Annotated in this window: 45 protein-coding genes, 1 pseudogene and 2 riboswitches (1 of these 48 running past the window's edge); of the genes and pseudogenes, 26 read left to right on the top strand and 20 right to left on the bottom strand. The window is 68.8% G+C overall.

Features of this window, described 5'->3' with window-relative positions; all coding sequences use genetic code 11:
* Positions 1-366 precede the first annotated feature (366 nt).
* A complete protein-coding gene (ahcY, locus tag WCE37_RS00005) occupies positions 367-1,830 on the bottom strand; it encodes an adenosylhomocysteinase (RefSeq protein ID WP_343277579.1) in 1,464 nt (487 codons plus the stop codon).
* 48 nt (positions 1,831-1,878) lie between these two features.
* Positions 1,879-1,955, bottom strand: a riboswitch (S-adenosyl-L-homocysteine riboswitch).
* A gap of 182 nt (positions 1,956-2,137) precedes the next feature.
* On the opposite strand from ahcY, the gene WCE37_RS00010 reads away from it, so the two are divergent.
* From WCE37_RS00010 to WCE37_RS00020, 3 genes are all read left to right on the top strand, one after another.
* Entirely contained in the window at positions 2,138-3,886 is a 1,749-nt protein-coding gene (locus WCE37_RS00010; protein WP_343277580.1) for a LysM peptidoglycan-binding domain-containing protein, read from the top strand.
* 159 nt (positions 3,887-4,045) lie between these two features.
* Positions 4,046-6,526, top strand: coding sequence for a prolyl oligopeptidase family serine peptidase (locus tag WCE37_RS00015; RefSeq protein WP_343277616.1), 2,481 nt, complete (start codon positions 4,046-4,048; stop codon positions 6,524-6,526).
* A gap of 45 nt (positions 6,527-6,571) precedes the next feature.
* Positions 6,572-7,462 carry an SDR family NAD(P)-dependent oxidoreductase gene (locus tag WCE37_RS00020; RefSeq protein WP_343277581.1) on the top strand — a complete coding sequence of 297 codons (891 nt, stop codon included), beginning with the start codon at positions 6,572-6,574 and terminating at the stop codon, positions 7,460-7,462.
* 58 nt (positions 7,463-7,520) lie between these two features.
* On the opposite strand, the gene metK is transcribed toward WCE37_RS00020, so the two are convergent.
* On the bottom strand, positions 7,521-8,735 hold the full coding sequence (gene metK / locus WCE37_RS00025) for a methionine adenosyltransferase (protein ID WP_343255817.1): 1,215 nt from the start codon (positions 8,733-8,735) through the stop codon (positions 7,521-7,523).
* Positions 8,736-8,859: 124 nt separating this feature from the next.
* On the opposite strand from metK, the gene WCE37_RS00030 reads away from it, so the two are divergent.
* Positions 8,860-9,909, top strand: coding sequence for a metal-dependent hydrolase (locus WCE37_RS00030; protein WP_343277582.1), 1,050 nt, complete (start codon positions 8,860-8,862; stop codon positions 9,907-9,909).
* 134 nt (positions 9,910-10,043) lie between these two features.
* Entirely contained in the window at positions 10,044-10,643 is a 600-nt protein-coding gene (locus WCE37_RS00035; protein ID WP_343277583.1) for a nitroreductase family protein, read from the top strand.
* Positions 10,644-10,699: 56 nt separating this feature from the next.
* Here WCE37_RS00035 and dusB read toward each other — a convergent pair whose 3' ends face one another.
* The 4 genes from dusB to WCE37_RS00055 form a co-directional block, all read right to left on the bottom strand.
* Positions 10,700-11,698: a tRNA dihydrouridine synthase DusB gene (dusB, locus tag WCE37_RS00040; RefSeq protein WP_343277584.1), complete on the bottom strand. Its 999-nt coding sequence runs from the start codon at positions 11,696-11,698 to the stop codon at positions 10,700-10,702.
* Between the two features lie 85 nt (positions 11,699-11,783).
* Entirely contained in the window at positions 11,784-12,752 is a 969-nt protein-coding gene (locus tag WCE37_RS00045) for a ribokinase (protein ID WP_343277585.1), read from the bottom strand.
* 12 nt (positions 12,753-12,764) lie between these two features.
* Positions 12,765-14,063: a nucleoside transporter C-terminal domain-containing protein gene (locus WCE37_RS00050; protein ID WP_343277586.1), complete on the bottom strand. Its 1,299-nt coding sequence runs from the start codon at positions 14,061-14,063 to the stop codon at positions 12,765-12,767.
* 84 nt (positions 14,064-14,147) lie between these two features.
* Complete coding sequence (locus WCE37_RS00055) at positions 14,148-15,278, bottom strand: GGDEF domain-containing protein (protein WP_343277587.1); 1,131 nt, start codon at positions 15,276-15,278, stop codon at positions 14,148-14,150.
* 88 nt (positions 15,279-15,366) lie between these two features.
* Between WCE37_RS00055 and WCE37_RS00060 the strand changes: the two genes are divergently transcribed.
* The 9 genes and pseudogenes from WCE37_RS00060 to WCE37_RS00100 all read left to right on the top strand — a co-directional run bounded on the left by WCE37_RS00060 (position 15,367) and on the right by WCE37_RS00100 (position 24,466).
* The gene (locus WCE37_RS00060) at positions 15,367-16,335 is read left to right on the top strand and encodes an aldo/keto reductase (protein WP_343255824.1); all 969 of its coding nucleotides are present in this window, start codon (positions 15,367-15,369) and stop codon (positions 16,333-16,335) included.
* Positions 16,336-16,497: 162 nt separating this feature from the next.
* A pseudogene (locus tag WCE37_RS00065) lies at positions 16,498-16,608 on the top strand (hemin uptake protein HemP); the annotation flags it as partial.
* A 99-nt stretch (positions 16,609-16,707) separates the two neighbouring features.
* Entirely contained in the window at positions 16,708-18,924 is a 2,217-nt protein-coding gene (locus WCE37_RS00070; RefSeq protein WP_343277588.1) for a TonB-dependent hemoglobin/transferrin/lactoferrin family receptor, read from the top strand.
* Between the two features lie 92 nt (positions 18,925-19,016).
* Positions 19,017-20,003, top strand: a complete 987-nt coding sequence (locus tag WCE37_RS00075; protein WP_343277589.1) for a DUF6607 family protein — start codon at positions 19,017-19,019, stop codon at positions 20,001-20,003.
* Positions 20,004-20,088: 85 nt separating this feature from the next.
* Positions 20,089-21,054: an SPFH domain-containing protein gene (locus WCE37_RS00080; protein WP_343255827.1), complete on the top strand. Its 966-nt coding sequence runs from the start codon at positions 20,089-20,091 to the stop codon at positions 21,052-21,054.
* Positions 21,055-21,069: 15 nt separating this feature from the next.
* Positions 21,070-21,498, top strand: coding sequence for an NfeD family protein (locus WCE37_RS00085; protein WP_343277590.1), 429 nt, complete (start codon positions 21,070-21,072; stop codon positions 21,496-21,498).
* A gap of 65 nt (positions 21,499-21,563) precedes the next feature.
* A complete protein-coding gene (gcvT, locus tag WCE37_RS00090; protein ID WP_343277591.1) occupies positions 21,564-22,664 on the top strand; it encodes a glycine cleavage system aminomethyltransferase GcvT in 1,101 nt (366 codons plus the stop codon).
* Between the two features lie 66 nt (positions 22,665-22,730).
* Positions 22,731-23,123 carry a glycine cleavage system protein GcvH gene (gcvH, locus tag WCE37_RS00095; RefSeq protein WP_343255830.1) on the top strand — a complete coding sequence of 131 codons (393 nt, stop codon included), beginning with the start codon at positions 22,731-22,733 and terminating at the stop codon, positions 23,121-23,123.
* Between the two features lie 746 nt (positions 23,124-23,869).
* Positions 23,870-24,466 (top strand): hypothetical protein, encoded by a 597-nt coding sequence (locus WCE37_RS00100; protein WP_343277592.1) that lies wholly within the window; start codon positions 23,870-23,872, stop codon positions 24,464-24,466.
* A 77-nt stretch (positions 24,467-24,543) separates the two neighbouring features.
* Here WCE37_RS00100 and WCE37_RS00105 read toward each other — a convergent pair whose 3' ends face one another.
* Positions 24,544-25,902, bottom strand: a complete 1,359-nt coding sequence (locus tag WCE37_RS00105; protein WP_343277593.1) for a serine hydrolase domain-containing protein — start codon at positions 25,900-25,902, stop codon at positions 24,544-24,546.
* A 152-nt stretch (positions 25,903-26,054) separates the two neighbouring features.
* Between WCE37_RS00105 and WCE37_RS00110 the strand changes: the two genes are divergently transcribed.
* From WCE37_RS00110 to WCE37_RS00120, 3 genes are all read left to right on the top strand, one after another.
* Positions 26,055-26,657: a LemA family protein gene (locus tag WCE37_RS00110; protein WP_343277594.1), complete on the top strand. Its 603-nt coding sequence runs from the start codon at positions 26,055-26,057 to the stop codon at positions 26,655-26,657.
* Between the two features lie 6 nt (positions 26,658-26,663).
* Positions 26,664-28,550, top strand: a complete 1,887-nt coding sequence (locus tag WCE37_RS00115) for a M48 family metallopeptidase (protein ID WP_343277595.1) — start codon at positions 26,664-26,666, stop codon at positions 28,548-28,550.
* Positions 28,551-28,644: 94 nt separating this feature from the next.
* Positions 28,645-30,015: an MFS transporter gene (locus tag WCE37_RS00120; RefSeq protein ID WP_343277596.1), complete on the top strand. Its 1,371-nt coding sequence runs from the start codon at positions 28,645-28,647 to the stop codon at positions 30,013-30,015.
* Positions 30,016-30,085: 70 nt separating this feature from the next.
* On the opposite strand, the gene WCE37_RS00125 is transcribed toward WCE37_RS00120, so the two are convergent.
* Together WCE37_RS00125 and WCE37_RS00130 are read right to left on the bottom strand one after the other, a co-directional pair.
* Entirely contained in the window at positions 30,086-30,562 is a 477-nt protein-coding gene (locus WCE37_RS00125) for a hotdog fold domain-containing protein (protein WP_343277597.1), read from the bottom strand.
* Positions 30,563-30,618: 56 nt separating this feature from the next.
* On the bottom strand, positions 30,619-33,093 hold the full coding sequence (locus WCE37_RS00130) for an acyl-CoA dehydrogenase (protein ID WP_343277598.1): 2,475 nt from the start codon (positions 33,091-33,093) through the stop codon (positions 30,619-30,621).
* A gap of 181 nt (positions 33,094-33,274) precedes the next feature.
* Between WCE37_RS00130 and WCE37_RS00135 the strand changes: the two genes are divergently transcribed.
* Together WCE37_RS00135 and WCE37_RS00140 are read left to right on the top strand one after the other, a co-directional pair.
* A complete protein-coding gene (locus WCE37_RS00135; protein ID WP_343277599.1) occupies positions 33,275-33,856 on the top strand; it encodes a TetR/AcrR family transcriptional regulator in 582 nt (193 codons plus the stop codon).
* Positions 33,857-33,983: 127 nt separating this feature from the next.
* Positions 33,984-35,804 carry a phosphoenolpyruvate carboxykinase (GTP) gene (locus WCE37_RS00140; protein ID WP_343277600.1) on the top strand — a complete coding sequence of 607 codons (1,821 nt, stop codon included), beginning with the start codon at positions 33,984-33,986 and terminating at the stop codon, positions 35,802-35,804.
* A 57-nt stretch (positions 35,805-35,861) separates the two neighbouring features.
* Here the strand turns inward: WCE37_RS00140 and WCE37_RS00145 are convergent, their stop codons facing one another.
* From WCE37_RS00145 to WCE37_RS00160, 4 genes are all read right to left on the bottom strand, one after another.
* Entirely contained in the window at positions 35,862-37,448 is a 1,587-nt protein-coding gene (locus WCE37_RS00145) for a sulfotransferase (RefSeq protein WP_343277601.1), read from the bottom strand.
* A 92-nt stretch (positions 37,449-37,540) separates the two neighbouring features.
* Positions 37,541-40,444 carry a TonB-dependent receptor gene (locus WCE37_RS00150; protein ID WP_343277602.1) on the bottom strand — a complete coding sequence of 968 codons (2,904 nt, stop codon included), beginning with the start codon at positions 40,442-40,444 and terminating at the stop codon, positions 37,541-37,543.
* Positions 40,445-40,615: 171 nt separating this feature from the next.
* A complete protein-coding gene (locus WCE37_RS00155; protein ID WP_343277603.1) occupies positions 40,616-41,470 on the bottom strand; it encodes a hypothetical protein in 855 nt (284 codons plus the stop codon).
* Positions 41,471-41,566: 96 nt separating this feature from the next.
* On the bottom strand, positions 41,567-42,475 hold the full coding sequence (locus WCE37_RS00160) for an Hsp33 family molecular chaperone HslO (protein ID WP_343277605.1): 909 nt from the start codon (positions 42,473-42,475) through the stop codon (positions 41,567-41,569).
* 79 nt (positions 42,476-42,554) lie between these two features.
* Here WCE37_RS00160 and mtgA point away from each other — a divergent pair, with 79 nt between their 5' ends.
* Genes mtgA through WCE37_RS00175 form a run of 3 tightly spaced genes read left to right on the top strand, consistent with a single transcriptional unit; the run spans position 42,555 to position 44,761 of the window.
* The gene (gene mtgA, locus WCE37_RS00165) at positions 42,555-43,313 is read left to right on the top strand and encodes a monofunctional biosynthetic peptidoglycan transglycosylase (RefSeq protein WP_343277606.1); all 759 of its coding nucleotides are present in this window, start codon (positions 42,555-42,557) and stop codon (positions 43,311-43,313) included.
* 25 nt (positions 43,314-43,338) lie between these two features.
* Complete coding sequence (locus WCE37_RS00170) at positions 43,339-44,370, top strand: glycosyltransferase family 2 protein (RefSeq protein ID WP_343277607.1); 1,032 nt, start codon at positions 43,339-43,341, stop codon at positions 44,368-44,370.
* Positions 44,330-44,761, top strand: coding sequence for a CBS domain-containing protein (locus WCE37_RS00175; protein WP_343255846.1), 432 nt, complete (start codon positions 44,330-44,332; stop codon positions 44,759-44,761). The genes WCE37_RS00170 and WCE37_RS00175 overlap by 41 nt, the downstream gene beginning before the upstream one ends.
* A 91-nt stretch (positions 44,762-44,852) precedes the next feature.
* Here WCE37_RS00175 and WCE37_RS00180 read toward each other — a convergent pair whose 3' ends face one another.
* The 5 genes from WCE37_RS00180 to WCE37_RS00200 all read right to left on the bottom strand — a co-directional run bounded on the left by WCE37_RS00180 (position 44,853) and on the right by WCE37_RS00200 (position 51,449).
* A complete protein-coding gene (locus tag WCE37_RS00180; RefSeq protein ID WP_343277608.1) occupies positions 44,853-46,808 on the bottom strand; it encodes an AsmA family protein in 1,956 nt (651 codons plus the stop codon).
* 76 nt (positions 46,809-46,884) lie between these two features.
* On the bottom strand, positions 46,885-47,532 hold the full coding sequence (locus WCE37_RS00185) for a hemolysin III family protein (protein WP_343255848.1): 648 nt from the start codon (positions 47,530-47,532) through the stop codon (positions 46,885-46,887).
* A 74-nt stretch (positions 47,533-47,606) separates the two neighbouring features.
* A complete protein-coding gene (locus WCE37_RS00190) occupies positions 47,607-49,211 on the bottom strand; it encodes a peptide chain release factor 3 (RefSeq protein ID WP_343255849.1) in 1,605 nt (534 codons plus the stop codon).
* 282 nt (positions 49,212-49,493) lie between these two features.
* A complete protein-coding gene (locus tag WCE37_RS00195) occupies positions 49,494-50,342 on the bottom strand; it encodes a M23 family metallopeptidase (protein WP_343277609.1) in 849 nt (282 codons plus the stop codon).
* Positions 50,343-50,345: 3 nt separating this feature from the next.
* On the bottom strand, positions 50,346-51,449 hold the full coding sequence (locus tag WCE37_RS00200; protein ID WP_343277610.1) for a phytase: 1,104 nt from the start codon (positions 51,447-51,449) through the stop codon (positions 50,346-50,348).
* Positions 51,450-51,557: 108 nt separating this feature from the next.
* Positions 51,558-51,676: riboswitch (SAM riboswitch) on the top strand.
* A gap of 108 nt (positions 51,677-51,784) precedes the next feature.
* Between WCE37_RS00200 and WCE37_RS00205 the strand changes: the two genes are divergently transcribed.
* The 3 genes from WCE37_RS00205 to WCE37_RS00215 are packed head-to-tail and all read left to right on the top strand — an operon-like array spanning position 51,785 to position 55,148.
* Positions 51,785-52,840, top strand: a complete 1,056-nt coding sequence (locus tag WCE37_RS00205; protein ID WP_343277611.1) for a homoserine O-succinyltransferase — start codon at positions 51,785-51,787, stop codon at positions 52,838-52,840.
* Positions 52,837-54,045, top strand: coding sequence for an O-succinylhomoserine (thiol)-lyase (locus tag WCE37_RS00210; RefSeq protein ID WP_343277612.1), 1,209 nt, complete (start codon positions 52,837-52,839; stop codon positions 54,043-54,045). The genes WCE37_RS00205 and WCE37_RS00210 overlap by 4 nt, the downstream gene beginning before the upstream one ends.
* The gene (locus WCE37_RS00215; protein ID WP_343255708.1) at positions 54,042-55,148 is read left to right on the top strand and encodes a homoserine dehydrogenase; all 1,107 of its coding nucleotides are present in this window, start codon (positions 54,042-54,044) and stop codon (positions 55,146-55,148) included. Before WCE37_RS00210 ends, WCE37_RS00215 begins: the two co-directional genes overlap by 4 nt.
* A 97-nt stretch (positions 55,149-55,245) precedes the next feature.
* Here WCE37_RS00215 and WCE37_RS00220 read toward each other — a convergent pair whose 3' ends face one another.
* Positions 55,246-56,628 (bottom strand): L-serine ammonia-lyase, encoded by a 1,383-nt coding sequence (locus WCE37_RS00220; RefSeq protein WP_343277613.1) that lies wholly within the window; start codon positions 56,626-56,628, stop codon positions 55,246-55,248.
* A 91-nt stretch (positions 56,629-56,719) separates the two neighbouring features.
* On the opposite strand from WCE37_RS00220, the gene WCE37_RS00225 reads away from it, so the two are divergent.
* Positions 56,720-56,947 carry a glutaredoxin family protein gene (locus WCE37_RS00225; RefSeq protein ID WP_343255706.1) on the top strand — a complete coding sequence of 76 codons (228 nt, stop codon included), beginning with the start codon at positions 56,720-56,722 and terminating at the stop codon, positions 56,945-56,947.
* 39 nt (positions 56,948-56,986) lie between these two features.
* Here the strand turns inward: WCE37_RS00225 and WCE37_RS00230 are convergent, their stop codons facing one another.
* Positions 56,987-57,245: the 3' end of a YceI family protein gene (locus WCE37_RS00230; protein WP_343277614.1), read on the bottom strand. 395 nt of this gene lie beyond the right edge of the window; 259 of the gene's 654 nt are visible here — the last part of the coding sequence; its start codon lies off the right edge, out of view; its stop codon occupies positions 56,987-56,989.

Here is a 57,245-nt window from a genome sequence, read left to right on the forward strand (position 1 = left end):
CACAGGGGGTGTGCGTACAGCCGGCCATGGATGGCCGGCGGCCGGCCTTGGGAGCAGGACGCGGACAGGCCGGGGGAGCACACCCCCTGTGCGCGGGACGGGCAGCGCGGACCACAACGGAGATGCACGGGACGGGCAGCGCGGACCGCAACGGAGGCCCTGTCGCAACAACTGGCCCCCGCCGCAACAACTGGCCCCGCGCTGTCGTCGATCGCGGCTGTAGCCGCTCCCACAGGGTTGGGAGGCGCCGTTCCCACGGGATTGGTGCCAGGGCGGGGTGCGGGCCTCGGTTGCGGGAAGAACCCAAAAAAAGGGCGCCCCGGGGGCGCCCTTTTTCATGTACCCGCGGACATGTCCGCAGAAGGCTCAGTAGCGGTAGTGCTCCGGCTTGAATGGACCTTCCACCGGCACGCCCAGGTAGTCGGCCTGTTCCTGCGTCAGCTTGGTCAGCCTCACGCCGATCTTCTCCAGGTGCAGGCGCGCGACTTCCTCGTCGAGCAGCTTGGGCAGGATGTAGACCTTCTTTTGGTACGTGTCCTTGTTGGCCCACAGGTCGATCTGCGCCAGCGTCTGGTTGGCGAACGAGTTCGACATCACGAAGCTCGGATGACCGGTGGCGCAGCCCAGGTTCACCAGGCGGCCTTCGGCGAGCAGGAACATCGCGTTGCCGTTTGCGAACACGTACTTGTCCACCTGCGGCTTGATGTTGATGATCTCCATGCCGTCCACCGCCTTCAGCGCATCGACCTGGATCTCGTTGTCGAAATGCCCGATGTTGCAGACGATGGCCTGGTCCTTCATCGCGGTCATGTGCTCGACGCGGATGATGTCCTTGTTGCCGGTGGTGGTGACGTAGATGTCGGCCTCGCCGAGGGTCTCCTCGATGGTCGCGACCTCGAAGCCTTCCATCGCGGCCTGCAGCGCGCAGATCGGGTCGATCTCGGTGACGATCACGCGTGAACCATAGGCGCGCAGCGAAGCCGCGCAGCCCTTGCCGACGTCGCCATAGCCGCAGACCACCGCGACCTTGCCGGCCAGCATCACGTCCAGCGCACGCTTGAGGCCATCGGCCAACGACTCGCGGCAGCCATACAGGTTGTCGAATTTCGACTTGGTCACCGAGTCGTTGACGTTGATCGCCGGCACCAGCAGCTGGCCGTCCTGGGCCAACTGGTAGAGGCGATGCACGCCGGTGGTGGTCTCTTCGGAGACGCCCTTCCAGTCGCGGACCACGGTGGTCCAGAAGCCGGGGCGCTCTTTGGCGACGCGCTTGAGCAGGTTCTTGATCACCTGCTCCTCGTGGCTGGACGCGGGGGCGTTGACCCAGCTCTCGTCGCCCTGCTCGAGCTCGAAGCCCTTGTGGATCAGAAGGGTCACGTCGCCGCCGTCATCGACCACCATCTGCGGGCCGAGAAATTTATCTTTACCGTCGGCGCCCTTGCCGTCGGGGAAGCTCAGCGCCTCGAGCGTGCAGTCCCAGTACTCCTCCAGCGTCTCGCCCTTCCAGGCGAACACGGGAGTGCCGGTGGCGGCGATGGCGGCGGCAGCGTGGTCCTGGGTCGAGAAGATGTTGCACGAGGCCCAGCGCACGTCCGCGCCGATGTCCTTCAGGGTCTCGATGAGCACCGCGGTCTGGATGGTCATGTGCAGCGAGCCGGTCACGCGCACGCCCTTGAGCGGGGCGCTGGCGGCGTGCTTGCGGCGGATGGACATCAGTCCCGGCATCTCGTGCTCGGCGATGTCGATCTCCTTGCGGCCCCAATCGGCCAGGGAGATGTCGGCGATCTTGTAGTCGCCCTCTGTAGAGAAGGTCTTGGTCACAGCGTTCATGCGGAAGCTCCGGTTTCTGTGCCCGCTCCCGCCCGGAAGGGAAGGGTGGGGAACCGGGCGCCGTTCGGGTGCGATCCGCCGAGCCTGGCCGTGCTGGTTCCACGGTCGCAGCGCCCCTCGGCGGAGACGCGGATTATATCGCCTGCGGCTCCCCGGCGAACGGCCGGGGCTGTCCCTGCGCCAAACGGCGGCCCGGTGAAGCCCGGGCGGCGGCCCGCGGAGCGGTAACCTAGGGTCGCACCGGGTTCAGGACGCGCCGTGCTTTCACTAGTCTGGTCCCACTCCCCGGAATGATCGGACGCCTGCCATGGCCATCACTGCAATCGGATACACCCAGCCCGCCCCGCCGCCGCCGCCCGAGCCGCCGAAGCAGTACGAGATCGCGCGCGGCGACAGCATCGACAGCATCGCGAAGGCAAATGGCACCACCCCGCAGGCGCTGATCGGCGCCAACCCGCAGTTGTCCAATCCCGACACCCTGTATCCGGGCGACATGCTCAACCTGCCGGCCGCGGCCGCCGAAACCGCCGACGCAGGCGGCTCCGCCAAGGTCACCGGCGACGAAACCGCAAAGACGGGAACTGAAGCCAACGGCACGAGTTCGAAGAGCGAGGCCAGCGTCGGCGTGTCCGACGACGGCGTCACCGTGGGCGGGAAGCAGACCGAGAAGACCACCACCACCGATGCCGAGGGCAACAAGTCCACCAGCGGCGCCAGCGTGGGAGGCAGCGTTGCGGTCGATCCCGACAAGGGCACGGTTTCACTGACGGCCAACGGCGGGTTCAGCGAGAGCGTCAAGAACTCGAAGGGTGTCGGCCTGAGCTTCGGCATCGACGGCAGCACCACGGTCGTGGCCGGCCAGAAGACCGGGAACGGCGTCACCACCTATACCGCCTCCAGCGACGTGTCGGTGACGCTCAATGCCGGTGTGGACGTGAAGCAGGCAGGCCTGGAATACGGCCGCACCGACGGTATCAAGGCGTCCTACGAAGTCTCGATGCCGGAACAGGCGGCGAAGGGCACCGACCTGGCCAGCGTCAATCCGTTCGATCCGTCATCGATGCCGACCGGCACGATCATCAGGATCGACGGCTCGAGCTATTCCAGCAACGAGTTCAAGGCCACCTTCAGGAACATCGCCGCCGAGACCAAGGTGACGAACGAGGAGGGCACCAGCCTCCTGGTGGAGAAGACCGGGGCCGACACCGTGCGCGTGACCGCCGGGCCGACCGAGGCCATCCGGGCGTACAACGGCGTGGGCCTGGACTTCGAGCAGGTCAAGCTCATGCTGGGCAATGACACCAGCCTGGCCGGCGCCACGCTCAAGACCGCCGAGTTCGACCTGTCCACGGTGGAAGGGCAAGCCGCATACGGCGACTTCGTGGCCAACGGCAACATGCCTGCCGACAACGGCACCGGCGTGTCGGAAGTGAAGACCATCGAGAAGATCGACTTTTCCTCGCAGGCCAAGGTCGACGTGAAGCTCGGCCCGGTGGAACTTGGCCTGGAGGGGGCGGCGAACACCGGCAATTCGGTGGTCACCACGTATCCCGACGGCACGATGGAGCGCACCGTGGACGTGCAGTACGGCGACAACGTGCCGATGACGCTGACGCAGAAGTACGATGCCGACGGCGAGGAAATCATCGGTGAGCGGCAGTACGCGTTCACCATGCAGGTCGACCGGAACACGGCGCAGATGGTCAATGCCGCGCAGACCGGTGACGTGGGCAAGGCGCATGACGGCCCGGTGGAGCCCGGCGACACGGTCACCATCACCTACACCGAAGCCGAAATGGCCGAGCTCCAGGGTCATGCCGAAGGCGCGCTGGAGGCGACCGACGGCATGGACCACGAGCTGCGCGCGCTTACCCAGGACTACGATGGGAACCCGGTGGCGACCTTCGATTTCGCGATGGGCCTGGCCCGAAACCTGGGTGGGACGGAGTACGGCAGCGCCGAGAGGTTGTTCAACATCTCGAGCTCGGCCGATGGCCACTACGCCGATGGCAACTATGTCCAGTTGCCGGGCACGGTGACAGTGCAGGAGGGCTGACCGCCTGCGAGGGCCGTGCCGTGGCGGGCATGACCCTCGCCACGGTACGCGGGGGTGGTGCACGGGCTAGGCTCGGGGTTTGCCCTGAGCAGGACCCACGCCTTGCATACGCCCGCACTGAAGACCCTCGCCGCTCCGTTGCTGCTCGCCTGCCTGGCGATGGCACCTGCGCCATCGCAGGCCCGTGACACGGCTCCAGGCGCCGCAAGCGCCGGCGACGCCAGCAGCGACACCAATGGCTACCGCCTGCCGGCGCCCGCGCTGCGCGCGATCGTCGATGCGCCGCAGGCACCGCGCCTGGCGCTGTCGCCCAAACGCGACCTGATCGCCTATATGCAGGTGCCGTCGCTTCCGGGCATCGATGTCGTCGCCCAGCCCGAACTCAAGCTTGCCGGCCTGCGCATCCACCCGCGCACGCAGTCGGCCAGCGCCTTCAGCTTCATCGACGACCTCTGGCTGCAGTCCGTGGACGACGGCGCCGAACGCCGCATCGCGGGCCTGCCGCAGCCGCTGGCACTGGCGTCGATGCAGTGGTCGCCGGACCAGCGCCACATCGCCTTCAGCCACGTCGACCAGCGCGCCGGGCGCGTCGAGCTGTGGCTGGTCGACGTCGCCGCGGGACGCGCGCGGCGCCTGATCGAACAGCCTCTGGGCACGGCGGTCGGGAGCGGCTTCGACTGGCTGCCCGACAGCACGGGGCTGATCGCGCTGCTGCGGCCCGACGGGCAGGGTGCGGCGCCGGAAAGCGACGGCATTCCGCGCGGCCCGAACATCCAGCAGACCGACGGCGGAGGCCAGGTGCAGAGCCTGCGCACCTACCAGGACCTGCTGGGCAACCCGCACGACGAGGCGCTGTTCGCCTATTACATGACGCGCCAGCTGGCGCGGCTGGGGCTGGACGGGCGGGTGGAGACGATCGGCGGCCCGGAGCTGTACGTGGGCGCATCGGTGTCACCGGATGGCCGCCACCTGCTGCGCCAGCGCCTGGAGCGCCCGTTCTCCTACCTGGTGCCGTATTCGCGGTTCCCGCGGCGCATCGACGTGATCGACATGGGTGGCGAACTGCTGCACACCGTCGCCACGCTGCCGCTGGTGGAAGGCCTGCCCACGGGCAATGACGCCGTGGCCACCGGCGTGCGCCGCATCGCCTGGCGCGCCGACGCGCCGGCGACCCTGGTCTGGGCCGAAGCGCAGGACGGCGGTGATCCCGCGCGCGAGGTGGAGGTGCGCGACCGCGTGTTCGCACACGCCGCGCCCTTCAAGGGCGAGCCCGATGCGATCGCTGATCTGTCGATGCGCTACGGCGGCGTGCGCTGGGGCCATGGCGGGCTGGCGCTGCTGACCGAATCCTGGCGAAAGACGCGCCGGACGCGCGAATGGCGGCTTGCGCCCGACACCGGCGCCGCGCCCGTGCTGCTGCGCGAAGGCTCGTACGAGGACCGCTATGCGGATCCCGGCACCCCGGTGATGCAGCTCGATGATCGCGGCTTCGCGCGCCTGCTGACGACCGGCGGTGGCGAAACCATCTACCGCATCGGCGACGGCGCGTCGCCCGAGGGCGACCGGCCCTTCGTCGATCGGCAGGACCTGGCGGGCGGCGGGATCGAGCGCCTGTTCCGGTCGGAGGCGCCGTGGTACGAGGCGCCGTTTGCGCTGCTCGACGCGGAGGCGTCGCGCATCCTCACCACCCGCGAGTCTCCGACCGAGCCCGCGAACATCCTGCTGCGCACGCTCGGTGCCGCCGCGGATGCCGAACCGGTCGCGCTGACCGACTTCCCGCATCCCACGCCGGCGCTGCGCGGCGTGAGCAAGGAGCAGATCCGCTATTCGCGCGCTGACGGCGTCGAGATGACCGCCGACCTGTACCTGCCCGCCGGCTACGAGCCCGGGCGCGACGGCCCGCTGCCGATGCTGATGTGGGCCTACCCGCGCGAGTTCAAATCCGCCGATGCCGCAAGCCAGGTGCGCGGCTCGCCGCATCGTTTCAACCGCATCAGCTACTGGGGACCCCTGGCGTACCTCGCGCGCGGCTATGCCGTGCTCGACGGCCCGACCATGCCGATCATCGGCGAGGGCGACGCCGAGCCCAACGACAGCTACGTGAAGCAGCTGGTCGCGAGCGCGCAGGCCGCAGTGGACGCGGTGGTGGAGCGTGGCGTGGCCGACCGGGAGCGCATCGCGATCGGCGGGCATTCCTACGGTGCGTTCATGACCGCCAACCTGCTGGCGCACTCGGACCTGTTCCGCACCGGCATCGCGCGCAGCGGCGCATACAACCGCTCGCTGACGCCGTTCGGCTTCCAGGCCGAAGAGCGCAACTACTGGCAGGCCACCGAAGTCTATGACGCCATGTCGCCCTTCGACCATGCCGACAGGATCAACGAGCCGATGCTGATCATCCACGGCGAACAGGACAACAACTCCGGCACCTTCCCGATGCAGAGCGAACGCATGTACGCGGCGATCAAGGGCCTCGGCGGCACCGCGCGCCTGGTGATGCTGCCCAACGAGTCGCATGGCTACCGCGCACGGGAGTCGATCCTGCACATGCTGGCCGAGACGGACGAGTGGCTGGAAAAGCACGTCAAGGACGCGGAGCCGAGGTCATCGAAACGACGGGAAGACGGCGGGGCAGGTTGAACCGGCACGCATTTCCATCCATTTCCAACTGACGGGAGGACGGCCATGCCGTTGAACGGGCGTGTAGCAATTGTCACGGGTGCGGGCGGCGGGCTTGGCCGCGAGCACGCGCTTTACCTTGCGCGCAAGGGCGCGCGCGTGGTGGTCAACGACATCGGCAGCGGACAGGCCGAGGCCGTGGCCGAGGAGATCCGTGCTGCCGGCGGCGAAGCCATTGTCGCGGCCGGTTCGGTCACCGACGAAGCCGCGGTCGCCGCGATGGTCGCGCAGGCACTCGGGACGTGGGGACGCATCGACATCCTGGTCAACAACGCCGGCATCCTCCGTGACAAGAGCTTCGGCAAGATGGAGCTGGATGCCTTCCGCCAGGTCGTGGACGTGCACCTGATGGGCGCGGCGATCTGCACCAGGGCGGTGTGGGAAACGATGCGCGCGCAGGGCCACGGCCGCATCGTGATGACCACGTCCTCCTCGGGCCTGTGGGGCAACTTCGGCCAGGCCAACTATGGCGCGGCGAAGATGGCGCTGGTCGGCCTGATGCAGACGCTTGCCATCGAAGGCGCCAAATACGACATCCGGGTCAACTGCCTGGCGCCGACGGCGGCCACGCGGATGATGGAAGGGATCCTGCCGGAAGAGCAGCTGGCGGCACTGGACCCGAGGCTGGTCAGTCCGGCGTTGCTGCCGCTGGTGGTGGAGGGCGCGCCGACGCGCGCGATCGTCTGCGCCGGCGGCGGGCATTTCGCGCGTGCGTACGTCACGCTCACCGAAGGCCGGTACATGGGTGCCGGCGACGATGCCGGGGAACGCCTGATCGCCGAATGGGAGGCGGTGTCCGATCCTGCAGGCCAGGTCGTGCCCGAATACGGCTTCACCCAGGCCGAACGCGAAGTCGCCAGCGCGCAGGCGCACTCCGCGGCGTCCGTGCCGGCCTGAGCAAAAAACCTGCAGGAGCAGCAGGTTGGAAGGGGCTGCGGTCCGCAGCCCCCGGTCCTCAGAGCTTCGCGGCCTTGCGCAGCTCGTCGGCCTTGTCCGTCTTTTCCCAGGAGAACGCCGTCGCCGTATGCGTCTTGCCGGCGGCATCCACGTAGCTCACGTCCTGCGGCTTGCGGCCGAAGTGGCCGTAGCTCGCGGTGCGCTGGTAGATCGGATGCACCAGGTCCAGCATCTTGATGATGCCGTAGGGACGCAGGTCGAAGTGGCGGCGGATCAGCTTCTCGATCAGGTCGTCGCCGACCTTGCCGGTGCCGAAGGTGGTCACCGAGATCGAGGTCGGCTCGGCGACGCCGATCGCGTAGCTGAGCTGCACCTCGCAGCGGTCGGCGAGGCCGGCGGCAACGACGTTCTTGGCCACGTAGCGCGCGGCGTAGGCAGCCGAACGGTCGACCTTTGACGGATCCTTGCCCGAGAACGCGCCGCCGCCGTGGCGCGCCCAGCCGCCGTAGGTGTCGACGATGATCTTGCGGCCGGTGAGGCCGCAGTCGCCCACCGGGCCGCCGATCTCGAACTTGCCGGTCGGGTTGATGTGGTACTTGGTGCCCTTGTGCAGCCACTTGCCCGGCAGCACCGGCGCAAGGATCTCTTCGCGCACGGCTTCGACCAGGTCCTTCTGCCTCACGCCGGGGGCGTGCTGCGTGGACAGGACGACCGCGTCGATCGCCACCGCCTGGCCGTCTTCGTAGCGCAGCGTGACCTGGCTCTTGGCGTCCGGACGCAGCCACGGCAGCGGCGACTTCTTCTTCTTGCGCACCTTGGCCTGCTGCTCGACCAGGCGATGCGACAGGTGGATCGCGGCCGGCATGAAGCTGGAGGTCTCGTTGGTGGCGTAGCCGAACATCAGGCCCTGGTCGCCGGCGCCCATCTCCTCGGGCTTCTTGCGGTCTACGCCCTGGGCGATGTGCGGCGACTGCTTGCCGATCAGGTTCAGCACGCCGCAGGTGGCGCCGTCGAAGCCGACGTCCGAGGAGTTGTAGCCGATGTCCAGGATCACCTTGCGGGTCAGCGCCTCGAGGTCGATCCACGCGCTGGTGGTGATCTCGCCGGCCACGATCGCGACGCCGGTCTTGACCATGGTTTCGCAGGCCACGCGGGCGGCCTTGTCCTGGGTCAGGATGGCGTCGAGCACGGCGTCCGAGATCTGGTCGGCGATCTTGTCGGGATGGCCTTCGGAGACCGATTCGGAGGTGAACAGGAAGGACGGGCTGGTCATCGCGGCTTATATCCCTTGATACGGATGAAAGGATGGGCGCGCATGATACACGGGCGCTGGCCCGCGTGCATTGTGCCGGCCCGCACATGATCCCGGCGCAAACGCGGGGGGCTACCATTCGCGGATGGATTCACTGACCCAGATCGTGCTCGGCGGCGCCGTCGCCGCCGCCATCGCGCCGGCCGCGCACCGCCGTGCCGCCCTGCTTGCCGGTGCGGTGCTCGGCACCCTGCCGGACCTCGACTCGCTGCCGATCAAACTGTTCACCGACGATCCGGTGGCGCTGATGACCCTGCACCGCGGCGCCAGCCATTCGCTCTTGGTCCTGCCGCTGCTGGGCTGGGTGGTTTGGACCTTCTTCCGCGGTCGCGGCGGGCGCGTGGCGGAGGCACCGCGGCCGTGGTTCTGGGCGATCCAGCTGGCGCTGCTCACGCATCCGCTGCTGGACGCCTTTACCGTCTACGGCACCCAGCTGCTCTGGCCGCTGCCGCTGCCACCGGTGATGTGGTCCAGCATCTTCATCATCGACCCGCTGTACACGGCGTGGCTCCTGCTGGCCTGCATCGCGGCGTTCCTGCTGCGCGAGCGCGCGGCCGCCCGGCATGCGCTCGCCGCGGGGCTGGCGCTGAGCACCGCCTATCTGGGCTGGTCGCTGCTGGCGAAGGGGATGGTCGAGCGCGAGGCCGGGCGGGCGCTGGCCGCCATGGGCCTGGACGAGGCGCCGCGCTTCTCCGTGCCGATGCCGTTCAACACCCTGCTGTGGCGGGTCGTGGCGATGACGCCGGACGGCTACGTCGAAGGCCTGCGCTCGCTGGCGGACGATCCGGGGACGATGCGGTTCCGGCACCATGCCTCCGATATCGCGGCCCTGGAGGAGGCGGCCGGCGTTCCCGCCGTCGCGCGCCTGGCCTGGTTCAACCACGGGTTCATGCGCGCCGCCGAGGTTGACGGCGGACTGGTGCTGACCGACCTGCGGATGGGCAGCGAGCCGGACTACAGCTTCAGCTTCGTGGTCGCCGAGTTCGCGGACGGGCAGTGGCGGGCCGTCCCGCCCACGCAGTTGTCCTTCGACTGGGGCGACGTTCGCGGTCGCCTGCCGATGGTCTGGGCGCGGATCTTCGACCCGGGCGTCGAGCTGGGCCCGGTGGGCGACTGCCCGGCCACGACCTGCTGAGCACTTCGCCCGAGCCTGGTTCCCCGGGCTGGTGTTCTTTGTATAGAACAATCAGTGGTTTTGAAGTTGATATAAGCCCTATTTGTTTCCAATACCATGGGCCCATCCGCTTCTGAACCCTCCCGGAGAGCCACATGAACAACCCCGTCATCCAGTCCCTGCGCAAGCGCCGCAGCCAGTACAGCCTCGGCCGGAAGGTCGGCCAGTCGCGGGCCGAGATCGAAGCGCTGATCAAGGAAGCCATCCGGCTGAGCCCGTCCTCGTTCAACTCCCAGTCCTCGCGCGCGGTGATCCTGTTCGGCGCGCAGAGCGAAAAGTTCTGGGCGCTGGCCGGCGAGGCGCTGCGCCCCCTGGTGCCGGCCGAGGCCTTCGAGGCCACCGCGGCCAAGCTGGCATCGTTCGCGGCCGGGGTCGGCACCGTCCTGTTCTTCGAGGACCAGGATGTGGTGAAGGGCCTGCAGGAGCAGTTCGCGCTGTACGCGGACAACTTCCCGGTCTGGTCGGAGCAGTCCTCGGGCATCGCCCAGGTCGCGACCTGGACGGCGCTGGCCGAGGCCGGCATCGGCGCCAGCCTGCAGCACTACAACCCGGTGGTGGACGACGCCGTGCGCAGCGAGTGGGACATCCCCGCCAGCTGGAAGCTGCGCGCGCAGATGCCGTTCGGGTCCAACGAGGCACCGTTCGCGGACAAGGCCTTCATGGACGACGCGGAGCGGTTCCGGGTCCTCGCCTGACCGCGGCACGGCGGTCACGAACTCCCGGCCTGCCCGGGGTTTTGTCGTCGGCCGGCTCAGGCCGCCGAAAGCAAGGGCGGGGCGACGCCCGCGGACAGCGCCTCGAAGTAGGCGCGCGTCAGGTCGAGCTGCGCGCGCGCGCTTTCGGCGCGGTTGACCACGGCGCGGAAGGCGGCGTTCTCGGGGCGGTCCTTCGCGTACCAGCCCAGGTGCTTGCGTGCGATGCGCACGCCCGACTGCTCGCCGTAGAACGCGTGCAGCGCCTCGAGGTGGCCGAGCAGGATGTCGCGCACCTCGGTGAGCGACGGCGGAGGGAGCCGTTCGCCGGTGGCCAGGAAATGGGCGACCTCGCGGAAGATCCAGGGCCGGCCCTGCGCGGCGCGTCCGATCATCACCGCGTCGGCGCCGGTGCGGCGCAGGACCTCTGCCGCCTTCGCCGGCGAGTCGACGTCGCCGTTGGCGATCACGGGAATCCGCAATCGCGACTTGACCTCGGCAATGGTGTCGTACTCCGCCCGGCCGGTGTAATGCTGGTCGCGGGTACGGCCGTGCACGGCGAGCGCCTGGATGCCGCAGTCCTCGGCGATGCGCGCGATCGCCAGCGCGTTGCGCTGCCCGGTCGCCCAGCCGGTGCGGATCTTCAGCGTCACCGGCACGTCCACGGCGCCGACCACCGCGGTCAGGATGCGCGCCACCAGGGCCTCGTCGCGCATCAGCGCGGATCCCGCCCAGGCGTTGCAGACCTTCTTCGCCGGGCAGCCCATGTTGATGTCGATGAGCTGGGCGCCATGGTCGACGTTGTGGCGGGCGGCGTCGGCCAGCTGCGCAGGTTCGGTGCCGGCGATCTGCACGCCCACGGGATCGGGCTCGCCGGCGTGGTCCATGCGGCGGAGCGATTTCTCTGTGTTCCAGAAGCGGGGGTCGGATGTCGTCATCTCCGACATGGCCAGGCCCGCGCCCAGCCGCTTGCAAAGCAGCCGGAACGGCTTGTCCGTCACGCCGGCCATGGGCGCGAGGACGACGTGCGGGACGATCGCGTGGGGGCCGATGCGCATGTGCCCATTGTCGCCGATCCCGTAACCGGATGGACGCGGGCGGCGTGGCGCCAATGGCCGGGGGCTGCAGCCCGGGTGTGGTGGCTCAGCCGCCGGGGAAGCGCGCGGACACCTCGTCCGCAGACGGCATCGAGGCCGCCGCGCCGGGGCGCTCGGTCGACAGCGCCGCGTAGCGCGTCGCAAAGCACACGTTCGCCGCGAACGGTCGCGCCGGGGCCAGCGCCAGGGACGCCGCGAGCGCGCCGTTGAAGGCGTCGCCGGCACCGGTGGTGTCGACCACCTTCACCGCCGCCGCAGGGCAGCGGTAGTGCGTGTCGCCGTCGCCGCGCAGGCTGTCCTCGCGATGCGAGACGAAGCAGCCTGCGGCGCCGAGCGTCAGCACCACGGTGCCGCGGGGCAGCAGGTTCCGGCAGTGGCGGTGCAGGCGTTCGCCATCCATCGCGGCAAGGCCTGCCGGATCGGTGGCGCTGTTGCAGTGCCGTGCCAGCAGGGCGGCGAACTCGGTTTCGTTGGGCGTGAGCAGCTCGGCCACCGCCAGCAGCTCGCGGCTGCAGGCGGCGTTGGCAGGTGCCGGGTTGAGGATGGTGTGGGCGCCGCTGGCGCGCGCCAGGCGCAGCGCCTCGACGATGGCATCGACCGGCGACTCGATCTGCGCCAGCACGACGTCGGCGGCGGCGATCGCCTCGCCCTGGGCAGCGACGAATTCGGGCGTCAGCCTGGCGTTCGCACCCGGGCCGATGACGATGCTGTTGCCGCCGCCGGCGTCGACGAAGATTCCAGCGGTGCCGGTGGCGGCCCTGCTGTCCCGGGCGCGCAGGTCGATGCCGTGCGCCGCCGCCAGCCGGCGCGCCAGGCGGCCGCCATCGTCGTCGCCCAGGGCGCAGACAAAGGCGGTGTCGGCGCCGGCACGTGCCGCGGCCACGGCCTGGTTGAAGCCCTTGCCGCCGGCGCCGGTCGCGTATTCGCCTGCAAGCGTCGCGCCCGGCAGCGGCAGCTCCGCGCAGTGCCAGACGTGGTCGACGTTGAACGAGCCGACGACGACGACGCGGGACACGATCGGCCGCCCTCAGGCGCCGATGTGCGTCAGCACGCCGGCGATGGTCGCGGTCATCAGCGTGGCGACGGTGCCGCCCAGCACCGCGCGCAGGCCGAAGCGCGCCAGGTCCTGGCGGCGGTCGGGCGCGAGCCCGCCGATGCCCCCGATCTGGATCGCGATCGAGCTGAAGTTGGCGAAGCCGCACAGCGCGTAGGTGGCGATCAGCCGGCCTTCGTCGCCCAGGCTCACGCCTTCCACGCGGCCGTTGACGATGTCGGCCAGCTGCAGGTAGGCCACGAATTCGTTGATCACCACTTTCTGGCCGATCAGCGAGCCGACCGTGCCGGCATCGGTCCAGGGCACGCCGATCAGCCAGGCCACCGGTGCCAGCACGTAGCCGAAGATGGTGGACAGGTCGGTCGGCTTGCCGATCGCGGCGGCCAGGCCGGTCACATCGCCCAGCCAGGTCAGCGGCGCGTTGATCATCGCGATCAGGGCGATGAAGGCCAGCAGCATCGCGCCGATGTTGAGCGCGAGCTTCAGGCCGTCCCCGGCACCGGCCGCGGCGGCGTCGATCAGGTTGCTGGTGGTCTTCTCGACCTCCATCTTCACCGTGCCGCGGGTCAGCGGCTCGCCGGTCTCGGGGATCAGGATCTTGGCGATTACCAGCGTCGCCGGCGCGGCCATGATCGAGGCGGCCAGCAGGTGCTTTGCGTAATAGGCCTGCTGCGCGGGATCGCCCGCGCCGAGCATTCCGACGTAGGCCGCCAGCACGCCGCCGGCAATGTGCGCCATGCCGCCGATCATCATCGTGATCAGCTCGGACTCGGTCATGCGCGAGATGTAGGGGCGCACGGTCAGCGGCGCCTCGGTCTGGCCGATGAACACGCTGGCGCAGACGCTGGTGGTCTCGGCGCCGGACACGCGCATCACCCTGGTGATCGCCAGCGCCATCACGCGGACGATGAACTGCATCGCGCCCAGGTGGTAGAGCACCGCCATCAGCGAGGCGAAGAAGATGATCGTCGGCAGCACCTGGAAGGCGAAGATGAAGCCGTAGGTCTGGACGTCCATCAGGCTGCCGAAGATGAATTCGGAGCCGGCGTTGACGAAGGCCAGCACCTGCACGAACAGCTGGCCCAGCCAGTCGAAGACCTCGCGTCCGCCGGGCACCAGCAGCACCAGGGCCGCGAACGCGATCTGCAGGGTGACGCCGGTGCCGACCAGCTTCCAGTCGACGCGTCGCTTGTTGTTGGAGAACAGCCAGGTGATCCCGATGAGCACGGCCAGGCCAAACAGGCCGAAGCCAATCCGCGTCAACACTTCCATCGTGATCCCGATCCCCATGCTACGGCCGCGGGCGCGCGGCGACGGGGCAGCGTAGTGCAGGGCGGGAGGGCGGGCAACCGGAACTCAGGGGTCGCGGGCGACGATCCGGTTGCCGCCGGGAGCCTTGGCGGACTTCAGCCGACGGTCGGCGCAGCCGAGCAGGCCCGAGGTGCTGGCGCCGTCCTGCGGCCAGGCGGCCAGGCCGGCGCTGAAGGTGAACGCGAAGGCGTCCTGGCCACGCTCGGGCAGGAACGGGCGCTCGGCGAGCGTCCGGCGCAGGCGGTCCAGGCGCTCCCAGGCGCTGCCCGCGGGGCAGTGCAGCACCATCACGAACTCCTGTCCGCCGATCCGCGCCAGGGATTCGTTGTCGGCAAGCATCTCGCTCATGGTCGAGGCGATGTGGCGCAGGGCGCGGTCGCCGGCCTGCGGGCCGGCCTCGTCGTTGACGCGCTTGAAGCGGTCGATGTCGAGCAGCACCAGGGTCAGCGAGGCGCCCGAATTGCGCGCGGTCGCGAACACGTGCGGCATCCGCTGCAGCAGCCAGGAACGGTTCGGCAGTCCGGTGAGGCCGTCATGCCCGGACCGCTCCACAAGCGACTGCATGCGGCGCACGATCGCGACCGCGGTGCCCGTGGCGACCACCACCAGCAGTAGGCGCAGCAGGTGCGCGCCCACCCCGGCGCCGTCCAGGTCCGATGGCACGAGGCCGCCGGCGGTGCCTGCGCCCGCGGACAGGGCGGCTGCCAATGCCGCGTACTGGACCAGTGCGAGCGCGCCGGCGAACAGGGCCACGCGGCCGTCGGCACGCAGCGCGGTGAGCCCGATCGCGATCAGGTAGAACGACCACGCGGCAACGCTGTCGAGTCCGGCCGCAGGCGCCCCGATTGCCAACACCACGAGCACCGCGGTGACGAGGCTCACGTCCCATGCACCGGTCGCGAACGGCAGCCACGGACGGGGCCGGCGCGACAGTACCAGCCACAGCAGCGACACCGCGCTGGCCAGCACCACGGCGCCGAGGTAGAAGAGGATCCGGCCCATGCCCGCTCCCGACGCCGCGGCCAGCAGCGGCAGCGGCAGTGCGAGCACGGTCAGCAGCAGGCGGATGCGCGCGACCAGGCGTTCGCCGCTCGCGGCCAGATCGCGCATGACTTCGTCGGGCGGCGCCATCAGCTGCCGCAGCATGTCGCCGAACCTGCCTTCGTTGGCGTGCATCGTGCCGTGTCCCCCTTGCCTGCAGGACGAGGATAGCGCGGCAGCGCGGGTAGACTGCCGTCCCGGGCAACAGATGGAGTCGTTGACGATGGAATACCGCAGGCTGGGCGTTTCCGGACTGGTGCTGTCGGCGCTGTCTTTCGGCGCCTGGACGACGTTCGGCAAGGGTGTCGCGCGCGGCGAAGCGCGCAACCTGGTGGCCGCCGCCTGGGACAACGGCATCAATTTCTTCGACAACGCCGAGGGCTATGCCCACGGCGAGGCCGAGCGGGTGATGGGTGACGTGATCGTCGACCTGCGCCTGCCGCGCGACGGCTTCGCGGTGTCGAGCAAGGTGATGTTCGGTTCGGTTGCCGATCCGCGACCGATGCAGAAGGGCCTGTCGCGCAAGCACGTGCACGACGCCTGCCACGGCGCGCTGAAGCGGCTGCGGGTGGACTACCTCGACCTGTACTTCTGCCATCGCCCCGATCCCGACGTGCCGGTGCTGGAAACGGTGGCGGCGATGGACGCGCTGGTCCGCCAGGGCAAGGTCATGTACTGGGGCACGTCGGAGTGGCCTGCGGCGCTGGTCCGCGAAGCGCACGCAGTGGCGCTCGCCAACCACCTGCAGCCGCCAACCATGGAGCAGCCGCAGTACAACCTGCTGCATCGCCGGCGCGTGGAGCTGGAGTACGCGCCGCTTTACGCCGAGCTGGGCATGGGCACGACGGTGTGGTCGCCGCTGGCTTCGGGGCTGCTGACCGGCAAGTACGACCACGGCGTTCCGGAAGGTTCGCGGCTGGCGCAGGACGCCTCGCTGCAGGAACTTGTGATCGGCGATGCCGGCGAGAACCGCCTGGCACGGGCGCGGCGCTTCACTGCGCTGGCCGCCGAACTGGGCGTGCGGCCGTCGGCGCTGGCCATCGCCTGGTGCCTGCGCAACCCGCACGTGTCCACGGTGATCCTGGGCGCAAGCCGCGTGGCGCAGCTCCTGGAAAACCTCGAGGCCCTGGACCTGGCGGCACGGCTGGAAGAGGGCGCGTGGCGCCGGGTCGAAGCCGCGACGGGCGACTGAAATTTCCTGTTGACAGGCAAATGAGAATCATTAGCATTGATCGCTCCCATCGATGAGGAGCAATCAATGCTTGCCTCCCGCGCCCACCCGTCCGGCTTCGACAGCGCCACCGAACTGCCCTCCTGCGAGACGTTGCCGGCCCACGACACTCATCACGGGGAAGTCGACAGCGTCCTTCTGCTGCATGGCCAGCGCGAAGTGCTCATCCGCCATGGCAGCGAGGTCTATCGCCTCCGCCATACGCGCAACGACAAGCTGATCCTGACCAAGTAGCACCGCCCGCGGCCGGGCCCCGGCCGCCGATTCCCCCAAGGCTGCAAGCCCCGGCCGCTGCCGGACGCCAGCTCGCCTCGTGCCTCCAGAGAGCCCACGATGCGATCCACCCCCCTTTTCCTGGCCATTGGCCTGCTGCTGCCTGCCGTCGCGCAGGCGGAACCCACGCCCGCCGTGGAGTTCGACCGCATCGTGGTCACCGCCACCCGCACCGAGCGCGTGGTCGCCGACGTGCCCAACACCGTGGATGTCATCGACCGCGAGCGCATGGACGAGCTGCTGGTGCGCGACCTGGAAGATCTGTTCCGCTACGAGCCCGGCATTACCGTGGGCTCCGGCTTCGGACGGTTCGGTATCGGCGACATCCGCATCCGCGGCCTTGGCGGCAATCGCGTGCGCATCCAGACCGACGGCATCGCAGTCCCGGATGCCTTCTCGATCGGCAGCTACTCCAACGCCAACCGCAATTTCGTCGACCTCGACACGCTCAAGCGCGTCGAGGTCGTGCGCGGCCCCGGCAGTTCGCTGTACGGCTCGGACGCGCTGGGCGGCGTCGTGTCCTTCATCACCAAGGACCCCCTGGACTACCTGGCGGAAGGCAAGGATGCGTACTTCGGCTTGCGCATCGGCCATGAAAGCGACTGGGACGGCCTGTCGGGCGGCGCCACGGCGGCCTTCGGCGGCGAGCGCTGGTCGGCATTGGTCGCGGCCAGCCATCGCCAGGGCAGGGAGCCGGAGAACCGGGGCGAGGCCGGTGGCGTTGGCGACGCGCGCACGCTGCCCAATCCGCAGGATCGCGACGGCCGCAGCCTGCTGGCCAAGCTGGTGTTCGCGCCCGGCACGGACCAGCGCTTCAAGCTGACCGTGGAAGGCAACGAGGATGCCACCGACACCGACGTCTACACCTCGCGCGGCCCGCAGGGATTCACCGGCGCGTACAACGATCGCGTGCTGGCGCGCGATCACCAGACGCGGGCGCGCGTCGCCTTCGGCCACGAGATGGACGCAACCGGCTCCGGTTTTGCCGACAGCCTGGACTGGCAGGTCTACCGCCAGGACAGCGAAACCACGCAGCACACCGTGGAGGAGCGCACGCTCGCCGCGCCGACCTTCAGCGACATCCGCGAGCGCGAGTTCAATTTCGACCAGCGCGTGTACGGCCTGCAGGTGAACGCCCGCAAGGGCTTCGGCACCGGCAGCGTGCGCCACGAGCTGGCCTACGGCCTGGACACGTCAAGCACCCGCACGCGGCAGAAGCGCGACGGTCTGCGGATGTTCCCGATCACCGGCGTCGAGACGCCGGTGATGCTGCCCGACGTGTTCCCGGTGCGCGACTTCCCCAACAGCCGCACCACCAACGTCGCCCTGTACCTGCAGGACGAGATCAGCTTCGCCGGCGGCGCGTTCCGCCTGATCCCGGCCTTGCGCGTGGACCACTACGAACTCCAGCCGGAGGTCGACAACATCTTCGCCGAGGACAACCCGGGCATGGCGCTCGGCAAGCTTTCCGAGACCCAGGTGTCGCCGAAGCTCGGCGCGGTCTGGCATTTCTCCGTCGACTGGTCGCTGTTTGGCGGCTATTCCCGCGGCTTCCGCGCGCCGCCTTACAACGACGTCAATATCGGTTTCACCAACGTGATGTTCGGCTACACCGCGATCGCCAATCCGGACCTGCGCCCGGAGACCAGCGACGGGTTCGAGGCCGGGCTGCGTTTCAACGGCGGTGCGGTCTACGCCAGCGTGTCGGGCTACTACAACCGGTACGACGATTTCATCGAGTCGCTGGCCTTCACCGGTTTCAACGAGCAGGGCCTGATGGTGTACCAGTCGCGCAATGTGTCCGAGGCGACGATCCACGGCATCGAGCTCAAGGCCGGCGTCGACCTGGGCCGGTTGTCGCCTGGCTGGGACGGCTGGTCGCTGCGCGGCGCCGCGGCCTGGTCGCGCGGCGAGGACGAGACCAGCGGCCAGCCGCTGGAGAGCATCGATCCGCTGACCGCGTCGCTGGGCGTGGCCTGGCGCGGTGAGCAATGGGGCGCCGAACTCGCCGGCCGCTTCGTCGGCCGCCGCGACCGCCTGCCGGACGCGCCCGTGGGCAGCGAGTACTTCGAAAGCCCGGGCCATGGCGTGCTCGACCTGCTTGCGCACTGGGAGTTCGCGCCCGGCGCGCGGCTGGACCTCGGCGTGTTCAACCTCACCGACCGCAAGTACTGGGGAGCCGGCGCGCTGCCGCTGGTATCGGGGGCGAGCATGACCATCGACCGTTTCAGCGCGCCGGGGCGCAACTTCGCGGTCAACTTCGCGGTGGAGTGGTAGCCATGGCGCTGCCGCAACGGCCCGGTCGCGGTATCCCCGGAGCGATCCGGGACAACGTCATTCCACTTTAGGTTAGAACCGGGAGCGCAAGCGTGAGATCGCAAACCACCATTTTCCTTCTCCTTTTTGCCGCGACGGGCATGGCGTCGGCACAACAGGCGGAGCCGCGCGCTGCCGACCCCGCCGCCGACCGCGCGGCCATCCTCGGCATGCTCGGCGAGTACGACGTCGACTTCGCCTTCGACGAAACCGTGCTGCTGGCGCCAGGCTACGAGCGCGCCCCCGCCAAGCGCAGCGGGGGCAGCGAGGTCGTGATCCTGGTCGAGGACAGCGTGGCTGCCGACGGCACGCCGTCGCGCATCGTGCTGCAGCACATCCTGGTCGACCCGAAGAGCGGGCACGTCACCAAGCACTGGCGGCAGGATTGGATCTACGAGGCCGAAGAACGCTTCGAGTTCAGCGCCGACCAGACCTGGCAGGTGCGCGTGATCCCGGAGGAGAAGACCCGGGGCGCCTGGACGCAGTGCGTATACGAGGTCAGCGACGCGCCGCGCTACTGCGGCACCGGCCGTTGGAACCACAGGTACGGCGTCGCCACCTGGACCTCGGACCGCAGCTGGCGGCCGCTGCCGCGGCGCGAGTACACCAAGCGCTCCGACTACAACGCGCTGAACGTGGAGAACCGCCACACCATCGTGCCCGGCGGCTGGACCCACGAGCAGGACAACACCAAGACCCTGCGTGCCGCTGACGGCTCGACCGTGCGCACCATCGCGCGCGAATACGGCTTCAACGACTATCGCAAGGACAGCGACGTCGACTTCACCCCGGCGCATGACTACTGGAAGGCGACCGCCGGCTACTGGGGGCGCGTGCGGCAGCGCTGGGACAGCTTCCTGGTCGAAGGCCACGGCCTGCACATGAAGACCGATGTCGATGGCATGGCGCTGATCATGCCCTTGTTCACCCAGGCCGAAGAGGTGCAGGAAGGCAGGGACGTACCGGACTCCGCGATTGACGCTGCCTTCGCCGAATGGGTGGAGCCGGTGCCTGCCGGGGCCGTGGCCGCGACGCGCTGAAACGCCCCGCTCTTCCCTCCGGGCGGTCACAGTGGCCGCCCACCCCGCGTCTATACTCGAGACCAATGACTGGGGAGAGCGTGGAATGTCCGGAGGAACCTTCATCGCGGCCGTACTGGTGGTCGCATTCATCATCTTTTTCTTCAAGATGGTGCGCATCGTGCCGCAGGGCTTCGAGTGGACCGTCGAGCGCTTCGGCAAGTACACCCATACGCTGTCGCCCGGACTGCACCTGCTGATCCCGGTGATGCAGGCCGTGGGCCGCAAAGTCAACGTCATGGAACAGGTGCTCGACGTGCCCTCGCAGGACGTGATCACCAAGGACAACGCCGTGGTCAAGGTCGACGGCGTGGTGTTCTTCCAGGTGCTGGATTCGGCCAAGGCCGCCTACGAGGTCTCGAACCTCGAGATCGCGACCATCGCGCTGGTGCAGACCAACATCCGGACCGTGATCGGCTCGATGGACCTGGACGAGTCGCTGTCCAACCGCGAGACGATCAACGCGCAGCTGCTCAACGTGGTCGATGCCGCCACCAACCCGTGGGGGATCAAGGTCACGCGAATCGAGATCCGCGATATCCAGCCGCCGCGCGACCTGATCGACTCGATGGCACGGCAGATGAAGGCCGAGCGCGAACGGCGCGCGGTGATCCTGGAAGCGGAGGGCCACCGCAGCTCCGCGATCCTGCGTGCCGAAGGCGAGAAGCAGGCGGCGATCCTGGAGGCCGAGGGCGAGCGCGAAGCCGCCTACCGCGAGGCCGAGGCGCGCGAGCGCCTGGCCGAGGCCGAGGCCAAGGCCACCGAGATGGTGTCCAATGCGATCGCCGCCGGGGACGTGCAGGCGATCAACTACTTCATCGCGCAGAAGTACGTCGAAGCGTTCAAGGAGCTGGCGACGGCGTCCAACGCCAAGTTCGTGATGATGCCGATGGAAACCAGCGGCATCATCGGCTCGATCGCCGGCATCGCCGAGCTTGGCAAGGAGGCGCTCGGCAAGCAGCAGGTGGAGACCCGCCGGCGCGTCGACGCCGCACAGCGCCCGGAAGGCTGAGCCATGGCGTGGAGCATGAACACCACCGCATGGGCCGCGATCGCACTGGTCCTGATCGCCGCTGAAACCTTCATTCCCGGCGCCTTCCTGCTGTGGATGGGCATCGCCGCCGCGATCGTATGGCTGGTCGTGCTGGTGGCGCCCAGCCTGGGGCTGCTGGCGCAGGTCGTGCTGTTCGCGGCGCTGAGCGTGGTCGCCGTGCTCGCCTACCTGAAGTGGGGCCGGGGTCGCGAGCGGCCGAGCGACCGGCCGTTGCTCAACCGGCGCGCCGAGCAGCTGGTCGGGCGCGTGGTCTCGCTTGACCGCGCGATCGAGGGTGGGCGCGGGCGGGTGAAGCTGGACGATTCGTATTGGGTCGTCAGCGGCCCGGAGCTCGAAGCCGGCGTGCGCGTGCGCGTCATCGGCGCCAACGGGATGGTGCTCGAGGTCCGCGGCATCGACTGATCGGGGGTGTGGGGGCACCCTGGCTCGGCGATAATGACGGACCGTATGCCAGGAGCCAGCCGCCGATGACCCGCAAGACGATCCTCAACGACTCCCATCGCGCACTCGGCGCGAAGATGGTGGACTTCGGCGGCTGGGACATGCCGCTCAACTATGGTTCGCAGATCGAGGAGCACCATGCGGTGCGCCGCGGTGCCGGCATGTTCGATGTCTCGCACATGACCGTGGTCGACCTGCACGGCGGGCGCGTGCGCGACTTCCTGCGCAAGCTGGTCGCCAACTCGGTCGACAAGCTCAAGGTCCAGGGCAAGGCGCTCTACACCTGCATGCTCGACGAGCAGGGCGGGGTGATCGACGACCTGATCATCTACCACCTAGGCGAGGACTTTCATCGGCTGGTGGTCAATGCAGCCACGCGCGACAAGGACCTGGCATGGATCAATGCCCAGGCCGAAGCCTTCGGCGTCGAGGTCCGGGTGCGCGATGACCTGGCGATCATCGCCGTACAGGGCCCGCAGGCGCGCGACAAGGTGCTGGGCCTGGTGCACGGGGATGACCGCGCCGCTGCCGGCAAGCTGGGCAAGTTCGCCAGCCGCGACGTCCGCTCGGTCGACGGCGCGCCGCTGTTCATCGCGCGCACCGGCTACACGGGCGAAGACGGCTTCGAGGTCGTGCTGCCGCAGGAGCACGCCGTGGCGTTCTGGGACGCGCTGGTCTCGGCGGGCGTCACGCCAGCAGGCCTGGGTTCGCGCGACACCCTGCGCCTGGAAGCAGGGCTGCCGCTGTACGGCCAGGACATGGATGAGTCGGTCACGCCTTACGAAGCCGGCCTGGGCTGGACCGTGGCGCTGGACGAGGGTCGCGACTTCAACGGTCGTGCCGTGCTCGAGGCGCAGCGCGACCGCGGCGACGCGCGCCAGATCGTCGGCCTGGTGATGGATGAGAAGGGCGTGCTGCGCCACGGCCAGAAGGTGCTCGCGGCGAGCGGCGAGGGCGAAATCCTCTCCGGCACCTTCGCCCCGACCCTTGGCAAGTCGATCGCCCTGGCCAGGATTCCCGCCGGCGAGGCAGGCGACGTGCGCGTCGACATTCGCGGCCGCGAGGTTCCGGTGCGCGTGGTCGCCTACCCGTTCGTGCGCGACGGCAAGGCCCGCGAGGGCATTTGATTTCCACCCCGGGCGCTTCGCTACACTAGCCACCCACCCAGCCACGCTGTTTCCGGAGTACCAGCAATGAGCGATATCCCCGGCGATCTGAAATTCATGAAGTCCCACGAGTGGGCCCGCGTCGAAGGTGACGGCAAGGTCACCGTCGGCATCTCCGACCATGCCCAGGGCCTGTTGGGTGACCTGGTCTACGTCGACCTGCCCGGCGTTGGTGACAGCGTCCAGGCAGGCGTCGGCTGCGCCGTCCTGGAGTCGGTCAAGGCGGCGTCCGACATCTACGCACCGGTGTCCGGCACGATCGTCGAGGTCAACTCGGCGCTGGCCGACACGCCGGAGACGATCAATGAAGACGCCTTCGGCGAAGGCTGGCTGTTCGTGATCGAGGCGAGCGAACCGGACCAGGTGGACGAGCTGCTTGCACCGGACGATTACGCCGCCCTGATCGAGGGCGACGACTGACGCATGCATCGCGCGCGATGCGCGGCATCGTCTTGTGGAACGCCGGGCAATGCCCGGCGTTCCTGTTTGCGGACGCTTGAAATGGTCGCCGGGGGCTCGCGCACTTCCGCGCAAAACGGTCACTGCCGCGCCACCAACGGCGTCTTCGCGTCGTGCGCGTACACAAGGCCTGCACACCGACGAAGCGGTTGCCGGCATCGTGTCGATGCATGTCGCGTGTTTCGCCGCGTGCGTCGACAATCCGCGGGCGTCCTTCCGATACCGCTTAAAACAAGTGCTTTCGCGCGTGCCTCTCGAAGCCTGTGAAATGCTGGTCGCGCGAACTTGCCGCGTCTGCATGGGTGGCTTGCAGCGCCAACGGTGGCGAGCCGGGCGCCTGCTTGCCGGCCCGCACGCGACGACGGGTGTTGACAGGAAAAAAAAGCGTGATTAGGTTTCGGCACAACAACACGATGGTCACAGAAGAGAGTGAGTGCGACCCGGACAACAACGCGTGACACAACTCGGTCCTCCGCCTGGATGGTCGTAATGGTGGACTTGGGCGTTGTCTTCCTCGCGAAAACTCCAGACCCATGCATGCATGCAACCCGCAGCGCGATGCGCAGCGGGTTTTTTCGTGCCAGGCAACACCGGATCCGGAACGACGCGCCCTGCGCGTCGTCGGTTGGCCGTGGGTCCGATACCCGCGGTGTGTTTCGTACTGGGCAGTAGTACCTGCAAGTTCCACTGACGAGGAGAGCCATCACATGGCCACTAAGAAAGTCGCAAAGAAGAAGGTCGCCAAGAAGGCGGCGAAGAAGACCGCCAAGAAGGCAGTGCGCAAGGCGGCACCGCGCAAGGTCGCAAAGAAGGCCGCCAAGAAGGTCGCCAAGAAGGTCGCCACGAAGAAGGTCGCCAAGAAGGCCGTGAAGAAGGCCGTGGCGAAGAAGGCCACCCGCAAGACCGCGAAGAAGGCGACGAAGAAGGCCGCCAAGAAGGCCACCAGGAAGACCGCGAAGAAGGCCACCAAGAAGGCGGTGAAGAAGGCCACCCGCAAGACGGCCAAGAAGACCGCGAAGAAGACGGCCAAGAAGGCAGCGAAGAAGGTGGCCAGGAAGAGCCCGGCCAAGAAGGCGGCCAAGAAGGCCACGAGGAAGACTGCGAAGAAGGCGACCGGGAAGGCGGTGAAGAAGACCGCTGCGAAGAAGGCCGCTGCCAAGAAGACTCCTGCAAAGAAGGCGGCGAAGAAGACCGTCCGCAAGGCTGCGACCAAGAAGACCGCCAAGACGGCGGCGAAGCGTGCGCCGCGCAAGGCGAAGGCACCGGCCGTCTCGATCCCCACGGCGCCCGTACCGCTGATCTGACCAGCCCCCGATTGCCGTCTACATGACCCCTTTCCCCGCAGCCCAGGCGGGGAAGGGGTTTTTTCATGTGTGCAAGGTCAGTGCGGTTTTGCGGCGGACCTGGCGGAGCCGCCGCTGCCCCGGGAATCCGACACCGACGCACGGCCCGCACTGAGCGTGGCGCGCTCGTGTGCCGCGGCATCGGCCAGCTGCAATTCGTCCACTTCCTGGAGGTCGACGTCCAGCCAGCGCTGCGGACTCAGGCCGATCGCGCTGTCGAGGATGGTCGGCAGCAGGCCCGTCGGCAGGCTGCTCTCGCCGTTCCAGAGGACCACCACGCCGAGGTCGCGATCGGGCATCAGCGCCATCAGGCCGCGATAGCCCTGGACTGCGCCGGCGTGGAAGACGACGCGGTGCCCGGCATAGTCGTAAACGCGCCAGCCGAGCGCATAGCCGGCGTCATTGAGGCGTTCGCGCCGCCAGCCAGAACTGCGCATCTCGCGCGGCGTCGACACCAGCGGTTGTTGCAGGGTGGCCAGCAGCGGTGGCGGGAGCACGTCGGGACGCCGCCCGGACTGTGCGATCAGCCATTGCGCCATGTCGCTGATGCTGGCGTTGACGCCCGCTGCCGGTGCGATCCGGTAGTAGGTCGGCTTGGGCGTGAGCGAACGCCAGCCGCCGCCGGCGCGCACGTGCGGCTTTGCCCAGCGCGGACTGGCCTGGATGCCTTCGAGTCCGTAGCTCGCGTCGTCCATGCCCAGCGGCTTGAAGATGCGCCCGGTCACGGCCTCGCTGAAGAACTGGCCGGTAGCGGCGAACACCACGTCGCCGACCAGGCTGAAAGCGACGTTCTGGTAGCTGTAGCACTCGCCCACGCCGCAGGTCATCGGTGCGTCGGCCAAACGCTGCACCAGGTTGCGATAGTCCGCGTTGCGCTCGATGTCGCGATCGTAGGTGTTGCGGCCCAGCCCCACGCGGTGGCTGAGGACGTCGGCGACGGTCAGCTTGCCGGCGGCGTCGGGCCGTGAGAAACGCAGCGCCGGCATGAAGTCGGCGACGTTGCTGTCCCAGCGCAGCGAACCTTCGGCAACCAGCAGTCCGGTCACCGTGCCGGCGAAGGGCTTGGACAGCGAGGCCAGGCGGAAGACGGTGTGCGCGTCAACCGGCTCGGCGGCGCTGACGTCGGTGATGCCATAGCCGCGCGCACTGATGACCTCGCCCTTGTGGACGATGGCCATTGCCAGGCCGGGCACGCGCTGGTTGGCGACCACCGCCTGCGCCATCGCCTCGAAGCGTGCGGCGTCGAAGCCGCTGGCCAGCGGCATGGACGTGGTGCCGGGCGGCAGCAGCGGCGACGTGCCGCCGGTCACCGGCGTTGAAGACGTGGTTGGCGCGGCCTGCGTATCGGCCGGCGGTTGCCACTGGAGCTCCGCCTGCGCCGCGGTCCCGACCGCCATCGGGGTCAGGCATGCAAACAGGCCGGCAGCCAGGAGAAGGCGGCGAGGCGTTCGCGCTGCGTCTTTCATCGGGCGTTTTCCCTGCGTATGCTGCGACTGCGGGGTGATCATATGCCCCCGGTTCCGCATTTGCATGAACAAGGGGAGCTTTGATGTCCAGCCTGCTGATCCTGCTCGTAATTGCCGCCGTGGTCGTGGTCGCGTTGATGTGGGGCGTCGGCATCTACAACGGCCTCGTCACCGCCCGCAACGCATTCAAGAACGCCTTCGCCCAGATCGACGTGCAGCTGCAGCGGCGCTTCGACCTGATCCCGAACCTGGTCGAGACCGCGAAGGGCTACCTCACGCACGAGCGCGAAACGCTGCAGGCGGTCATCGCCGCGCGCAGCGCCGCGATGTCGGGCCTGTCGGCCGCCAAGGCCAACCCGGGCGATGCCGCGGCGATGGCCGAGCTCGGCCAGTCGCAGGGCCTGCTCAACGGCGCGCTGGGGCGCCTGATGATGGTCGCCGAGGCCTATCCGGACCTCAAGGCCAACCAGAACATGATGCAGCTCACCGAGGAGCTCACCTCCACCGAGAACCGCGTCGCCTTCGCCCGCCAGGCCTACAACGACTCGGTGATGGCCTACAACATCAAGCGCGAAGTGTTCCCGTCCAACATCCTCGCCGGCATGTTCAATTTCGATGCCGCGGCGCTGCTGGAGATCCCGGCCGACAAGGCCGAGGTCCGCGAGGCGCCGAAGGTCCAGTTCTAGCGCTCGATGAACTTTTTCGAGCAGCAGGCGCAGGCCCGCCGCAGCAGCACGCGCCTGTTCGTCCTGTTCGCGATGGCGGTGCTCGGCATCGTGCTGGCGATCGACCTCGCGGTTGCGTTCGTGGTGGGTCCCGACTTGGGCGTGCTCGCGTTCACCACCCTCGCCACGCTGGCGGTGATCGGGCTGGGCTCGATGTACCGTCTGGCGTCGCTGCGCGGCGGTGGTGACGTCGTGGCGCTGCAGCTGGGCGGCACGCCGGTTCCGCAGGACTCGACCGATCCGTCGCTGCGGCGGCTGCGCAACGTGGTCGAGGAGATCTCGATCGCGTCCGGCGTGCCGGTGCCCGGCCTCTACGTGCTCGAGAACGAAGCCGCCATCAACGCCTTCGCCGCCGGCTATTCGACCAGCGACGCGGCGGTCGCAGTGACGCGTGGCGCGCTGGAGCGCCTCAACCGCGACGAGCTGCAGGGCGTCATCGCCCACGAATTCAGCCACGTCCTCAACGGCGACATGCGCCTCAACATCCGCCTGATGGGCGTGCTGTTCGGCATCCTCATGATCAGCCTGATCGGGCGCAAGGTGCTGTACCTGGGCGGTGGCCGCAGCCGCAACGCCGCGGCGGTGATGGTGGCCGCGCTGGTGGCGCTTGCGGTCGGCAGCATCGGAATGTTCTTCGCGCGGATGATCAAGGCCAGCGTCAGCCGCTCGCGCGAACGCCTGGCCGATGCCTCGGCGGTGCAGTTCACGCGCCAGACCGCGGGCCTGGCCGGCGCGCTGAAGAAAATCGCCGGCCTGCCCGACGGCGCACGCCTGAGCGACAAGGCCGATGCCGAAGAGGCGAGCCACATGCTGTTCGGCGATGGCGTCGGTTTCAGCGGACTGTTCGCAACCCACCCGCCGATCCTCGAGCGTATCCAGGCGCTGGAGCCGGGCTTCCGCAGCGAGCAGCTCGAGCGCATGCGCAGCCAGTGGGCGCTGGCACCGCCGTCCGGCCTGCAGGAAGACCGGATGATGGGCCTGGACGTGCATGCCGGCGTGCTGCCGGCACGCGATGGCCGGTTCGACGTCACCCCGCCCATGGTGTCCGCCCAGGTCGGCAGCCCCGCTGCCGACGACTACCGCCGCGCAGATGCCATCGCCCACGCCATGCCCGAAGCCCTGCGCACGCTTGCACGGTCGCGCGAGGCGGTGCTGCCGCTGGTGCTCGCCCTGCTGCTTGATGGCGATGCCACCATCCGCGGGCACCAGCGGGCCGAGATCGCCGCACGCCTCGGCGATGCGGTGGCCCAGGGTGCGCTGGCACTGCACGGAGGCGAGCTGGTCGCCCTGCACCCGATGCAGCGCCTGCCGCTGGCCGCGATCGCGTTCCCGGTGCTGCGGCGCCGGCCACGGCCCGAGCTCGAGGCCTTCCTCGATACCGTGCACGCGGTCGTCCACTGCGACGGACGGGTGTCGCTGTTCGAGTACTGCATGGCGCGCCTGCTCGAAGTGCAGCTCCGGGAGTCGCTGGATCCACGGCGCCACGCGCGCTTCGGCCGCCGCAAGCCGGGCAGCGTGCGCCAGGAGTTCGCGACCCTGCTCGCGGTGGTGGCGCAGGCCGGCAGTCCCGGCGACCCCGCGGCCGCGCAGCGCGCCTATCTCGCAGGCCTGCAGCGCGTGTTGCCGCGCGACCACGTGGCCTACGCGCCACCGGCGGCCGGCGTGCTCGCGCTCGACGAGGTATGGCCCGCGCTCGATGCGCTGGAGCCGTTGGCCAAGCAGGTGATGGTCGAAGCGGTGACCGCGGCGGCCAGCCATGACGGGCGCATCTCGGTCGCTGAATCCGAGCTGCTGCGCACGATCTGCGGCGTGCTGCACTGTCCCCTTCCACCGGGACTGGAAGCCATGGCCTGAAGCACGGGTGACGTGCGCGCGTGCCAGGGTGGCGGCAGCCACCGCCGATCGGATAACGTGCCGGCACGGTGGCGGCGACTGCAGGGACGGTTCGATGATCAACGGTCAGACAGGCGCCGTCAGGCCCCTGGGACGCTTCCGGGCCGCGCTCGTCGCTTCGCCGCCGCTGTGGTGGGCGATGCTGTATTTCTTCAGCCTGCTGTGCGGTTACTACGTGCTGCGTCCGGTGCGCGATGCGATGGGGGCATCGTCGGACGCCGCCGCGGTGTTCCCGCGCGGACTGATCGCCTACGGCGAGCGTTTCGGCATCGAAGTCGGCGAGTTCACCCTGCAGCTGCTGTTCACCGCCACCTTCGTCGCGATGGTGCTGCTGCAGCCGCTCTACGGCGCGCTGGTGTCGCGCTTCCCGCGCAGGGTATTCCTGCCGGCGGTGTACCTGGTGTTCATCGCCTGCCTGCTGGGTTTCTGGTGGGCGTTCGACAGCGGCATCCCGGGGCGCGGGGCGGCGTTCTTCGTCTGGGTGGCGGTGTTCAACCTGTTCGCCGTCACTGTGTTCTGGAGCTTCATGGCGGACGTGTTCGACAACGCCAACGCCAAGCAGTTCTACGGCTACATCGGTGCTGGCGGCACCATCGGCGCGCTGGTCGGTCCGGCCATCACCCGCTTCCTGGTCGGTCCGGTGGGGGTAGCCAACCTGCTGCTGGTGTCGGCCGGCTTCCTGGCCGTGTGCCTGCTGTGCATCATCAAACTGCGTCCATGGGCGCTGGCGCGCGAACGCAGCCACGGCGGCGGTATCGACGGCCGCGCGATGGGCGGCTCGATCCTGGCCGGCCTGAGGCTGGTCTGGCAGCGGCCGCTGCTGCGCGCGCTGGCGGTGCTGATGTTCTTCGGCGTCGGCGTCGGCACGCTGCTCTACAACGAACAGGCGGCGATCGTGCGCGCGGCCTTCGAGACCGCCGAAGAGCGCGCGGCGTTCTACTCCATGCTCGACTGGGCGATCAACGGCCTGACCATCGCCATCCAGCTGCTGCTGACGCGCTTCCTGCTGCAGCGCTACGGCATCGCGCCGCTGCTGCTGCTGCCCGCGCTCGCTATCGTGGTGGGCTTCGCGGCGCTGTCGGCATCGCCGCTGCCGATGTTGGTGGCGATCGTGCAGATCGTGACCCGCGCCAGCGAGTTCTCGCTGGCCAAGCCGGCGCGCGAGACCCTGTACACCCGAGTCGAGCGCGAAGAACGCTACAAGGCCAAGGCGGTGATCGATACCGCCGTCTATCGCGGCGGCGACCTCACCTTCGTCTGGGTGCACAAGGCGCTGGCGGTGCTGGGCTCGGGCATGGTGTTCCTCGCCGGCCTGGGCGTCGCGCTGGGAATGGCCTACGGCGCGTGGCGCGTGGTGCGTGCGGAGCGCCTGCTGCCCCAGGACCCCGCTGTGGGCGCCGCGGATGGACAGCACAAGCCGACGTGAGCTGGTGGTCGAACCGGACGCGCCGGCGCTGGCGCCCTGATGGCGCACAGCAGGAGCAGCGTCTGCGTGCTCACGGCCGTGAAGGCTTCGGCGAAATCCACATCGAGATGCGCGCGCGGAACACGGTTTCGCCACTGGCGTCGTTGACCGCCACTCCGACGGGCAGGGCGTAACCCGTCGCCGATTCGACGGTCGCCGCGGCCGGCGTCGCCACGGCGCGCATCGTCCCGGTCGCCTTCTTCAGGTATTCGACCTCCATGCCCTTCGGGATCCAGCGCATGGACGGCGGCAGGCTGGCGTCGATCGCCAGTCCCCCTGCAAGCTCGGCCAGGTTGCACAGCGCGATGGCATGCACGCTGCCGATGTGGTTGGTGACGCGGCGGCGGTGGCGCAGACTGGCTTCGCAGCATCCCGGCTCCAGCCGCTCGATGCGCGGGGAAATGCTGGCGAAGTAGGGCGCCTTGATGCAGACAAGCTTCGAGAACAGCCAGCGTCCGCAGGGCCAGCGGATCATGCGCCGGTGGATATCGAGGATGGTCGCGCCCATGCGCATCTCCCGGAAAAGGCGGGGGCGCCCTCAGGCGTCCCCTGGCATGGCGCGGCTCAGGCCGCTTCGCGCGCACCGCCCGGGCGGTGCAGGTCGCGGTAGCCAGCCGAGCGCAGCTCTTCGGTATCGAAGTCGTCGACCGTGATCGCGTCGAGCGTCATCACGCGCAGCTCTTCCAGCTGGGTGCGCTCTTCGGCGGTGATCCAGCCTTCGCGTACGCCCTCGTCAAGCTGGCTGGCGAAGTCCAGGGCCTCGATGCCCTTGTTCTTCAGCGCCTTGAGGAACTTGCGCTCCACCGGCTCGGCGGCAACGGCCGCGGCCAGGTAGCTGTTGATGCGACCCGCCGGGTTGTTCGCGCCCGGCGTGGTGAACACGCCCTGCGCCAGGCGGTCGCGGGCTTCGTTGGGCGTCATCAGCAGCGCGGCGACGCGGTGGCCGAGGCGATCGCCGGGAGCCTCCGCACGGCGGCCGAGCGGGAAGATCAGCAGCCACATCAGCCAGCCCACCGGACGGATCGGGAAGTTGCGGAGCGCCGCGGAAAGCGCGGTTTCGATCTGGTGGATGCTGTCGTGGTAGGCCCAGGCCAGCAGCGGGCGGTCGGCCACGGGCGCGCCCTCATCGTGGTAGCGCTTGAGGATGGCGCTGGTCATGTACAGGTGGCTGAGCACGTCGCCCAGGCGGCCCGACAGGGATTCCTTGAACTTCAGCTTGCCGCCCAGCATCAGCATCGACACGTCGGCCATCAGTGCGAGGTTGGCGGAGTGGCGGTTGAGGCGGCGGAAAAAGCGTCTGGTGTAGTCGTCGCCGGGCGCCTTGCCGAAGCGCGAGCCGGTGAACGCGAACCAGATCGAACGCACCGCATTGGAGATCGCGTAGCCGATGTGGCCGAACAGCGCGCGGTCGAATGCCTCCAGGCCGGCGCGCTCGTCGGGGTTCTGCGCCGCCTTCATCTCCTTCATGACCCAGGGATGGCAGAGGATCGCGCCCTGGCCGAAGATCAGCAGGCTGCGGGTCATGATGTTCGCGCCCTCGACCGTGATCGCGATCGGCGCCGCCTGCCACGAGCGGCCTGCGAAGTTGCGCGGCCCGAGGATGATGCCCTTGCCGCCGATCACGTCCATGACGTCCCTGGCGACTTCACGGCCCATCTCGGTGCAGTGGTACTTGGCGATCGCCGAGGGCACCGCCGGCACGTCGCCGCGGTCGACCGCGGCCGCTGTCGCCTGCGACAGCGCACTGATCGCGTAGGCCTTGCCGCCGATGCGCGCCAGGGCTTCTTCAACGCCTTCGAAGCGGCCGATCGACAGGCCGAACTGCTTGCGGATGCGCGCGTACGCACCGGTGGTGATGGCGCCGGACTTGGCGCCGCCGCTGGCTGTGGAAGGCAGGGTGATCGAACGCCCGATCGACAGGCACTCGCTGAGCATCCGCCAGCCCTCGCCGAAGCCGTTCTCCTCGCCGATGATCTGGCTCAGCGGCACGAACACCTCGTGGCCGCGGACCGGGCCGTTCTGGAACGGCGAGTTGAGCGGGAAGTGGCGGCGGCCGACGTCCATGCCCTCGACCTCGCGCGGCACCAGCGCCAGGGTGATGCCGATGTCGCGGACGTCGCCGAGCAGGCCGTCCGGGTCGTACATGCGGAACGCCAGGCCGATCAGCGACGCCACCGGCGCCAGCGTGATGTAGCGCTTGTCGAAGGTCAGCTTCACGCCCAGCACTTGGGCGCCGTCCCACTCGCCCTTGCAGACGATGCCGAAGTCGGGGATCGAGGTCGCGTCGGAACCGGCAAACGGACCGGTCAGGGCGAAGCAGGGCACCTCGCGGCCGTCGGCCAGGCGCGGCAGGTAGTGGTCCTTCTGCGCAGGGGTGCCGTAGTGCATCAGCAGCTCACCGGGGCCCAGCGAATTGGGCACGCCCACGGTGGAGCTGACCACGCTGGAGATCGTGGCCAGCTTCTGGATCACCTTGTGGTGCGCCAGCGCGCTGAAGCCGAGGCCGCCGTATTCCTTGGGGATGATCATCCCGAAGAAGCGCTGGTCCTTCATGAACTGCCACAGCTCCGGCGGCAGGTCGGCGCGGACGTGGGTGATGTCCCAGTCGTCGGTCATGCGGCAGAGCTCTTCGACCGGACCGTCGAGGAAGGCCAGCTCCTCCGCGGTGAGTTCGGGCTTCGGCTGCGACATCAGCACGTTCCAGTCCGGCGCGCCCGAGAACAGCTCGCCCTCGAAGCCGACCGAGCCGGCCTCCAGCGCGATGCGCTCGGTCTGCGACAGCGGCGGCAGGATCTTCCGGTAGAACTTCAGCAGTGGCGCGGTGATCAGCGGCTTGCGGATCACCGGCAGCAGCAGCGGCATCGCCACCAGCGCGACGATGGCGGTCGCGACCACGGTGGCGGTGATGTTCGCGCCCAGCAGCCAGCAGGCGGCGAGGCCGGCGGCGGTGATGGCCGCCCAGGTGGCCAGGCGCATCCGGTGGTAGGCGGCGAACGCGCCGACCAGCAGCAGGACGAGGAAGGGGACGACGATACTCATGGCACGGTCTCCGCGAGCGTTGCGCTCGCCTTCGGCTGGTGGGAGCCAGTGTGCACCCGGCGCGAGGCATGGGTTCCCTCACTGGCCATACGGGTCAGTATGGATTTTGCAGCGAGGGCTGTCAACGCCGCGAGACACGCCGATACTGTCCCGCACGCGGGCGTATGGATACACTCCGGGCATGAAGAAAACCGCCGCGAAGAGCGAACGCAGCCGGCTCAGCGCCGACGACTGGGCCGAGGCCGCGCTTGACCTGATCGCCGAACAGGGCGTGGCCGCCGTGGCGGTGGAGCCGCTGGCCCGCCGGCTGGGCGTCACCAAGGGCAGCTTCTACTGGCATTTCCCCTCGCGCGACGCACTGCTGCAGGCGGCGCTCGAACGCTGGGAGGCCCATGAGGAGCACGACGTCTTCGGCAAGCTGGAGGCGGTGTCAGACCCGCGCGAGCGCCTGCGCGCGCTGTTCCAGATGGTCGCGCGCGAGTTCAAGTCGCATGTGGTGTACAGCGCCCTGCTCAAGGCGCCGGACCACCCGGCCGTGCAGCCGGTGATCGACCGCGTCTCGCAGCGTCGCCTCGACTATCTCACCGCGTCCTTCCGCCAGGCCGGGCTGGGCCGCACCGATGCCCGGCATCGTGCCCGTCTGACCTACGCTGCCTACGTCGGCTTCCTGCAGCTCAACCTGCAGCTGCACCAGGCGCGAATGCCGCAGGAGGAGTTCGACGAATACGTCGAGCACCTGATGGATACGCTCGTCCCGCACTGAGCGACGCGGCATCCCGGGCGGGTGCGCGACAGGCCCGTTTTTGATGCGGTGCAGCACAGCGGCGCCGGCCGCGCTGGATAGAATTGCATGTCCAGCCTGAAAAAATCGCACTTCGGAGGCGCGAGACATGAATGCAGTTCCCCAGCAGGGCGCGAACGCGACGCCCGGCACGCGCCTTCCGTCGTTGCAGCAGTGGGTCGACGAAGTCGCGTCGCTGACCCGGCCCGACCGCATCGTCTGGTGCGATGGCAGCGATGCCGAAGCGGCTGCGCTGCAGCAGGCCATGATGGCCGACGGCACCCTGCTGCCGCTCAACCAGGACACCCATCCCGGCTGCGTCCTGCACCGCTCCAGTCCCGATGACGTCGCCCGGGTCGAACACCTGACCTTCGTCTGCCACCAGCGGCGCGAGGATGCCGGCCCCAACAACCACTGGATGGCCCCGGCCGAGGCACACGCAAAGGTCGATGCCCTGTTCGACGGTTGCATGGAAGGCCGCACGCTGTACGTTCTGCCGTATTGCATGGGGCCGATCGACTCGCCGCTTGCGCGCTGCGGCGTCGAGATCACCGACTCGCCCTACGTGGTCGCCAACATGCGGGTGATGACGCGCATGGGCGCGGACGCACTGGCGCGGATCGAACGCGAAGGCCTGGAGCATGCCGCCCGCGGCGAGCCGGATACCTATGTCCGCGGCCTGCATTCGACCGGCGAGCTCGACCCCGATCGCCGCTACATCATGCACTTCCCCGAAGAGCTGGCGATCAAATCCTACGGCTCCGGCTACGGCGGCAATGCCCTGCTGGGCAAGAAGTGCCACGCCCTGCGCATCGCGTCGCACCAGGCCCGCAACGAAGGCTGGCTGGCCGAGCACATGCTCATCGTCGGCATCGAGAACCCGCAGGGCGAAGTCCACTACGTCGCCGCGGCCTTCCCGAGTGCCTGCGGCAAGACCAACCTGGCCATGCTGATCCCGCCGGAGTCATATCGCGAGAAGGGCTGGAAGGTGTGGACGGTTGGCGATGACATCTGCTGGATGCATCCCGGCGAGGACGGCCGGCTGTGGGCGATCAACCCCGAGGCCGGCTTCTTCGGCGTGGCTCCCGGCACGTCGGAAAAATCAAATCCCAACGCCCTGGCCTCGATCCAGCGCGACACCATCTTCACCAACGTCGCGGTCACCGATGACGGCCAGCCGTGGTGGGAAGGGCTCGACAAGCGCGTACCCGAGAAGGACTGGCAGGGGCGTGCCCATGACCCCGGCAATGGCCCGGCGGCTCATCCGAATTCACGCTTCACCGTCAGCGCGAAGCAGTGTCCGACGTTCTCCCCGCATGCCGAGGATCCGCAGGGCGTGCCGATCAGCGCGATCGTCTTCGGCGGCCGCCGCTCGAGCCTGGTGCCGCTGGTATTCGAGGCGCGCGACTGGGCGCACGGCGTGCTCGTGGGTGCGGCGATGGCGTCGGAAACCACGGCAGCGGCCACCGGCGCGGTTGGCGTGATGCGCCGCGACCCGATGGCGATGAAGCCATTCTGCGGCTACAGCTTCGCCGACTATTTCGCCCACTGGCTGTCGTTCGACAGGCCGGGCGCGAAGCTGCCGAAGGTCTTCCACGTCAACTGGTTCCGCAAGGATGCCGACGGCCGCTTCATGTGGCCGGGTTTCGGCGACAACATGCGCGTGCTGGAGTGGATCATCGGCCGCGTCGACGGCGGCGCGAAGGCCGATGCCGCGGTGATCGGCCATGTTCCGGCAGAGGGCGCGCTCGATCTTGATGGCGCCGACGTGCCTGCGGACGCGATGGCCGAACTGTTGCGTGTGGATGAGGCCGGCTGGAAGGCCGAGGCCGCCAGCGTGGCGTCCTACCTTGACGAACTTGGCGTGCCCGGCGATTCACCGCTGCGCGCGAGCCTGGGGCCGCTGGAAGGCGTCGCGACCGGGAGCTGAGGCCGTCCGGGCCCGTGGGCAGTGTGGCTGCCGACGGGCCTGGCGCCCGGTGGGAGGTCAGGCGCAGTCGATTCCCGCGTCCTCCAGCATCGTTCTGAGCGGTCCGAGCCGGCCTTCGTAGCGTTTCCACCGGCCCAGCGCCGTGGTGTACATCGGTTCACGTACCTGCACCGCGCTTGCCGTGGAGACGGGCGTGGCGTTCTTTTCGAACGCCAGGCACGCGTCGTCCCATTCAAGTCCGCAGTGGGAGATGATCGCGCGGCTGTTGCGCTCCTGCTCCAACACCAGTGATTCGTACTGGACCTCGAGGATCCGTCCGGGGAAGGCCGCCTTCCAGTGCGCCATCAGCCGGTCGAACAGGATGTAGTAGTGGCCGATGTCGAGCAGGTCGTAGGAATAGTCGAAATAGGGCGACTCCGGCGCGAACAGCTGCCTGAAGTTGCCGAGGCAGGTGTCGAGCGGGTGCCTGCGGACGCAGATCAGCCTGGCCTCGGGCAGCGCGCAGGCGATGTATCCGAGGTACAGGAAATTGTGCGGCAGCTTGTCGGTGAAGTGGGGCACTGAACCGGTGAAGGCGCGGGTGCCGGCAATGTAGTCATCGCCGAGCTTGCGCCAGTCCAGGCTTGCCGTCGCCACGCTGGCGATATGCGCCGGGTTGAACATCTCGAAGCCCGGGCCGCCCATCGCACGCTTCCAGGCGGAGGGGAAGTTGTGCAGCTCGCCGGCGGACTGGACCTGGGGATGGCTGGACGCGATGCGATCCACGAGGGTGGTTCCGGTGCGCGGCATGCCGACGATGAAGATCGGATCACCGGCATCGCTGCCGCGGATCGCCGGATCGGGGCAGGGGGCCGGGAAGCCCGAGGCCAAGGCATCGAACAGCGCCGCATCCTTTGCCCTGGAATATTGCAGCAGGTGCCCGGGCGCGCCCTTGCCGATGACACAGTGGTCGAAGGCGCCATCGTGGTTGCCGATGTCGTCCAGCTCCTTGGCCAGCGCCATGTTCAGGAACGTGGTTGCGGTGACCTTGCCCGTGGCGGCCGTGGCCAGCGCCGACAGGCGTTCAATGTGATTGGAATCCGTGGTCTGCCTGCGCAGCTGCGACAGGGAGTGGTGCGCCCGCCAGTGGTGCGGGTTCAATTCGACGCTGGCCTCGAGCTCACGCTCGGCACCGTCGATGTCGCCCAGAAAGGTCAGGGCGGTGCCGAGGTTGAAGCGGAAGGCCGCATCGTCGGGATCCAGGCGGACTGCCTGTCGGAAGGCCGCTGTCGCGCGTTCATGCGCGTTGCACTGGGCAAGGACGACCCCGAGGGTGTCGAAGCCGACCGCATGCTCCGGCTCCAGGAGGCGTTCGGCGCGGCCGGCTGCGTCCAGGGCGGCATCGTAGTCCTGCGACGAGGCGCAGGCCCTTGCCAGGTACAGGTGGAAGTCGGGGCGCCGCGGGTCGAGGGCGATGGCCTGCCTGAAGTGAGCCTGCGCGCCGATGGCGTCCTGCTGTTCCAGCAGGGCCACGCCGGCGATGAAATGGATTTCCGGATCGGCTGCGCCAAGGTCGATCAGGCGCGCGGCATGCGAATGCGCTTCGCCCCAGTGCCGGCGGTTCAGGGCGGCAATCATCTGTTGCTTGGGGACGCCGGTGTCCATGGATGGTCGTGAACCTCGTGGTTTTGCGAAGGCGTAAAAAACTACAGCCCCTTTCGGGGCTGTAGCGTCAAGCGTAGCGGATGTTCAGAGGATCAGAACTTCTGCTGGTAGCGCATGTAGATGAAGCGACCGATGTCGTGGCCACCGTAGAACGAGAAGCCCGAGGCCCGGCCGTTGGAGTTGTAGTACAGCGGCGGATCCTTGTCGAGCACGTTGTTGGCGCCCACTGCGATGCGGGCGTTCCACGGCGCGTTCCAGCTGACCTGCAGGTCATTGAACGTGGTCGAACCGACTTCGTTCTGCGGCACGATCCTGCCAAGCGTGTCCGGTGCCTGGTAGTTCGGCAGCGAGCAGTGCTCCAGATTCCCGTCCGCGTCCTCGAAGCCCATGCAGCCTTCCTTGGCACCCGAGGTGTAGCGCATGCCCCAGGTGACTGCAAAGTCGTTGAGGGCCCAGCTCAGGTTGAGGTTGGAACGTACGCGGAAGTTACCGCTGAAGCCGTTGGCCGGACCCGGGACGGCTTCCGGATCGTCGGTGGACTTGACGTCGTAGCTGCTGACATAGGTCGTGGCCCAGCGGGCGCCGAAGCGGCCAACGTCCGTATCCATACTGTAGTTCACGTCAAGGTCGAAGCCCTCGGTTTCGGCCCAGCCGGCGTTGCGCATGCCATATCGCAGCTGGCTGACGATGTTGCCGAGGCTCGCGTCACGCGAGAACAGGCCGCAGCGGCTTTCGATCAGGCCGACGTAGCAGTCGCTCATGATGTCGTTCGGGCTGTCCGACACCACCGTGTTCTCGATCCTGATGTTCCACCAGTCCAGCGCCACGCTCAGGCCCTGCATCTGGCTGGGGCTGTAGACGAGGCCGATGGTCTTCGAGGTGGAGTACTCCGGCTCGAGGAGCGGGTTGGAGCCTGCGGTGAACGGCACCGGGCTCTGGGCGCCAGCTGCGTCGGTGGGTTCGAAGCCCTGCTTCAGCTGGCGGTAGTCCGCGGGGACGTCCTGCAGGCAACGGGCCGAACCGGCGGCGACACCATAGACGCTGTCACAGGGGTCGCGGAAACCGGTGGTGAAGGTCTCAGAGGTACCGCCGTACAGATCACCAATGGTCGGGGCACGGAAGCCCTCGGCCCAGGTGCCGCGCACCAGCAGGTCGTCCATCGGACGCCACTTCACGCCGAACTTGTTGTTCGTCGTGTCACCGAAGGTGTCGAAGTCCGAGTAACGGCTGGCAACGCTGAGGCTCAGCTCCTTCGCGAACGCCATATCTGCGAGGATCGGGATGCTGAGCTCGGCGTAGACCTCGTCCACCGAATACTGGCCATAGGTCGGGCCGGACGCCAGGTTGGTGGAGTCACCCGACTGCGCGATGGCATCCGGGCTGAAACCGCCTTCTTCCTTGCGGTACTCGTAGCCCACAGCGAAGCCCAGGTCGCCGGCCGGCAGCGTGAACAGCGAACCCGCCAGGTTGGCAAAGTAGTTGTTGGTCTCGGTCTTGCCAGTGGCATGCTCTTCCTTGAACAGGTAGGCCTGCACCGCCGGATCGGCCAGCGAATTTGCCACCGCGCCGGTGCCGAAGCCCGCGAAGGGGTTCCACGGCACGCAGCCGGCAATCACCTGGTCGCTGCCGTTGGGGCCAGTGCCCTGGGTACCGCAGACAAGCTGGCCCTGGTCGTTCATGAACGAGGAGCCCACCGACCTGCGGACGTTGGGGATGAAGAAGTTGCCGTTGTTGGTGATGAGGGTGTCGTTCTCGTTGAACATGTAGCCGACATCCCAATCGAAGTAACGCTCACCGACTTCGAACGAACCTTCCAGAGCGGCGGTCAAGCGCCACGTGGTCTGGTCGGTGTCGGTGGTGCGCGGCACTTCCCAGCCGCGACGGCGCCAGTCGACCGCAGATACCCCTCCAGTCGGATTGAAGTAGCTGTCCGCGGCCATCGGGGCCCTGACAGCTGCCGCCCCGGACTGGGTCGGATAACCTGCGATCTGGCGGAACGACTCGCGCTTGGTATAACCCAGGTCGGTGACAAAGCGGATGTTGTCGGTCAGGTCGTAGTTGGCGTTGACGAACAGCGAACGACGCTTGAGCGGCGTCATCACATGCATCTGGTCGGACGGGATGCTGGTGTCGGCACCTGTCTGCGTGTGCCAGCCATCGGTACCCAGGGCGTCACTCCCGCGATCCGCTACGAACCACGGGTCGGTGGGGGCTGAGCCCGGGAGGCGCCAATTGCCCCACTGGCCGACTGCGGTGGTGCTGTACTGCGGATAGCCGGGGTAGCTGTCCTTCGAGAACCAGCGGTTGCGCGCCCAGACGCCTTCTTCGTCGTGGGACTCGGCAGCGATGGTGACCGAACCGCGGTCGCTGGTCATGCCGACCACGAAGTCGTAGGTCTGCTTGGTGCCGTCGCCTTCGCCGTACTGGCCGAAGTAGGCGTTGGCTTCCGCGCCTTCGAAGTTCTTGCGGGTGATGATGTTGATCACGCCGGCCATGGCGTCGGAGCCGTAGATGGACGAGGCGCCGTCCTTCAGGACGTCAATGCGCTCGACCATGACGGTCGGGATGGTCGACACGTCCTGGAAGCCGTCCGGGCTGATGCCCAGGCGCTTGCCGTTGAGCAGGACCAGGGTGCGCTGTGCACCAAGGTTGCGCAGGTCGATGTACTGGCCGCCGGCTTCCTGGTTGGCGGTCAGCGGCGAGGTGCGGCTGAACGTCGGAGCGCCCGCGGACGGGATGTTCGACAGGATGTCGGCAACGGTGTTGAAGCCGCCGGCCTGGATATCGTCGCGGCTGATGGTCATGACCGGCTGGGCGGTTTCGACGTCAACCTGGCGGATGCGCGAACCGGTGACTTCAATCCGGTCCAGGGTGGTCGCCTGGTTCGTGGAGCTGGCTTCCTGTGCAAATGCTGCACCAGTGCCCACGAGCGTGGTGGCACCTGCAACGAGCGCGAAGGTGATCGCGTCGCGGAGCTTGGTGGTCTTAAGGGTCATCTCTCTCTCCGAGTGAGTCTTGGGTAAATCCCATGGGAACCCCACCGGTGGAGTCAAAGCAGACACCAAGCCCGGCAAGGCCGCTGCCGATAGTAGCTCTGCCTGAGCAAAAATTAAAGTGTTGTTAATAATTGCCGGCTCCGCTAAGGAAGCGCGCGCAAAATCAAGGACTTAGAGGTCCTGCTCGTACCTGATATAGGGCACGGTGCCGTCGTCGTCACGACCATTGAGGTTCGGCGAGAACGGATTCCGGCCCTTGGTGACGAGATTGTCGGCGCCCACGGTGAGCTGGCCGCTCCATGGCGTCCGCCAGGTGAGCCCGAGGCCGACACCTTCCCAGCGGGGCTGGCCCGGGGTTTCCACGACGTGGCCGACGATGCTGGCGCCGAAGCGGCCGTAGCCGCCGCCAATCGTCAGGCTGCGCGAGGTCCAGGCGTCGCCGATGCCGAGATGGGTGGCTTCGGCCGGGGTCATCAGCGTGGCTTTCGCCATGGTGCCGGCGATGGCGACCACGCCTTCGCGGCCGATATTGTGCTGCGCGAAGACGGTCAGATCGTTGACGTCGACCGTGGCGGTGGCGCCGCGGTTGCCGGTGGCAAGCCACGGAGGAAGGGTGCCGTGGCCGCTGCCGGCGCTCAGGCCCAGACGCGTGTTGGAGCCGGCCTTGAAGGCCGCGGTGCCGCTGGCATGCGCGCGGGAGTTGTCTTCGAAGCTGGCGAGCATGCAGTTGTCGGCAAGGTTGCCCAGCGCGCTGGCCAGGCCGGTCTTGCGGTCGCAGAACACGCCCAGGGAATTGCCGGCATCCAGCCCGAAGGCCGCATCAAGCGCGCTGTCGCCGAAGCCCGCCGTGGAATTCGCCCCGGCGGGTTCAAGCAGGAGCAGGGCTTCGATCTTGCCGCTGGACTGGTTCCATACCGGCAGCACGGCCTGCCCGCGCTTGCCCTGCAGCGTCTGCCCATGCGCGCCCGCCGCCACGCTGAGGGCGAGGACAAGGGAGAGCGACAGCTGTGCAAGGCGCGTCTTCATGGCGTGCCGGATAGACCCCTGACAGATGGCGGAAGTTCCGCCTCGATGATGGCTCCGACTCTAGTCGATTCATGTTTTCTTAACAATCCCTCCGCGTCACTGCAGTCCAGGCGGGGCAGCCATTGGGCTCAGCTTGGCCGTGAAGAGGGCGTGCAGGGCATCTGCGTCGAATTCGTAGGCCTGGCCGCAGAACTCGCAGTGGACCTGGGCCGTGCCGTCGATCAGCGCGGCCTCCGCTTCGTCCCGGCCCAGCGAGACCATCATCGCCTCGACCCGCTCGCGCGAACAGGAACAGGCGAACGCCAGCCGCCGGCCGCCGACCGTCTGCGGCGACTCCTCATGGAACAGGCGGTGCAGCAGCTCCGTCCCCGGGGTCGCGAGGAGCTCGTCCGCGCCCAGGGTGGAAAACAGCGCGCTGGCGCGGTCCCAGCCGTCATCGTCGCCTTCGTCGGCGGGGAGCTTCTGCAGCATCAGTCCGGTGGCGGCGTCCTCGCCGGCAGCGAGGAGGATCCGGGTCGGCAGCTGCTCGGACTGGATGAAATAGCCCTCGAAGGCCCGCGACAGATCGGCGGCGTCCAGCGGCACCAGGCCCTGGTAGCGCGCGGCGTCGCGGCTGCCGATGCCGGGATTCTCGATGGTGATCGCAAGCAGGGCACCCGCGCCAAGGCCATCGATGCCGCTGATGTCGCCGGCATCGTCGGCCATGCGCGCGATGCCGCGCAGGGTGCCGGCAGCGGTGCATTCGGCGAACAGGGTGCGCAGCGCGCCCTCGCCACGCAGCTGCACCGACAGTCGGCCGTCGACCTTGACGTGGCCGGTGAACAGCGCCGATGCCACTGCGGCCTCGCCAAGCAGCGCACGCGCTACCGGCGGATAGCTGTCGCTGGATGCGATCCGGCGCCAGGTTTCGCCCAGGTGCACGTGCACTCCACGAACGCCGGCGCGGGGCAGCAGGAAGCGGGTCAGGTGGTCGTGGGCGTCGGGGGCGATGGTGGCGTTGGTCATGCAAGGGTCCGTTGCGCGTTGTGGTGGGGCCGTGCGGCTGGATAATCGTCGCATCGACCCGTGCGGGCGAACCGTGGAGATGGGGATGGTGCCGGGAAGGAACAAGGATGACGGGCTGTCGTCCGCGCCGGGGCGCGGCTGCCAGCGCAGCCGCTGGCACTGGCTGTGGAAGCTGCCGTTGCTGCTGGCGCTGGTGAGCGTCGTGCAGGTGCTCGCGCTGCGCTTCATCGATCCGCCGTTCTCGACGTTCATGGCCATCCGCCAGGTCGAGGCGCTGCGCGCGGGGGATGCCGGTTTCCGGATCGCCTACGACTGGCGCGACCTCGACCGGATCGCGCCGTCGCTGCCGCTGGCGGCGGTCGCGGCCGAAGACCAGAACTTCGCCCGCCATCGCGGCTTCGACCTCGAGGCCATCGAGCGCGCGCGTGCGCACAACGCCCGCGGTGGACGGACCCGGGGCGCGAGCACGATCAGCCAGCAGCTGGCCAAGAACCTGTTCCTGTGGAGCGGGCGCAGCTGGATCCGAAAGGGGGCGGAGGCCTGGTACACGCTGCTGATCGAGGCGCTTTGGCCAAAGCAGCGGATCCTCGAGGTGTACGTCAACGTGGCCGAGTTCGGCGACGGCATCTACGGCGCGCAGGCCGCGGCGCGCAGCTATTGGGGCAAGGACGCCGGCAGCCTGACGGACAGCGAGAGCGCATGCCTGGCGGCAGTGCTGCCGAGCCCGCGACGCTACAGCGCGCATCGCCCCGGGCCCTATGTGCAGCGCCGCGCGCAGTGGATCGAACGCAACATGCGCAACCTCGGTGGCGAGGCATGGCTTGAGGCGCTGGAGTGACGCGGGCGCACGCTAGGATGTCGGCATGAGCCGTGACCGACTGACCGTGGTGGTGGCCGCCTTCAACGAGGCGGCGGCGCTGCCGGAACTGCATCGCCGCCTGGCGGCCGTGCTGGCGCGGCTTGCGGCCGACGACGGCGTGGACGGCGGGGTGCTTTACGTCGACGACGGCAGCACCGACGCGACCTGGGCGGTAATGCGGGATCTCGCCGCCGCCGACGCGCGGGTGTCGCTGCTGCGGCTGTCGCGGAACTTCGGCAAGGAGGCGGCGCTGACGGCCGGCTTGGATCGCGTGGTGTCGGGGGCGGCCGTGATCCTGGACGCGGACGGACAGGATCCACCTGAGCTCATTCCCGAGCTGGTCGCTCGCTGGCGCGAAGGCTTCGATGATGTGCACGGCACGCGGCTTGCGCGCGAAGGCGATGGCTGGTTCAAGCGCGCCTCGGCGCACCTGTTCTATCGCGTGATGCAGCGCCTGTCGAAAACCCCGGTGCCGGCCGACACCGGAGACTTCCGCCTGCTTTCTCCGCGTGCGCTGGCCGCGCTGCGCGAACTGCGCGAGCGCCACCGGTTCATGAAGGGCCTGTTCGGCTGGATCGGCTTCAACCGCGTCAGCGTGCCCTACCGGCGCGAGCCGCGGCTGGCCGGCCGCAGCAAGTTCAACGCGTGGCGACTGTGGAACTTCGCGCTCGAGGGCATCACCAGCTTTTCCACCGCGCCGCTGCGGCTGGCCACCTACCTGGGCATCGCCACGGCGCTGCTGGCGTTCGGCTATGGCCTGTGGATCATCGCCAAGGCCCTGGTCTGGGGCGACGCGGTGGCGGGCTGGCCGACGATGATGGCGGTGATCCTGTTCCTTGGCGGCGTGCAGCTGATGGCGCTGGGCCTGATCGGTGAATACCTCGGCCGGCTTTACGAGGAATCGAAGCAGCGGCCGCTTTACCTGGTCGACACCTGGTCGCAGGCCGAAGGGGTATGCTCGGGCGTGCCCCCCACGATCGACGAGCGAGGTCGCGATGCGCACGGTAAGGCAGCTGCTGGAATCCAAGGGTCCTGAGGTCCATGCGATAAGCCCGGACGCGGCGGTGATCGACGCCATCCGGCTGATGGCCGAGAAAGGCATCGGCGCACTGGTGGTGCTGGATGCGGGAGGGCGGCTCGCAGGCATCGTTTCCGAGCGCGACTACGCGCGGAAGATCGTGCTCGACGGGCGTTCGTCGAAAGACACGGCGGTGCGCGACATCATGACCGCCGATGCGGTGACGGTCGGCCTCGACGACGTCGCGCCGGCGTGCATGCAGCTGGTGACCGAGCGCCGCATCCGCCACCTGCCGGTGGTGGTGGACGGCAAGGTGGTGGGCCTGGTCTCGATCGGCGACCTGGTCAAGGCGGTGATCGAGGAGCAGCAGCTCGAACTCGATCACCTGCAGCGCTACATCACCTCCTGACGGGTGACCGCCACCGGGACGGGCAGCGGCACCGCCCTGTGGCAGCTGCTACAAATGCCGCTGCCAGAAATGCCGCTGCTGCAAGTGCGCGCTATCGCGCGTACTCGCCGCCGCAGTCGCTGTCTTCGCCGCCGCCGAGTTCCAGCGTGGCCAGCAGCGCTGCCGGGGGCGCGATGCTGGCGAGCGTCAGCGCGATCGCGCCGCGCAGGCCGAGCCTGGCCATGTCGGGACGGAAGCCGGGATCGCGGAAGCTGCCGTCGACCACCAGCGGCGAGCGCAGCGCGAGAATGCTGCGATCCTTGGGCCTTGGCCTGAGCTCCAGGTCCAGCTGCTCCTCGCCCAGGTCGACCGTGCCCTTGCCGATGATGATCGTGTCGCTGGTGTCGAACGCCAGCGCGCGCGCGGTCATCACTCCGTCCTCGACCGCGAAGTCGCCGAAGGCGCAGCGGATCGCCACCTTGCGGTCCTTGCCGATCATGAATTTGAGCGCTTCGTAGATGTCGATGCCGGCGAGTTCGACCAGCAGGTTGCTGATCTCGCCCCGGCCCATGCCCAGCGCGATGTCGCCGTCGGCGGTGGCGAGCATGCGGGCGATGGAATTGCCGCTGCCGGCGATGTCGATGTCGCCGCTGATGCTGCCCACTGCGTCGGCGGCGAGTTCGGATTCCGGGAACAGCCGGCCCAGCTCCAGCCCGCGGGCACGGATCGCGGCCTCGGTACGGATCGCATCCCGACGGGCATCCATGCGCACGGTCGAGCGCACGCGGCCGCCGGCAACGCCGAAGTCGAGCGGCTCCAGCCGCAGCAGCCCGGCTTCGAGCACGAGGTGCGCGTCCATGTCGTCCAGCGGCCAGCCCGGGGCCTCGATGCGCGCCGCCTTCCAGCGCACGTCGGCGTCCATCGTGCGCAGCTTGTGCAGTTCGTAGGGCGTGTCCGGAAGCAGGCGACCTTCGGCGGCGCGGGCGGCGGCCTGCGCCTCGAGTTCGGCATTGCCGGTCTCGTCGCCATCGCTGTCGGGCGGTGCGCCGACGAAGCCGCCGAGATCGTCGAAGTCGAGCAGTTCCGAACGCAGGTCGCCCTCGAACAGCAGGCGCTCGCCGCCGGTGGTGACCTTGGCGGTGCCGCCGAGGTCGCTGTCGCCGACGGTGCCGCTGAAGCCCTCGTAGCGCCAGACGGCGCCGTCGCGGACCAGGCGGCCATCGAGCGCGTAGCGCGGTGTATGCGGCAGCGCGATCCCGAGCAGGGGATAGAGGTCTTCCAGGTCCTTGCCCGACAGCGCCATCTGGACGTCGAACGCGTCCAGCCCGAGCAGCCGGGTGATGGCGCCGCGGGCATGCGCATTCGTCGCGCCTGCGGTCGCACGGAGATCGAGTGCGAAGGGCGTATCGGTGGAGCGCAGCTCGAGCGGTGAAGCGACCGCGCCGCTGAGTTCGAAGGCCTCGCCGCGCCAGTGGCCGTCGCCGTGCAGGGTGAGCGGGCGCTCGCCGGCGTCTGCGCCCTCGTGGCTGGCCACGGCGAGATCGATGTCGGTTTCACCGGCGCGGTCGATGAAGCGCAGGCGCCCCTCGTCCACCAGCAGGCGGTCGATCCGCGGGCCCTCGCCATCGCCTGACATGCCTTCAAAGATCCAGTTGCCGCCGTCGTCGCCGGTTTCCAGCAGCAGGTCGGGCCTGGACAGGCCGAGTTCGGGGATGTGGATGCTGCCGGTCAGCAGCGAGAACGGCCGCACGTGCAGTTCAAGAGAGTCGGCCTTCGCCATCTCGGGCGTCCCGGACCAGTCGGCGTTGCCGAGCACGAGCCTGTCGGCGCGGACGATCGTGGTGGGGCCCAGGTCGACGTCGAGGTCACCGCCGATTTCGAAGCTGCGCCCGGTCTGCGCGGACACCACGCGTTCCACCGGGCCCTTGAACCAGTTCCAGTCCCAGAGCAGGACCAGGACCAGCAGCGCGATGGCGAACACTGCCGCCGCCACGCGCCACGGATGCGCGCGGGCACTGGCCAGTGTCCTTTCATATGCCTCGCGATGCTGAGGGTGCCCCGTCGACATGCGCCGGTTCCGGTGTGGATGCCGGGCCACCTTCCACCGCAGGCGGTAAAACGAGGGTGAACGGACGTGCGGATGTTCAGCCGGGCAGCGTGACCTGCGCCATCACCGCGATGTAATGGCACACGCTCCCGGCGATGCAGAACAGGTGCCAGATCGCGTGCGAATAGGGGAGCGATTCGCGATGGTAGAAGACCGTGCCCAGGGTATAGAACACGCCGCCGGCGACCAGCCAGCCGAAGGTCCATGCGTCCAGCGCGGCCAGTACCGGCTTGATGGCCACCAGCACCAGCCAGCCCATGGCCACATAGACCAGCGTCGACAGGCGCTTGAAGCGGCCGGTGTAGAACAGCTTGAACACCACGCCGGCAAGCGCCAGGGTCCAGATCGCGGCGAACAGGCTCCATCCCCAGGGTCCGCGCAGGCCGATCAGGGTGAACGGCGTGTAGGTGCCGGCGATCAACAGATAGATCGCACAGTGGTCGAACACCTTGAGCCGGCCCTTGAGCACCGGATGCTGGAACGAGTGGTACAGGGTGGACGCGAGGTAAAGCAGCAGCAGGCTGCTGCCGAACACGATGGCCGCGCCAAGCTGCCAGCCATTGCCGTACAGCGCGGCCAGGGTGATCAACACCGCGCCGCCTGCAAGCGCGGCAGTTGCGCCGAGGCCGTGGGTCAGCGCACTGGCGAGTTCCTCGCGCCTTTCGCGCAGGCTCATGGTGGACACGATGGAATCCCGGTGGGTGAACGGGATCGATCATGCCATGCGTAGGCGTACCGGGGATGTCGTGCGACAGACGCTCAGCCAGCGGCCTGGGTGTGGGCCTGTTCGCGCGTGGCCAGGAACTCCACGTCGGGCCAGCGTTCGACGGCGAGCTGGAGGTTGACGCGGGTCGGAGCGAGGTAGACCAGCTGGTCGGCGGCATCGATTCCGAGGTTTGTCGCGTTCTTCTCGCGGAATTCCTCCAGCTTGCGCTCGCTGGCGCAGCGCACCCAGCGGGTGGTCACGACGCCGACCGGCTCGAAGATCGCGTCAACGCCGTATTCGGCCTTGAGCCGGTAGGCGGCCACCTCGAACTGCAGCACGCCGATCGCGCCCAGGATCAGGTCGTTGGACATCAGCGGCCGGAAGAACTGCGTGGCGCCCTCTTCCGACAGCTGGGCCAGGCCCTTCTGCAGCTGCTTGAGCTTGAGCGGATCGCGCAGGCGCGCGCGGCGGAACAGTTCGGGCGCGAAGTTGGGGATGCCGGTGAACGAGAACTGCTCGCCCTCGGTGAAGGTGTCGCCGATCGAGATCGTGCCGTGGTTGTGGATGCCGATCACGTCGCCCGGATACGCCTCGACCGCGATCTCCCGGTCGCTGGCCATGAAAGTCAGCGCGTTGGCCAGCTTCATGTCCTTGCCCGTGCGCACGTGGAAGGCCTTCATCCCGGCCTCGAAGCGACCCGAGCACACGCGCATGAAGGCGACGCGGTCGCGGTGTTGCGGGTCCATGTTGGCCTGGATCTTGAACACGAAGCCGCTGAGCTTCGATTCGCCCGGCGCGACGTCGCGGCCGGTGGTCGCGCGCGGCTGCGGCGACGGTGCCTGGCGCACGAAGAAGTCGAGCAGCGGCTGCACGCCGAAGTTGTTCACCGCCGAGCCGAAGAACACCGGCGTCTGGTGCCCGGCAAGGTATTGGGCGGAATCGAAACCGTGGCTTGCGCCCTGGACCAGCTCCAGTTCGTCGCGAAGCTCGCGCAGCATGTCGGCACCGATGCGCTGTTCCACGCGTGGATCGTCCAGCGACGGGAAGATCGTCGAGTCCTGGCGGGTGAAGTTGCGGCCCTGCTCGTACAGGTGGACCTCGCCGGTCAGCAGGTGGACCACGCCCTTGAGCCGCTTGCCCATGCCGATCGGCCATGTCACCGGCGCGCACTGGATGCCGAGCACGCTCTCGACCTCGTCCAGCAGCTCGATCGGCTCGCGGCCCTCGCGGTCGAGCTTGTTGATGAAGGTCATGATCGGCGTGTCGCGCATCCGGCACACCTCCATCAGCTTGATGGTGCGCTCCTCGACGCCCTTGGCGACGTCGATCACCATCAGCGCCGAGTCCACAGCGGTCAGCACGCGGTAGGTGTCCTCGCCGAAGTCGGCGTGGCCGGGGGTGTCGAGCAGGTTGACGATGCGGCCCTCGTAGGGGAACTGCATCACCGAGCTGGTGACCGAGATGCCGCGCTCCTGTTCGAGCTTCATCCAGTCGGACGTGGCATGGCGCGCGGCCTTGCGGCCCTTCACGCTGCCCGCCATCTGGATCGCGCCGCCGAACAGCAGCAGCTTCTCGGTCAGCGTGGTCTTGCCGGCGTCGGGATGCGAAATGATCGCGAACGTGCGGCGGCGGGCGGCTTCGGCGGAAACGTCAGGCATGGCGATACGCGCCGCGCTGGCGCCGTCGGGGTGTGCGGAAAGTCCGGGATTATACGGGGCTGGTGTGGGTCCGAAGAACTTCTGCCACGGATTCACGCGGATTGGTGGGCTTTTTGCTGATAGTCCGGGAGGGTGTGCGGAGAAATGCGCGGCACGTGCAGCGCGGACCCCAGTGGAGAAGCTCCCGGCCCAACAACGCCCCCGACTGTCACGTCAGCACCGCAGAGCCTCGAGAAGAATCCCGATCCGCGTAACTCCGTGGCAAAAAAAGCTCCCAGCTCTTCACTCCACCCCCGCCGCCGCCTCGCTGAAGCGGAGGATCCCGGCCGGGCCGAACATCTTGAAGGGCAGGGACACCAGGCGCATGCCGCGGTTGGCCTGGACGGCGAAGTGCAGGTGCGGGCCGCCGCTGTAGCCGGTGCTGCCGGAGCTGCCGATGCGCTGGCCGCTGCGCACGCGTTCGCCCTGGCGGACCTGCGCGCCGTCAGGCGCAAGGTGGGCATAGACGGCCATGGTGCCGTCGTCGTGCAGGATGCGGATGAAGTTGGCGCGGTCGGTGTTGGCGGGTGAATCAAGGCCGCCGTTGCTGAAGCGGGCCTCGACCTGCATCACCATGCCGTCGCGCGCGGCCAGCACCGGGGTGCCTTCGGCGACCGCGAAGTCGACTGCGTGGCGATTCTCGTCGTCGCGGTGGCTGAACGCGCCGCCCCATCCCTGGCCGATGTTGAGCACGTGGGTGGCCAGCGGCCATGCGTATTCGACATCGCGCGGTCGCGCGCCGGGATGGCCGGGCACCACGTCGAGCAGAAGCAGGGCGTCGGCGCGGTCGACCCGCGAGACCAGCACCCGGCCCAGCGATGGGACGGTTGCGCGCGCTGGCAGCGCTGGATATGCCACGGGCATCGCGCCGCGGGCGCGCAGCACGACCTCGACGGGGCCGGAAAGCAGGTTCTCCGCCCACGCCTCGGGGCCGTGGCCGCGGTCCACGAGGTCCAGTCGCGCAAGCGGTGCGGGACCCTGGCGCGCGCCTGCAACGGGCTCGGCGGCCCGCGCGGTGCCGGACAGAGCGCAGCCTGCGGGCAGCGCGATGCACCCTGCAAGCAGCATCGCGGCGGCGAAGAGAGTGCGCATCGGTCAGTGCAGGCAGGCGGTGTCCAGGCCCAGCGCATCGACGATGTCGCCCAGGTCGAAGGCCGAAACCGCACGGTCGTCGTGCACGGCGTACAGCACGCCGCCGGGGAATCGCGGCGTGGCCGGGGCGTGCAGGGCGATGCCGTCGGTGCGCGCGGTGGTCCCGCCGTGGAAGCTGCCCGCCGGCTCCAGGCTCTTGCGGTCGAATAGATGGAACCGGGTCAGCGGCGCCTGCTGGTCCACCGCCAGCCAGTAGCCGCCGGTGGCGCTGCAGGCCCAGAGCACCACGCCCTCGGCCTCGCCGGTGAACGTGCCTTCCGGCAGGCTGCGCCCGGTCCAGCGGCCGGCAAAGTCGTAGACGTGGATGTTCGACGGGCTGGTCTGGTCTTCTTCGGCGACCAGCAGGCGGTCGTGCGCCGGGTCGCCGGCGATCGACTCGACCATGTTCAGGCGCGCCGGGCCCGCGGTCTCGCCGAAGGATCCGAGATGGGCGGCATCAAGGTGGCCCTGGTCGTCGAAGCGCAGGCGGTAGCGGCGTACGCGCTGCGACAGCTCCTCGGCCGGCGGCACCACGTCATGGCGTTCGCCGTACATGAAGCTGTCGGTGACGAAGACCTCGAGCTCCCGCGGCACGCGCTCGTGCAGCCAGATGCCGTAGGGGCTGCGCAGTTCGTCGTGGCCAAAGCTGGCCACCGGCGCGAAGTCCGGCAGCGACAGCAGCTGCACGCGATGGTTGTCGCGCTCGACCACGAACAGGATGTCGCCGAAGACCGCGAGGCCATTGGGACGGTTGAACGCGCCCGGCGTTTCCCCGCGCGCGCCGACGGTGCGCAGCGGCGCGCCGGAGTCGCCGTTGAACACCGTCAGGCGATGGGTGGACTTGCCGGTGGCGAGCAGCCAGGTGTCACCCTCGCCGGAGACCCAGGTGATCACGGAGTCCAGCTCTTCGCCGGGCACGTCGGGCGAAATCCAGGCTTCGGCGACCAGCGCCGATACGGGCGGGACCGGCGGCGCCGCGGATGGTCGGGAGGGCGGGGGGAACTGCGGGGATGTGGCGCAGGCGGCAAGCAGGAGGGCGAGCGCACTCGCAACGATGGGTCTCGACATCGCGTGATTATGCGGTGCCCGACACCTTTCCGGCGACCGCAAAATAATAATATCGCTTCATCCGCATGAAGCGATTGACAGCGGTCGTCGCCGGTGTCAATCTGCGGCCATCCATCGAGACCGGCTGAGGGACAGGCCCGACGAAGCCGGGGCAACTGGATGGGGCGCAAGCCCCGTCCGCTGTGCCAAGTCCTGCGGGGACCTGTGTGTCTACCGGAAGATGGCTGCGGCTCACCCGTCGGGGTGGTTCGTTGCGTATCGCCGCCGCTGCTGCGATACCCATCCTTCGGCATGCCCCGCGGCATCGATGGCCTTGTCCACACACGGATATCGCCATGAGCCTCGAAGACTGCATCGCCCCTTCCGCCACGCGTGCCGCAGCGTTCCCCATCGCCCACGAACCGCCGGCTCTTCCCACGGCGAGCTGCGACGGCCATGTCGCCATGCGCTGCGAGATCGACGTGGTGCTGGCGATGCGCCACGCCGGTGCCCGCCGCCTGCGCCTGGCCTGGGAACTGCTTGGACCCGAAGGCGCGCCGGTGGTGCTGGTGTCTGGCGGGATCTCAGCCGGGCGCCACCTCGTGGCCAGCGCCGCATTCCCGCAACGCGGCTGGGCCGAGTCCACGGTCGGCAACGGCCGCGCCCTTGATCCGACGCGCCTGCGCCTGCTCGCCTTCGACCATGTCGGCGCCGACGGTGGCCTCGACGCGGTGATCGACACCGCCGACCAGGCCGATGCGGCGGCGGTGCTGCTCGACGTGCTCGGCATCGCGCGGCTGCGTGCATTCGTCGGCTATTCCTACGGCGCCGCGGTCGCATTGCAGTTCGCCGCGCGGCACGGCGGACGCCTGCAGCGTGTGGTCGCGGTCAGCGGTGCGCACCGAGCGCATCCCTGGGCCGCGGCGGGGCGCGCGCTGCAGCGCAAGGCGGTGGCGCTGGGCGGGCTGCAGTGTGCGGAAGGCCAGGGGCTCGCGCTGGCGCGGCAGTTCGCGATGCTCGGCTATCGCAGTGGCGACGGGTTCGCCGAGCGCTTCGGCGCGCCGGCCGAGGTGGTCAACGGACGCGTCAGGGTCGCGTCCGAGGATTACCTCGACGCCGCAGGCGTGCGCTTTGTCGCGAGCACGCCGGCGGTCGCCTGGCAGCGATTGTCGGAGTCGCTCGACCTGCACCGCGTGGCCCCCTCGGACGTCCGCGTGCCGGTGACCGTGGTGGCGGTCGAGGGCGACCCGCTGGTGCCGCTGTCCGAAGCGGTGGCATTGGTGGAAGGCCTCGGCGGCCCGGCCAATCTGCGCGTGCTGCGTTCGCCGCACGGCCATGACGCCTTCCTCAAGGATGATGGCCGCATCGACGCGATCCTGCGCACCGCGCTGGACACGGAGGTGTCGGCATGAGCGGGCGCGATCACGGCCAGGGCGAAGCCACCCGCGCCGTGCGCGCGGGCATCGACCGCGACCCGGCGTTTGGCGCCGTGGTGCCGCCGCTGGTGCTGTCGTCGAACTTCAGCTTCGAAGGCATCGGCGGCAAGCGCGAGTACGACTACACCCGCAGCGGCAACCCCACCCGCGACCTGCTTGGCGCGGCGCTGGCCGATCTCGAAGGCGGCGCCGGCGGCGTGGTGACCTCCAGCGGCATGGCTGCGATCACCCTGCTGCTGCACGCGCTGCTCGGGCCCGGCGACCGCCTGGTGGTGCCGCACGATGCCTATGGCGGCAGCTGGCGCTTGTTCGACGCACTCGCGCGCAAGGGCCATTTCGAACTGGTCACCGCCGACCTGACCGATCCGCGTGCGCTGGCCGAAGCCCTGGCGACGAAGCCGAAGCTGGTGCTGGTCGAGACGCCCTCCAATCCGCTGCTGCGGATCACCGACCTGCGCTTCGTGATCGAGGCCGCGCATCGCGCCGAGGCCCTGGTCGCGGTCGACAACACCTTCCTGTCACCGGCGCTGCAGCAGCCGATCGCCTTCGGCGCCGACGCCGTGCTGCATTCGACCACCAAGTACATCAACGGCCACAGCGATGTGGTCGGCGGCGCGGTGGTGGCCGCGACGCCCGAGCTGCACGAATGCTTCAGCTGGTGGGCGAACGCGCTGGGCATCACCGGTGCGCCGTTCGACAGCTTCCTCACCCTGCGCGGCCTGCGCACGCTGGATGCGCGCCTGCGCGTGCACCAGGAAAACGCCGAGGCCATCGCGCGCCAGCTTGACGGCCACCCGGCGGTGGCGCGCGTGTATTGGCCAGGCCTGGAGTCGCACCCGGGTCACGCCGTGGCGGCGCGCCAGCAGAAGGGCTTCGGCGCCATGCTGAGCGTGGAGCTGGAGGGCGGCGAGGACGCCGTGCGTGCCTTCATCGATGGCCTGGGCTGCTTCACCCTGGCCGAATCGCTGGGCGGCGTGGAAAGCCTGGTCGCGCATCCAGCCACGATGACCCATGCTGCGATGACGCCCGGGGCGCGGGAGAAGGCCGGCATCGGCGACGGACTCCTGCGCCTGTCGGTGGGCATCGAGGCGCTCGATGACCTGCGGGCCGACCTGGATGCCGCGCTCGAACGCGCCCAGGTCGTGCTGGCGGCGGCCACCTGCCTGAGGGCGGACGCATGAGCGCCGTCATCCGGTTCCCGCTGGCCGTCCGCGACCGCGGGCAAGCCTTGCGTGCTCCGCAGCCGGAGCCCCGCCTCGCCCTGCTGGGCACGGGCACCGTGGGCAGCGCCTTCGTCGAGCGCTGTGAACGCCTGCGCGCACAGGGCGCCCGCCTTCCCGCGTTCGCATGGCTGTCGAACACGCGCTCGGTGCGCGAAGGCGGCGCGCGCCCGCTTGAAGCACTCGCGGAACTGGGTGCCGCAGCGCCCGTACGTCGCGGCGCCTGGACGCCCAGGGTCGAAAGCGAGGGCCTGCGTCCGGGCGACGTGGTGGTTGATGCCACCGCCGACGACAGCGTGGCCGGCTGGCACAGCGAATGGCTGGCGCGCGGCATCCACGTGGTGACCGCCAACAAGCTCGGCAACGGCGGAGACCTGGCGCGGGCGCAGGCGATCGTGGAGGCGCAGCACGGGGGCGGTGCGCGCTATGGCGACAGCGCCACCGTGGGCGCCGGGCTGCCGCTGCTGCGCTCGATCCGCGAGCTGGTGGCCGGCGGCGACCGGATCCGCGCCGTCGAGGGCGTGCTGTCGGGTTCGCTGGCCTGGCTGTTTGACCGCCACGACGGATCGCGGCCGTTCTCGGCCCTGGTGCGCGAGGCGCGTGAACTGGGCTATGCCGAACCCGATCCTCGCACCGACCTCTCGGGCGAGGACGTGAAGCGGAAGCTGCTGATCCTTGCGCGCGCGGCCGGGCTGGCGCTCGAGGCGGGGCAGGTGCGCGTGGATTCGCTGCTCACCGATGCCCTGGCGTCGGCACCAGGGGACGAAGTGGACGCACTGCTGCCTTCGCTCGACGCGGCCCTGCACGCGCGTTTCCGCCAGGCCGCTGCCGACGGCGCGCGGCTGCGCTTCGTCGCCCGTTTCGACGCCGAAGGCGCGAGGGTGGGTCTGGACGCACTTCCGGCTTCGCACCCGCTGGGCGCTGGCGGCGGCACCGACAACATCGTCGCGATCGCCAGCTGTCGCTACGCGCACCAGCCGCTGGTGATCCGCGGGCCGGGGGCGGGTGCGGGCGTCACCGCGGCGGCGCTGCTGGACGACGTGCTGGCCATCGTCCATCGCTGAGCAGGTCCGATGAACCGTGCAGCCGTTCAGCCGGCGGTGCGCCGTCCGCCGTGGACAGCGCCTGCGGGGCCAGGACGGCAGGCAACAGTCGGAACGCTCAGCACTCGATGACGTTCACCGCCAGGCCACCGCGCGAAGTTTCCTTGTACTTGTCCTGCATGTCGCGGCCGGTGTCGCGCATGGTCTTGATGACCTCGTCCAGGGTCACCTTGTGCTTGCCGTCGCCGCGCATGGCCATGCGCGAGGCGTTGATCGCCTTCACCGCGCCCATGGCGTTGCGCTCGATGCAGGGGATCTGTACCAGGCCGCCGATCGGGTCACAGGTCAGGCCAAGGTTGTGTTCCATGCCGATCTCGGCCGCGTTCTCGATCTGGCTCGGGGTGCCGCCAAGCGCCGCGGTCAGTCCCGCCGCGGCCATCGAACACGCCACGCCGACCTCGCCCTGGCAGCCGACCTCGGCGCCGGAAATCGAGGCGTTCTCCTTGTAGAGGATGCCGACCGCGGCGGCGGTGAGCAGGTAGTCGAACATGCCCTGCTCGCTGGCGCCGGGGCAGAAGCGCTCGTAATAGCGCATCACCGCGGGCAGGATGCCGGCGGCGCCGTTGGTTGGCGCGGTCACCACGCGGCCCCCGGCGGCGTTCTCCTCGTTCACCGCCAGCGCGTACAGATTGACCCAGTCGAGCACGGTCAGCGGGTCGCGTATTCCGGCCTCGGGGCGCTCGGACAGCTCGGCGTACAGCGCCGGCGCGCGGCGCGACACGCGCAGGCCGCCGGGCAGGGTGCCGCCGTTGGCGATGCCGCGCTGGATGCAGGACTGCATGGCGTCGTGGATCTCGCGCAGGCCCGCGCGCACCTCATCCTCGCTGCGCCAGCAGGTCTCGTTGGCCATCATCAGCTGGGCGATGCTCAGTCCGTGCTCCTGTGCCTGCGCCAGCAGCTCGCGGCCGCTGTTGAAGGGGTAGGGCACCGGCGTGGTGTCGGCGACGATGCGGTCTTCGGCGGCCTCGTCCTGGTTGACCACGAAGCCGCCGCCCACGGAGTAGTAGTCGCGGGTGGCGATCACGTCCTCGCTGGCGTCGTAGGCGGTGAAGCGCATGCCGTTGGTGTGGTGCGGCAGCTTCTGGCGCTTGTTCATCACCAGGTCGCGCTTCTCGTTGAAAGCAACCACGTGGCGGCCGAGGAGCCTGACCTGCTTTTCGCCGCGGATGCGTTCGAGCGCGGCGGGGATGATGTCGGGCTCGATGCTGTTGGGATGCTGGCCTTCCAGGCCCATCAGCACGGCCTTGTCGGTGCCGTGGCCACGGCCGGTCAGGGCCAGCGAACCGAACACCTCGGCGCGGATGCGGGCGACGTCCTGCAGGCGGCCGGATTCGTCGAGCCAATGTTCGACGAAGCGCGCGGCGGCACGCATCGGGCCGACGGTATGCGAGGAGCTCGGCCCGATGCCGATCTTGTAGAGGTCGAACGTGCTGACGGCCATGGCATCCCGAAGCGGCTGGGTGTATTGCCTATGATAGCCGTCGCCGCGCACGGACCCGTGCGCCGGCGTACCGGAAGCGAGACCCTGCCGCATGCCCCTGATCCTGTTCCAGCGCGACGACTGCCACCTCTGCGACCTCGCCCTGGAGGTGCTGGCCGCGGCGCGGGTCCCGGAGTTCGAGAGCGTGTTCATCGACGGCGACGAGGCGCTGGAGGCCCGGTATGGCGAGCGCGTGCCGGTGCTGCGCGACGATGGCGGGGGCCGCGAGCTGGACTGGCCGTTTGATCATCGCGGCCTTGAAGGGTTTTTGCCTGGTTGAAAGGCCCCGGGTCGGGGCTTGCCGAAGAGGGCGGCGCTGTCAGCGGGTGGCTTCGAGTTCTATCCGCACGTCGACCGCGTCGCCGATCATGGAGTCCCATGCGGTGCTGCCGAAGTCCGCGCGGCTCAGCCTGGCGGTGGCCGAAAACCCGACGGTGTGGCGGAACGGCGGCAGCGGATAGCGGCGCTCTGCGTTGCGGACGGCATCAAGCACCACCTCCCGGGTGGTGCCGCGCAGCGTGAGCTGGCCGTGGATGCGGGCGCGCCCGGCACCCAGCACTTCGATGCGCGTGGAATGG

Source organism: Luteimonas sp. MJ250, from assembly GCF_039548455.1.
In the GTDB taxonomy this organism is placed as follows: Bacteria; Pseudomonadota; Gammaproteobacteria; order Xanthomonadales; family Xanthomonadaceae; genus Luteimonas.

Bases quoted from the DNA above. Each gene is read 5' to 3' on its own strand.
- WCE37_RS00145 (WP_343277601.1), bottom strand. From the start codon at position 37,448: ATGGACACCGGCGTCCCCAAGCAACAGATGATTGCCGCCCTGAACCGC.
- WCE37_RS00170 (WP_343277607.1), top strand. From the start codon at position 43,339: ATGAGCCGTGACCGACTGACCGTGGTGGTGGCCGCCTTCAACGAGGCG.
- WCE37_RS00130 (WP_343277598.1), bottom strand. From the start codon at position 33,093: ATGAGTATCGTCGTCCCCTTCCTCGTCCTGCTGCTGGTCGGCGCGTTC.
- WCE37_RS00195 (WP_343277609.1), bottom strand. From the start codon at position 50,342: ATGCGCACTCTCTTCGCCGCCGCGATGCTGCTTGCAGGGTGCATCGCG.
- WCE37_RS00030 (WP_343277582.1), top strand. From the start codon at position 8,860: ATGGATTCACTGACCCAGATCGTGCTCGGCGGCGCCGTCGCCGCCGCC.
- WCE37_RS00140 (WP_343277600.1), top strand. From the start codon at position 33,984: ATGAATGCAGTTCCCCAGCAGGGCGCGAACGCGACGCCCGGCACGCGC.
- WCE37_RS00050 (WP_343277586.1), bottom strand. From the start codon at position 14,063: ATGGAAGTGTTGACGCGGATTGGCTTCGGCCTGTTTGGCCTGGCCGTG.
- WCE37_RS00220 (WP_343277613.1), bottom strand. From the start codon at position 56,628: ATGGCCGTCAGCACGTTCGACCTCTACAAGATCGGCATCGGGCCGAGC.
- WCE37_RS00150 (WP_343277602.1), bottom strand. From the start codon at position 40,444: ATGACCCTTAAGACCACCAAGCTCCGCGACGCGATCACCTTCGCGCTC.
- ahcY (WP_343277579.1), bottom strand. From the start codon at position 1,830: ATGAACGCTGTGACCAAGACCTTCTCTACAGAGGGCGACTACAAGATC.
- WCE37_RS00205 (WP_343277611.1), top strand. From the start codon at position 51,785: ATGAGCCTCGAAGACTGCATCGCCCCTTCCGCCACGCGTGCCGCAGCG.
- mtgA (WP_343277606.1), top strand. From the start codon at position 42,555: ATGGGGATGGTGCCGGGAAGGAACAAGGATGACGGGCTGTCGTCCGCG.
- WCE37_RS00100 (WP_343277592.1), top strand. From the start codon at position 23,870: ATGGCCACTAAGAAAGTCGCAAAGAAGAAGGTCGCCAAGAAGGCGGCG.
- gcvH (WP_343255830.1), top strand. From the start codon at position 22,731: ATGAGCGATATCCCCGGCGATCTGAAATTCATGAAGTCCCACGAGTGG.
- WCE37_RS00080 (WP_343255827.1), top strand. From the start codon at position 20,089: ATGTCCGGAGGAACCTTCATCGCGGCCGTACTGGTGGTCGCATTCATC.
- WCE37_RS00160 (WP_343277605.1), bottom strand. From the start codon at position 42,475: ATGACCAACGCCACCATCGCCCCCGACGCCCACGACCACCTGACCCGC.
- WCE37_RS00120 (WP_343277596.1), top strand. From the start codon at position 28,645: ATGATCAACGGTCAGACAGGCGCCGTCAGGCCCCTGGGACGCTTCCGG.
- WCE37_RS00035 (WP_343277583.1), top strand. From the start codon at position 10,044: ATGAACAACCCCGTCATCCAGTCCCTGCGCAAGCGCCGCAGCCAGTAC.
- WCE37_RS00015 (WP_343277616.1), top strand. From the start codon at position 4,046: ATGGCACCTGCGCCATCGCAGGCCCGTGACACGGCTCCAGGCGCCGCA.
- WCE37_RS00070 (WP_343277588.1), top strand. From the start codon at position 16,708: ATGCGATCCACCCCCCTTTTCCTGGCCATTGGCCTGCTGCTGCCTGCC.
- WCE37_RS00115 (WP_343277595.1), top strand. From the start codon at position 26,664: ATGAACTTTTTCGAGCAGCAGGCGCAGGCCCGCCGCAGCAGCACGCGC.
- WCE37_RS00010 (WP_343277580.1), top strand. From the start codon at position 2,138: ATGGCCATCACTGCAATCGGATACACCCAGCCCGCCCCGCCGCCGCCG.
- WCE37_RS00125 (WP_343277597.1), bottom strand. From the start codon at position 30,562: ATGGGCGCGACCATCCTCGATATCCACCGGCGCATGATCCGCTGGCCC.
- WCE37_RS00210 (WP_343277612.1), top strand. From the start codon at position 52,837: ATGAGCGGGCGCGATCACGGCCAGGGCGAAGCCACCCGCGCCGTGCGC.
- WCE37_RS00200 (WP_343277610.1), bottom strand. From the start codon at position 51,449: ATGTCGAGACCCATCGTTGCGAGTGCGCTCGCCCTCCTGCTTGCCGCC.
- WCE37_RS00175 (WP_343255846.1), top strand. From the start codon at position 44,330: ATGCGCACGGTAAGGCAGCTGCTGGAATCCAAGGGTCCTGAGGTCCAT.
- WCE37_RS00085 (WP_343277590.1), top strand. From the start codon at position 21,070: ATGAACACCACCGCATGGGCCGCGATCGCACTGGTCCTGATCGCCGCT.
- WCE37_RS00110 (WP_343277594.1), top strand. From the start codon at position 26,055: ATGTCCAGCCTGCTGATCCTGCTCGTAATTGCCGCCGTGGTCGTGGTC.
- gcvT (WP_343277591.1), top strand. From the start codon at position 21,564: ATGACCCGCAAGACGATCCTCAACGACTCCCATCGCGCACTCGGCGCG.
- WCE37_RS00105 (WP_343277593.1), bottom strand. From the start codon at position 25,902: ATGGCGGTCGGGACCGCGGCGCAGGCGGAGCTCCAGTGGCAACCGCCG.
- metK (WP_343255817.1), bottom strand. From the start codon at position 8,735: ATGACCAGCCCGTCCTTCCTGTTCACCTCCGAATCGGTCTCCGAAGGC.
- WCE37_RS00225 (WP_343255706.1), top strand. From the start codon at position 56,720: ATGCCCCTGATCCTGTTCCAGCGCGACGACTGCCACCTCTGCGACCTC.
- WCE37_RS00180 (WP_343277608.1), bottom strand. From the start codon at position 46,808: ATGTCGACGGGGCACCCTCAGCATCGCGAGGCATATGAAAGGACACTG.
- WCE37_RS00135 (WP_343277599.1), top strand. From the start codon at position 33,275: ATGAAGAAAACCGCCGCGAAGAGCGAACGCAGCCGGCTCAGCGCCGAC.
- dusB (WP_343277584.1), bottom strand. From the start codon at position 11,698: ATGCGCATCGGCCCCCACGCGATCGTCCCGCACGTCGTCCTCGCGCCC.
- WCE37_RS00190 (WP_343255849.1), bottom strand. From the start codon at position 49,211: ATGCCTGACGTTTCCGCCGAAGCCGCCCGCCGCCGCACGTTCGCGATC.
- WCE37_RS00215 (WP_343255708.1), top strand. From the start codon at position 54,042: ATGAGCGCCGTCATCCGGTTCCCGCTGGCCGTCCGCGACCGCGGGCAA.
- WCE37_RS00055 (WP_343277587.1), bottom strand. From the start codon at position 15,278: ATGCACGCCAACGAAGGCAGGTTCGGCGACATGCTGCGGCAGCTGATG.
- WCE37_RS00155 (WP_343277603.1), bottom strand. From the start codon at position 41,470: ATGAAGACGCGCCTTGCACAGCTGTCGCTCTCCCTTGTCCTCGCCCTC.
- WCE37_RS00060 (WP_343255824.1), top strand. From the start codon at position 15,367: ATGGAATACCGCAGGCTGGGCGTTTCCGGACTGGTGCTGTCGGCGCTG.
- WCE37_RS00020 (WP_343277581.1), top strand. From the start codon at position 6,572: ATGCCGTTGAACGGGCGTGTAGCAATTGTCACGGGTGCGGGCGGCGGG.